This is a genomic window from Undibacterium sp. Dicai25W (assembly GCF_049340505.1).
GTDB lineage: Bacteria > Pseudomonadota > Gammaproteobacteria > Burkholderiales > Burkholderiaceae_D > Undibacterium > Undibacterium jejuense.
In genome coordinates this window covers 1-57,547 of the sequence record NZ_JBMPOQ010000023.1, presented here as the reverse complement: position 1 = coordinate 57,547, position 57,547 = coordinate 1, and the positions used below count along the sequence as shown (strand labels likewise).

Annotated in this window: 44 protein-coding genes and 6 tRNA genes; 47 read left to right on the top strand and 3 right to left on the bottom strand. The window is 47.6% G+C overall.

Translation table 11 applies throughout. The features are described from left to right. Positions 1-415: 415 nt before the first annotated feature. The 42 genes from pilV (at position 416) to ribD (ending at position 53,639) form a co-directional block, all read left to right on the top strand. The gene (gene pilV, locus ACO0KY_RS17660) at positions 416-991 is read left to right on the top strand and encodes a type IV pilus modification protein PilV (RefSeq protein ID WP_423048247.1); all 576 of its coding nucleotides are present in this window, start codon (positions 416-418) and stop codon (positions 989-991) included. An 8-nt stretch (positions 992-999) separates the two neighbouring features. Beyond that, entirely contained in the window at positions 1,000-2,049 is a 1,050-nt protein-coding gene (locus ACO0KY_RS17655; RefSeq protein ID WP_423048245.1) for a PilW family protein, read from the top strand. A gap of 28 nt (positions 2,050-2,077) precedes the next feature. After that, positions 2,078-2,704 (top strand): pilus assembly PilX family protein, encoded by a 627-nt coding sequence (locus ACO0KY_RS17650; RefSeq protein ID WP_423048243.1) that lies wholly within the window; start codon positions 2,078-2,080, stop codon positions 2,702-2,704. Next, a complete protein-coding gene (locus ACO0KY_RS17645; protein ID WP_423048241.1) occupies positions 2,701-6,684 on the top strand; it encodes a pilus assembly protein in 3,984 nt (1,327 codons plus the stop codon). Before ACO0KY_RS17650 ends, ACO0KY_RS17645 begins: the two co-directional genes overlap by 4 nt. A gap of 86 nt (positions 6,685-6,770) precedes the next feature. Further along, on the top strand, positions 6,771-7,229 hold the full coding sequence (locus ACO0KY_RS17640; protein WP_423048239.1) for a type IV pilin protein: 459 nt from the start codon (positions 6,771-6,773) through the stop codon (positions 7,227-7,229). A gap of 1 nt (position 7,230) precedes the next feature. Further along, entirely contained in the window at positions 7,231-7,794 is a 564-nt protein-coding gene (locus ACO0KY_RS17635) for a GspH/FimT family pseudopilin (RefSeq protein WP_423048237.1), read from the top strand. A gap of 333 nt (positions 7,795-8,127) precedes the next feature. Then, complete coding sequence (recC, locus tag ACO0KY_RS17630; protein WP_423048235.1) at positions 8,128-11,631, top strand: exodeoxyribonuclease V subunit gamma; 3,504 nt, start codon at positions 8,128-8,130, stop codon at positions 11,629-11,631. Beyond that, the gene (recB, locus tag ACO0KY_RS17625) at positions 11,628-15,353 is read left to right on the top strand and encodes an exodeoxyribonuclease V subunit beta (protein ID WP_423048233.1); all 3,726 of its coding nucleotides are present in this window, start codon (positions 11,628-11,630) and stop codon (positions 15,351-15,353) included. The genes recC and recB overlap by 4 nt, the downstream gene beginning before the upstream one ends. After that, a complete protein-coding gene (recD, locus tag ACO0KY_RS17620; RefSeq protein WP_423048231.1) occupies positions 15,350-17,422 on the top strand; it encodes an exodeoxyribonuclease V subunit alpha in 2,073 nt (690 codons plus the stop codon). Before recB ends, recD begins: the two co-directional genes overlap by 4 nt. Positions 17,423-17,804: 382 nt before the next feature. Continuing rightward, positions 17,805-18,551, top strand: coding sequence for a polyprenyl diphosphate synthase (gene uppS, locus ACO0KY_RS17615; RefSeq protein ID WP_423048229.1), 747 nt, complete (start codon positions 17,805-17,807; stop codon positions 18,549-18,551). 306 nt (positions 18,552-18,857) lie between these two features. Beyond that, complete coding sequence (locus ACO0KY_RS17610) at positions 18,858-19,196, top strand: MarR family EPS-associated transcriptional regulator (RefSeq protein WP_423048227.1); 339 nt, start codon at positions 18,858-18,860, stop codon at positions 19,194-19,196. A 34-nt stretch (positions 19,197-19,230) separates the two neighbouring features. After that, positions 19,231-20,676, top strand: a complete 1,446-nt coding sequence (locus tag ACO0KY_RS17605; RefSeq protein ID WP_423048225.1) for a mannose-1-phosphate guanylyltransferase/mannose-6-phosphate isomerase — start codon at positions 19,231-19,233, stop codon at positions 20,674-20,676. A gap of 238 nt (positions 20,677-20,914) precedes the next feature. After that, on the top strand, positions 20,915-21,295 hold the full coding sequence (locus ACO0KY_RS17600) for a MarR family EPS-associated transcriptional regulator (RefSeq protein ID WP_423048223.1): 381 nt from the start codon (positions 20,915-20,917) through the stop codon (positions 21,293-21,295). 109 nt (positions 21,296-21,404) lie between these two features. Continuing rightward, complete coding sequence (locus ACO0KY_RS17595) at positions 21,405-22,385, top strand: NAD-dependent 4,6-dehydratase LegB (RefSeq protein ID WP_423048221.1); 981 nt, start codon at positions 21,405-21,407, stop codon at positions 22,383-22,385. A gap of 4 nt (positions 22,386-22,389) precedes the next feature. Further along, the gene (locus tag ACO0KY_RS17590; protein WP_423048219.1) at positions 22,390-23,544 is read left to right on the top strand and encodes a LegC family aminotransferase; all 1,155 of its coding nucleotides are present in this window, start codon (positions 22,390-22,392) and stop codon (positions 23,542-23,544) included. Beyond that, on the top strand, positions 23,541-24,176 hold the full coding sequence (locus ACO0KY_RS17585; protein ID WP_423048217.1) for a hypothetical protein: 636 nt from the start codon (positions 23,541-23,543) through the stop codon (positions 24,174-24,176). Before ACO0KY_RS17590 ends, ACO0KY_RS17585 begins: the two co-directional genes overlap by 4 nt. Next, complete coding sequence (gene neuB, locus ACO0KY_RS17580; protein ID WP_423048215.1) at positions 24,173-25,177, top strand: N-acetylneuraminate synthase; 1,005 nt, start codon at positions 24,173-24,175, stop codon at positions 25,175-25,177. Before ACO0KY_RS17585 ends, neuB begins: the two co-directional genes overlap by 4 nt. Beyond that, a complete protein-coding gene (neuC, locus tag ACO0KY_RS17575; RefSeq protein WP_423048213.1) occupies positions 25,174-26,352 on the top strand; it encodes a UDP-N-acetylglucosamine 2-epimerase in 1,179 nt (392 codons plus the stop codon). The genes neuB and neuC overlap by 4 nt, the downstream gene beginning before the upstream one ends. A gap of 35 nt (positions 26,353-26,387) precedes the next feature. After that, positions 26,388-27,686 carry a nucleotide sugar dehydrogenase gene (locus tag ACO0KY_RS17570; protein WP_423048211.1) on the top strand — a complete coding sequence of 433 codons (1,299 nt, stop codon included), beginning with the start codon at positions 26,388-26,390 and terminating at the stop codon, positions 27,684-27,686. A gap of 1 nt (position 27,687) precedes the next feature. Further along, a complete protein-coding gene (locus tag ACO0KY_RS17565) occupies positions 27,688-28,737 on the top strand; it encodes a nucleotidyltransferase family protein (RefSeq protein ID WP_423048209.1) in 1,050 nt (349 codons plus the stop codon). Continuing rightward, complete coding sequence (locus ACO0KY_RS17560) at positions 28,734-29,426, top strand: cytidylyltransferase domain-containing protein (protein ID WP_423048207.1); 693 nt, start codon at positions 28,734-28,736, stop codon at positions 29,424-29,426. Before ACO0KY_RS17565 ends, ACO0KY_RS17560 begins: the two co-directional genes overlap by 4 nt. A gap of 17 nt (positions 29,427-29,443) precedes the next feature. Continuing rightward, on the top strand, positions 29,444-30,757 hold the full coding sequence (locus ACO0KY_RS17555; protein WP_423048205.1) for an N-acetyl sugar amidotransferase: 1,314 nt from the start codon (positions 29,444-29,446) through the stop codon (positions 30,755-30,757). After that, on the top strand, positions 30,754-31,515 hold the full coding sequence (gene hisF / locus ACO0KY_RS17550; RefSeq protein ID WP_423048203.1) for an imidazole glycerol phosphate synthase subunit HisF: 762 nt from the start codon (positions 30,754-30,756) through the stop codon (positions 31,513-31,515). Before ACO0KY_RS17555 ends, hisF begins: the two co-directional genes overlap by 4 nt. Further along, positions 31,512-32,153 (top strand): imidazole glycerol phosphate synthase subunit HisH, encoded by a 642-nt coding sequence (hisH, locus tag ACO0KY_RS17545; RefSeq protein ID WP_423048201.1) that lies wholly within the window; start codon positions 31,512-31,514, stop codon positions 32,151-32,153. The genes hisF and hisH (ACO0KY_RS17545) overlap by 4 nt, the downstream gene beginning before the upstream one ends. A 13-nt stretch (positions 32,154-32,166) precedes the next feature. Beyond that, positions 32,167-33,447: a lipopolysaccharide biosynthesis protein gene (locus ACO0KY_RS17540; protein ID WP_423048199.1), complete on the top strand. Its 1,281-nt coding sequence runs from the start codon at positions 32,167-32,169 to the stop codon at positions 33,445-33,447. Then, positions 33,444-33,944 carry an acyltransferase gene (locus ACO0KY_RS17535; protein WP_423048197.1) on the top strand — a complete coding sequence of 167 codons (501 nt, stop codon included), beginning with the start codon at positions 33,444-33,446 and terminating at the stop codon, positions 33,942-33,944. The genes ACO0KY_RS17540 and ACO0KY_RS17535 overlap by 4 nt, the downstream gene beginning before the upstream one ends. Before the next feature lie 137 nt (positions 33,945-34,081). Then, a complete protein-coding gene (locus ACO0KY_RS17530) occupies positions 34,082-35,398 on the top strand; it encodes a hypothetical protein (protein ID WP_423048195.1) in 1,317 nt (438 codons plus the stop codon). Further along, positions 35,398-36,483 (top strand): hypothetical protein, encoded by a 1,086-nt coding sequence (locus tag ACO0KY_RS17525; protein WP_423048193.1) that lies wholly within the window; start codon positions 35,398-35,400, stop codon positions 36,481-36,483. The genes ACO0KY_RS17530 and ACO0KY_RS17525 overlap by 1 nt, the downstream gene beginning before the upstream one ends. Before the next feature lie 70 nt (positions 36,484-36,553). Continuing rightward, positions 36,554-37,198 (top strand): acyltransferase, encoded by a 645-nt coding sequence (locus tag ACO0KY_RS17520; RefSeq protein ID WP_423048191.1) that lies wholly within the window; start codon positions 36,554-36,556, stop codon positions 37,196-37,198. Position 37,199: 1 nt separating this feature from the next. After that, the gene (locus ACO0KY_RS17515; RefSeq protein WP_423048189.1) at positions 37,200-38,414 is read left to right on the top strand and encodes a glycosyltransferase family 4 protein; all 1,215 of its coding nucleotides are present in this window, start codon (positions 37,200-37,202) and stop codon (positions 38,412-38,414) included. Then, positions 38,399-39,601, top strand: coding sequence for an N-acetyl sugar amidotransferase (locus ACO0KY_RS17510; RefSeq protein ID WP_423048187.1), 1,203 nt, complete (start codon positions 38,399-38,401; stop codon positions 39,599-39,601). Before ACO0KY_RS17515 ends, ACO0KY_RS17510 begins: the two co-directional genes overlap by 16 nt. Then, positions 39,598-40,215, top strand: coding sequence for an imidazole glycerol phosphate synthase subunit HisH (gene hisH, locus ACO0KY_RS17505; RefSeq protein WP_423048185.1), 618 nt, complete (start codon positions 39,598-39,600; stop codon positions 40,213-40,215). The genes ACO0KY_RS17510 and hisH (ACO0KY_RS17505) overlap by 4 nt, the downstream gene beginning before the upstream one ends. Positions 40,216-40,219: 4 nt before the next feature. Beyond that, positions 40,220-41,005, top strand: a complete 786-nt coding sequence (locus ACO0KY_RS17500) for an AglZ/HisF2 family acetamidino modification protein (RefSeq protein WP_423048183.1) — start codon at positions 40,220-40,222, stop codon at positions 41,003-41,005. 3 nt (positions 41,006-41,008) lie between these two features. Beyond that, on the top strand, positions 41,009-42,043 hold the full coding sequence (locus tag ACO0KY_RS17495) for a polysaccharide biosynthesis protein (RefSeq protein WP_423048181.1): 1,035 nt from the start codon (positions 41,009-41,011) through the stop codon (positions 42,041-42,043). Between the two features lie 3 nt (positions 42,044-42,046). Next, a complete protein-coding gene (wbjC, locus tag ACO0KY_RS17490; protein ID WP_423048179.1) occupies positions 42,047-43,153 on the top strand; it encodes a UDP-2-acetamido-2,6-beta-L-arabino-hexul-4-ose reductase in 1,107 nt (368 codons plus the stop codon). 2 nt (positions 43,154-43,155) lie between these two features. After that, entirely contained in the window at positions 43,156-44,292 is a 1,137-nt protein-coding gene (gene wecB, locus ACO0KY_RS17485) for a non-hydrolyzing UDP-N-acetylglucosamine 2-epimerase (RefSeq protein WP_423048177.1), read from the top strand. A gap of 14 nt (positions 44,293-44,306) precedes the next feature. Next, positions 44,307-45,500 carry a glycosyltransferase family 4 protein gene (locus ACO0KY_RS17480; RefSeq protein ID WP_423048175.1) on the top strand — a complete coding sequence of 398 codons (1,194 nt, stop codon included), beginning with the start codon at positions 44,307-44,309 and terminating at the stop codon, positions 45,498-45,500. A gap of 505 nt (positions 45,501-46,005) precedes the next feature. After that, on the top strand, positions 46,006-47,142 hold the full coding sequence (locus ACO0KY_RS17475) for an MraY family glycosyltransferase (RefSeq protein WP_423048173.1): 1,137 nt from the start codon (positions 46,006-46,008) through the stop codon (positions 47,140-47,142). 125 nt (positions 47,143-47,267) lie between these two features. Next, positions 47,268-49,739: an SLBB domain-containing protein gene (locus tag ACO0KY_RS17470; protein WP_423048171.1), complete on the top strand. Its 2,472-nt coding sequence runs from the start codon at positions 47,268-47,270 to the stop codon at positions 49,737-49,739. Between the two features lie 2 nt (positions 49,740-49,741). After that, complete coding sequence (locus tag ACO0KY_RS17465) at positions 49,742-50,977, top strand: GumC family protein (RefSeq protein WP_423048169.1); 1,236 nt, start codon at positions 49,742-49,744, stop codon at positions 50,975-50,977. 443 nt (positions 50,978-51,420) lie between these two features. Next, positions 51,421-52,509, top strand: coding sequence for an iron-sulfur cluster carrier protein ApbC (apbC, locus tag ACO0KY_RS17460; protein WP_423048167.1), 1,089 nt, complete (start codon positions 51,421-51,423; stop codon positions 52,507-52,509). A gap of 2 nt (positions 52,510-52,511) precedes the next feature. Beyond that, on the top strand, positions 52,512-53,639 hold the full coding sequence (gene ribD, locus ACO0KY_RS17455) for a bifunctional diaminohydroxyphosphoribosylaminopyrimidine deaminase/5-amino-6-(5-phosphoribosylamino)uracil reductase RibD (RefSeq protein WP_423048165.1): 1,128 nt from the start codon (positions 52,512-52,514) through the stop codon (positions 53,637-53,639). Between the two features lie 180 nt (positions 53,640-53,819). On the opposite strand, the gene ACO0KY_RS17450 is transcribed toward ribD, so the two are convergent. The 3 genes from ACO0KY_RS17450 to ACO0KY_RS17440 form a co-directional block, all read right to left on the bottom strand. Beyond that, a tRNA-Pro gene (locus ACO0KY_RS17450) sits at positions 53,820-53,896 on the bottom strand. 103 nt (positions 53,897-53,999) lie between these two features. Beyond that, positions 54,000-54,076, bottom strand: a tRNA-Pro gene (locus ACO0KY_RS17445). A 76-nt stretch (positions 54,077-54,152) separates the two neighbouring features. After that, on the bottom strand, positions 54,153-55,079 hold the full coding sequence (locus tag ACO0KY_RS17440; RefSeq protein ID WP_423048163.1) for an RluA family pseudouridine synthase: 927 nt from the start codon (positions 55,077-55,079) through the stop codon (positions 54,153-54,155). A 307-nt stretch (positions 55,080-55,386) separates the two neighbouring features. Here ACO0KY_RS17440 and gltX point away from each other — a divergent pair, with 307 nt between their 5' ends. The 5 genes from gltX (at position 55,387) to ACO0KY_RS17415 (ending at position 57,441) form a co-directional block, all read left to right on the top strand. Next, positions 55,387-56,781, top strand: a complete 1,395-nt coding sequence (gene gltX, locus ACO0KY_RS17435) for a glutamate--tRNA ligase (RefSeq protein WP_423048161.1) — start codon at positions 55,387-55,389, stop codon at positions 56,779-56,781. A 77-nt stretch (positions 56,782-56,858) separates the two neighbouring features. Next, a tRNA-Ala gene (locus ACO0KY_RS17430) sits at positions 56,859-56,934 on the top strand. A gap of 37 nt (positions 56,935-56,971) precedes the next feature. Beyond that, positions 56,972-57,047: transfer RNA gene (locus ACO0KY_RS17425), tRNA-Glu, on the top strand. A gap of 62 nt (positions 57,048-57,109) precedes the next feature. After that, a tRNA-Glu gene (locus ACO0KY_RS17420) sits at positions 57,110-57,185 on the top strand. Positions 57,186-57,365: 180 nt separating this feature from the next. Next, a tRNA-Glu gene (locus ACO0KY_RS17415) sits at positions 57,366-57,441 on the top strand. Positions 57,442-57,547: the final 106 nt, after the last annotated feature.

Genomic DNA, 57,547 nt, shown 5'->3' with positions numbered 1-57,547 from the left:
AGGCTCCCCAATGCTACCCCTCTCTGTGAAAACAGTGAGGGGTTTTGCTTTTGTGATTCAGAAACTCTTCTACGATAACTCAGGTTATCAAATCCCATTCTCCGTTCACCGTTCTCAGTTCTTCGCCTCACAATAACTCGCTCAGCTCTCCGCATCGTAGGTCGGCTGCAACCCGCTGATCTAAATATCCAACACCCTGAGAGCTACCCCCCCCCCAGCGTGCTCTCGTCAACACAAGTTTTCGGTGCGAATGATCCTCCTAATATTTTTCATTTCGTTCTGTTTTTTAAAAGTATAAATAATTACCTGTATCTAATTTGAAACAAGTTCATTGTTTTTTTTAAACAAAAAACGCTAGAGTTTTATTGTTCATAGGGTAATATAAGTATCGTTAAGTAACGTAATGTACATTTATATGATTCTAAAAACTCGACAAAGTGGTTTTTCGCTAATTGAAGTGCTCATTGCTTTCGTTATCTTATCGATCACCTCGCTATGCGCTGTTGGATTGCAACTCGAAACCTTAAGAGCATCGCAGCAGACAGGTTTTAATACTTCAGCTGTTGCGTTGGCTAACGAATTAGCGGAAAAGATCCGCTCAAACAACGCTCAAATGAAACTCTCTGATGGTGCAAATTTATTTAGTAACATCAGCTACGATTCACGTAAAGACGGTGCGTTAGCGAGACCGACTATGTGCTACGCAACTTCAGCAAATTGCACTCCGGTTGAACTTGCAAAAGCAGATATCTACGAATGGCTGTTAAGCTTGAAACGCGAGTTGCCTGCGGCGCGCGCGGTGGTTTGCAGAGATGCATCACCCTTTGATGGCCCAAAGGGCGCACTGACCTGGTCTTGCACTCCGGATGGTCAGGCAGGTTTTGTCATTAAGATTGGTTGGCTTTCAAAAAAGCCGACGAGAGAAGTTTCTGACAGCGATGAAGCTGCATCGCCTCAAATTGCGATACCTGTTGAGCCCTACGTGAGGTAATAGTAACGATGTTAAGACTTTGTTGTTACGATTCTGAATCTCATCTCCAGCAAGACCGAGGATTCACCTTAGTGGAATTGATGGTGTCAGTCACTTTAAGCTTGCTATTGCTGCTTATCGCTTCGGGCTTGATCTTCTCGACCAAAAGCGTCTTTTTGACGAATGCAGACTACGTTGATACTCAGGAAACTGCGAGGTTCGCTTTGGATAATATTGGCCGTTCATTAAGACTGGCTGGATTTGTTAATCTTGATTTTAATAATGCGCCCCAGATTACACCATCGATAGCATCCGCAGACGTTGGCGGTCTGGATGCAAACAGTCTGAGTGCTGCTTCGTCAGATCTTTCCTCCCCTCTTGGTGTATCGGTCAATTCAAGTGATGTCTTGGCGGTGCGTTTTTTTGGTTCTGGTACATCGTCTGGTGGAGATGGCTCTATTACTAATTGCGCTGGGTTTTCGGTTCCGGCACCATCCTCAGCAGAAACTGTCGACGAGGACCGGGGATGGAGCATTTACTACGTTTCCAACGATATAAATAAAGAGCCCGAGCTATTTTGTAAATATCAGTCAGTCAATTCTAAAGGTGGATCAATTAGTTGGAATGCGCAGGCGATCGTTAAAGGTGTGGAGTCATTTCAAGTGCTATACGGTATCGATACAAATGATCCCGCTAATGGTAGCGCCAGTAAATTTTTAAATGCCACTGCGATTAATGCGCTTGATGCGGGTTTAGTTCTGTCTGGCACGACTGAAGCAGAGAAAAAGGCCGATTTGAACCGTAAGACGTTTTGGAAAAAAGTAACGGAGATCAAAATCGCGCTTCTGATTAGTGGTTCAGAAAGTGCCAGGGTCGATAGTGCAACGAACACCTATAACTTGTTTGGTGATGACTACGCATCCCTTTCAGCAGGTACCGACAAAGGCACGACGATCAGTGAAAAAGACCTAGCTCCAGATCGTAGAAAACGACTGAGAAAAATTTACACAATGTCCGTGGTTTTGCGCAATCGCTGTGATGTAGATCCTGTGCGCGGTACTTGTCAGGCACCAAACTAATTTTCTGATTTGCTTTAAAAATTACTCAATGAAAGTCTTGATTCAAGAAAATTTGATTTTCCGCCCACGCGGCATTTCCCTCGTCGTAGCGCTTTTAATGACATTAGTAATTCTGATTCTAAGTATGTCACTGGCAAACCTTGCGCTTCAAAATGAAAAAGCATCGCGTACTGACAGGGATCGTCAAGTTGCTTTTATGGCGGCGGAAGCTGCATTGAAAGATGCTGAGATGGATATCGATTCGCAGGTGGTATTGCCAGGAAGCCGAAGTCATTTATTTGATCCTGCCTCTCAGCTATATTTTGAGACTGGATGTGCAAAGGGGGACGGCAATATTTATCAAGGTATGTGCTTGCCGTCACCTCCCGGACAGATCCCAGTCTGGTTAAGCATAGATTTAGCTGACGATAGTGATGATGCATCGTTGGTGAAATTGGGTCGCTTTACTGGACAAACTATGGCCGTCGGCAAGGGGATATTTCCAGCAAAGTTGCCAAAGTATCTGATCGAGGTGGTGCAAGATGTCGAAGCGGGGCAGAGCGCAGACGAACGAACAAAATATATTTTTCGAATTACGGCAATTGGTTTTGGATCTGATTCCAAAACACAAGTCGTACTGCAAACTTACTATCGAAAGGCGCCGAAGTCCACATGAGTGATTTTATTCTCCAAGCCATCAATACAGTGAAGCAAAGTACGTTATGCGTTCTTCCATGGATTTTTTTTACACTCGGCATGTGTTCTTATTCCTTTGCGACACCTCCAGCATTGGTATTATCTGATACGCCGCTGTATATCAGTAGTGGTCGTGTTCATCCTAATTTGCTATTGGATTTGTCAGTTGAATTTCCGACTGTTAAAGCGGCGTATGCTAATGCAAGTGACTACAATAAAGCGACCGAATATCTGGGATATTTCAATAGTAAAAAATGTTACTTAAGTGGCGGCGTTAAAAATTTTGTGTTGGTGAATAGCAGTGGTGTAAATACGGTCGATGCCAACGGTAATGCTACCCGATTTGCAAGCTGGTCTGATATGCAGAATGGCTATTTTTACGTGGTCAAGGACGCTGATACAAACCATGAGTGCGATGGGGCTTCTTTTAGCGGCAACTTTATGAATTGGGCTTCAGCCTCAGCCATAGACATGCTGCGGCTATCGCTGACTGGTGGTGATCGAGTCGTCGATAATGTTTCTCAGACGATTTTGCAGCGCGCTTTTTTACCTTCCGGATTTTATAATTCTGGATATTTCCCCAAGAAAATGGTGAGTGCCACATCAACCATGAGCTCACCGGGAATGGTGACCCCATATCAGGTCGCTAAACTTTACGTTCTTAACTGCGAGAATAGAATTATTTTTTCAGACGTTGACACTCAAAGTTCATGCGCAGCTACGCGTACCTATCCGAGTAATAATGCCTCTTCAGATGTCAAACTTTATATGTCGTCTGACAGGGGGCTGGGAGAATTTTTAGTTCGTGTTCAGGTTTGCGATAGTTCCGAAAGTAATTCCAGAATTGACTTATGCATGCAGTACCCAGGCGGAAATTACAAGCCAGTTGGCCATATGCAGCGTTACCAAAATTCGGTGAGATATGGCGTATTCGGCTATTTGCTTGATAACGCGAACACGCGCTATGGCGGCGTATTAAGAGCGCCTGTTAAGTATGTCGGTAGCTTGCAGTATCGGTCAAGCAGCGGCTTCATAGCCGAACCAAATGACAGACCAGAATGGGACTCTGTAACAGGCATATTTGTCGTCAATCCAGAGAAAGACCTCAGTGGTAATAGCGGAGTCATTAATTACCTCAATAAATTTGGACGTAGCGGGAACTATAAAACCTATGACCCATTAAGCGAGTTGTATTATGAAAGCATCCGCTATCTGCAAGGAAACTCCCCTACACCAGAAAGTACCAATGGCATGACAACAGCCATGCGGGATAATTTTCAGGTGGTGACGAAATGGGCGGATCCGATTGTTGCATCATGCCAGCGAAACTATATTGTCGCCATTGGTGACGCCAATACGCATCAGGATACATATATTCCCGGTACCGCATTGACTGGCGCAAATCGTCCTAAACGCGCTGTTGAGACTTCATCTAATGATGCTAGCGGTAACGCCAGATTACCTGCATTTGACGTTAAAGCGCAGACCGATGTATTGGCGGCAATGGAGTCCAGTGCCATCTATGGCAACAGCAATCCATATCCGAATTTATCCAACATGTCCACGGCTTATACCGGGTCAGTGAATGGGACCTTTTATCTCGCTGGTATCGCCTATTGGGCGCATACCAATGATATTCGTTTTGATAAACCTGTGAGGGTAAAAACCTTCACGCTCGATGTCGATGAAAATGGCAATGGTTCTATTGATAACGCGGCGCGTGTCAATACTGGTCCGCGGGTATCTCAATTATATCTGGCTGCCAAATATGGTGGTTTTAATGATGTGAATGGAGATAAAAATCCGTTTAAGACATTCGCCAGTGATGGAAGGTCTGTCGCCAATAATAATTCCGAGTGGGCGAGTGGTAACAAGCTTGATCCCGACAATTTCTTTCTCGCAAGCGATCCAAAAAAAATGATGAAGGCGATCAATACGATTTTTCAGTCTGTCACGTCATCGGGTGGCACGCTGTCTGGTGTTGGTATTTCATCCTCTATGATGAGTGACAACCCTTACGTTTATGAGCCTGGTTTCTCGTCTAATAAATGGTCAGGGAGTTTATTGAAAAAGAGTGTAATTAACGCAAATATGATCCCAGAGTGGGACGCTGGTCAAATTCTGACGGGTAATGCTGTGGAAAAAATTGCGCCATTTCCAGCACCTGAGGACAGACAGATATATACGGCAAGAATAAATACGGACGGTACTTTAAAAATGACGCCATTTCTGTGGGCTGATGGTAGCAATTTTAGCGCTGCTGATCAGGAAAAGCTTAACACGGATCAAAGCAGCGGCGTCATTGATAATCTCGCTACAGAACGCATTAAGTATTTGCGCGGTGATCGTAGCCTGGAGTCGCATATAGATGGTAAGGGCATGCCAGCTGGGCGATTCAGAACAAGGGACAGTGTTTTAGGCGATATTATCAACAGTACACCTAGTTACTATGGCGCACCGGCAAAAAACGTTTCAGGTCCAGGTTACACAGCTTTTTATAATCGGAATGCTGCACGCAAAAAAGCCGTTTATGTCGGCGCCAATGATGGTTTTTTACATGCATTTGATGCGGACAATGGCAAAGAACTATTTGCCTACGTTCCGAATGCCTTGATACCAAAATTGAGTAACTTAACGGACCCGTCCTACACTCACCAATCGTTTGTTGACGGAAAAATTGTCATCAAGGATGTGCAAATTAAAGAAAATTGGGCAACAGTCTTAATTTCCGGAATGGGAAATGGGGCAAAAGGTTTGTTTGCTTTAGATGTTACTCGTCCGGATCACTTTGCAGAGGGTTATGGTGCATTATGGGAGTTTACTGATAAAACAGACCCAGACATGGGGAACCTCGTCTCCGCGCCTTTGATTGCTAAATTCCGGGTAGGTGGAACAGCAAGTAATCCGACCTACGGAAATTTTGCTGTTGTTTCTAGTGGCTACAATAATTACAGCCCAGACAAAGGAAGCGGGCAAGGTGCCATCTTTTTTCTATCTCTCGATAAAATGCCGGATGAGCCTTGGGTGCTTAATTCAAATTATTTTAAATTGATGACGCCAGTGAAGGACGCAACTCAAGCAAACGGACTCGGTGCGCCCAATGTAACCTATGGCGGCGATGGTGCTGTAAATAATCTGTATGTCGGCGATTTGCAAGGAAATTTGTGGAGGTTTTCGATTATTACCAGTGGCTTTGGAAATATCCCCAAAACGCCGACCCTATTATTTTCAGCTAAGTCTGCGAATAGTAAAGCACAAGCTATTACGGTTCAACCCCAAATTGTCTTTGCACCTGGCGGTGGTTATTTAGTGCTATTCGGCACCGGCAAATATCTGGAGGCAAATGATATTGTTGTCAGCAATTTTGCACAAAATTCGTATTACGCCATTTTTGATACGACCTATAACGCTGATGTTGTGACGGGACGTAGTCAATTGGCGCAACGTGTAATGATGGCAACCGCGAATGGCTATGTTATTGCTGGAAAAAATTTTTCTTACGGAACAAAGTCCGGAAGCAACAAAGGCTGGTATGTGGACTTCGTGAATTCCCAGCTTACTGGTGAACGTATTCATCACGATTTGCCAGGTACGGTTGTCGGTAATTACTATGGATTTAATAGTATGACTTTGACTGGCAACCCTTGCTCACCTGGAAGTGGTCGTAGATATTTGGTGGATGTTTTAACTGGATTGAGCTTGGGAAAAACTGGGTTGACATCCGGGATAGGTTTGCACAGTGCCCCAGTGACAGTGCATGTGAATACCACCGTGAGCGATAGGAACGCAACTGGAAGCCGGCGTGTGACAAGTACTTTTGTACAAAAGAATTACGGTCCCAACGGAAATGAAACCCTAGCCTTGCCAGATGTCATTACTCGCGCGGGGAGACTCAGTTGGCGTGAACTGCAGAATTACCAGGAACTTCGCAAAGACGCACTGTCTAGAAAAACACAATAAAAACACAATAAAAAGCACGATAAATGCTGTATGAAAACAGTAAAGATCATAGTGAAAATTGGAAACCGAAAAGTTAAGGAAAACGTATGAAAACAGATAGGAGCAAAGGGTTTAATCTCATTGAATTAGTCATTGCACTTGCGATAGTCGCTGTGTTGAGCACCGTCGCGTATGCATCGTATAGTTCTGGCGTGATAAAAGCAAAACGCGCAGAGGCAAAAAGTGCTTTGCTCAAAATGATGCAACAAGAAGAGAAATTTTTCACGCAAAACAATCGTTACATTGTTTTTGGAAAATCATCAAATGACCCCGATGCAGTAAATTTTTTATGGTATTCCGGTGATGTCGCTGGCAAAAGTAGTTATGAATTAGAAGCTACTGCTTGTAAGGACGACGATATGAAAAACTGCGTTCTCATTACAGCAGTGCCCGGCTCTTCAAATGTTGATAATCGCTTTCAAGATTTAGTATGCGGTAATTTTACGCTCAATAGTAACGGCGTCAAAGGATACACGGGATCTGGTAGTAAAGAACAATGCTGGTAATATGAAGAAATATTTATCTAGCAGTCTTCGTATCGCTGGCGTGACTTTAATTGAACTCCTGGTAACCATCAGTGTGATTGGCATTTTGTTGACCTTAGCCGTTCCTAATTTTAGTACATTGATAGAACGGCAAAAACTAATGACGACAGCTACAGAGTTTTATGCCGCGGTCAATTTAACGCGCTCTGAAGCGATCAAACGTGGTTCCCAGGTCAGTGTTGCGGCGAATGATGGCGTGAGTTGGAAATCTGGTTGGACAATTTTTATTGACAGCAATATCAACGGCCATGCTGATCCTGGTGAAACCATTATATTTTCACACGAAGCATTAAACGAAAGATTTAAAGTAAGCCATAACTTTACCGATGCGGCACAACCTTACATCTCATATGCAGGCAATGGGCGTTGTCGTACGAATGCTAATAGCCAGCAACCACAAGCGGGCACCGTTTCTTTTTCTTTGGGCGACAGCACTAAGCGTGTGAAAGTGAATTTTTTAGGCAGAGCAAAAATTTGCAACCCTGAACGCGAGCTTGGTTGTGGCGATACGCAAACAGGCAATTGATGTCTGAGTTTTACGGGATCAACATCCCAGCGTCGCGATATCACCATATCACCATATCATTATATTAGTTAAATCAGAAAAATCAGAGAAATTCGATTCATCAAATTCATCAAATTCATCAAAAAAAATTCTTCCCGGGTCTAATTCCTGAGACATGCCTTCCGCTTCATTGAAGAATATTCGTTAATATATGTCACAATATGCGCTTTCCGCATTCGCGGTTTGCGCTCAAGGTTGAATAGAGGTTTGAGCTTTTCAGCCTAGGCTTATTGGCATGAAGTGGCTGAGCTTAAAACTTCAAACGATGCGCATTTCATTCTCGTTGGAACACATATGGCGCCAGTGATAAAACCAGGTTTGATTATTCTGCATGGCAATCAATTAGAGCAATTGCAGGAAGCGGTATTTGATTGGATTAAGCGATACCCTTTGAACCCTCTCGAAAAAGACATCTTTCTGGTGCAATCGAATGGCGTCGCAGAATGGTTGAAAATAGCCTTGGCAGAAAATACCGGCATCTGCGCTGCCAATCGAATTGAATTGCCGGGCCGTTTTTTGTGGATGGTGTATCGATCCATGTTGGGGCGCAGTGAAATTCCATCGAGTTCATTTTTAGATAAATCACCATTAACCTGGCGCTTAATGCGTCTGATTCCAGAATTACTCGGTGATACAGATTTTTTACCACTTAACAACTTTTTAGCCAACGGTGATGCCGAGCGTCGATTGCAATTGGCTGCACGTCTGGCAGATTTGATCGACTTATATCAAATGTATCGCACAGACTGGTTGAGCGATTGGAGTCAAGGCAATAATCGACTCAATTGCGCTAGCGGTGATGCGCTTCCATTGAACGATGATCAAGTTTGGCAAGCGAAACTGTGGCGCGCTATTTTGCAAGATATTCCCGAACATGAAAGGCAATTAGGTCGCGTTAATGTTCACCAACGTTTTATCGACGCTATTCATAGCGGTAAAAAACCACAGGCTGCTTTGCCTCGGCGCGTTATTTTGTTTGGCGTATCTGCGTTACCACGCCAGACTTTAGAAGCACTATCGGCATTGTCAATCCACACCCAAGTTATTTTGGCAGTACCAAATCCTTGTCAATTTTATTGGGGCGACATCATTGATGGACGTGAATTACTGAAGTCGCAATTCAAACGCCAAAAGAACCGCAACGACATAGACTTATCCTCAGTACCTCTGGCGCAATTGCACATACACAGTAATCCATTACTAGCGAGTTGGGGTAAGTTAGGGCGTGACTTCATCCGTATGCTGGATGAATTTGACCAGGTAGAGCAAACCAGATCGAATTTCTCCAGTCTTAAAATTGATCTTTTTTCGGAAGAAGCGAGTACGCATTTGTTAGGGCAAGTGCAAAACGCGATTCGCGACCTATCGCCAATCGATGAAGTTGAACGAAAAAGTATTAGCGCCCAAGACCAATCGATAGAATTTCATGTGGCACACAGTGTCCAACGCGAGGTAGAGGTACTGCATGACAGACTTTTATCCATCCTCGCAAACCCTAATCCTGGTCAGCATGTAATTCAGCCTAAAGACATCGTCGTTATGGTTCCCGATATTGCCGTATTTTCAGCGTCGATCAGGGCTGTCTTTGCGCAATACAAACGTCACGATGCGCGGTATATTCCTTTTGAAATTGCGGATGCCTCTGATCGCACAAACAATCCTTTATTGCTTGCGCTTGAATGGTTGCTGCGCTTGCCGCAACAGCGATGTTTGCAAAGCGAAATTTGTGATCTCCTTGATGTCCCAGCACTCTCCGCGTGTTTTGGTATTACAGAAGGCGATCTGCCCAAACTCAAACATTGGATACAAGGCGCAGGAATACGTTGGGGCTTGAATCAAGCTCACCGTAGCGGTTTAGGCTTAAGTGCCGCCGGCGAGCAAAATTCATGGATATTCGGTATTCAAAGAATGTTGCTTGGCTATGCGGTAGGCGCGGCAGAAGACTACCAAGGGATTGAGCCTTATGCAGAAATTGGCGGCCTGGATGCTGATCTGGCTGGATCATTGGCTGAATTCGTCACGCGCCTGATCGCTTGGCGAACAAGGATGCTTTCTTCAATGTTACCTAACGAATGGAGCATTGTAGGGCGCGAATTTTTAGAAGCTTTTTTTGTTGCAGCGTCTGATAATGATCGCGTCGTCCTAATGCGCTTAAATGAGTCTTTAGCAACATGGGTAGATTTGTGTGAGCAAGCTAATTTCTCGGAACCTGTTTCGCTCTCGGTGTTCCGTGAAGCATGGTTAGGTGGTTTGGATGATGCCAGTCTGAATCAACGCTTTATTTCTGGTGGCGTGACATTTTGTACTTTTATGCCTATGCGTTCTATGCCGTATAAAATTGTTTGTTTGCTCGGTATGAACGAAGGTGATTTTCCTCGACGTGCGCAGCAAGTTGATTTTGATTTGCTGGCGTTGCCGGGAATGGCTCGGCCTGGTGATCGTTCGCGCCGCGACGATGACCGGTATTTGATGCTCGAAGCCTTATTGTCGGCACGAGATAAGCTCTATGTTAGCTGGGTCGGGCGTAATATTCGCGATAATTCTGAACAGCCACCATCCGTTCTGATTTCTCAATTACAAGACTATTTGCGCGCTGGTTGGGATATCGATCTCAAGCAGCATACAACGGAATATCCGTTGCAACCATTCAGTGCCAAATACTTCTATCCTTCAGAGCAAAGACCCGTCACCTATGCGACCGAATGGGGCGCAGCACATGGCTTGCGAGATATCGACAATAATAAAAAAAAGCGGGATAAAAATGATACTGCTACGCAATCGGTGCAACATGATATGCCAATCACTGAAGAACCAATTCATGCCTTTGAATTAGAGCCAGAGTTCCGCTTAAAGCTCAGTGAATTGGCACGCTTTATCCGACAACCTGTTGCCTATTTTTTTCAGAAGCGCCTTGGTGTGATTTTCAATGAAAGCCAATTGGCCAGTGATGATGAAGAGCCGTTCGCAATTGATGGTTTGAGTGAATATTTATTTGCTGAACGTCTGTTAAGTGCAGATGCGGAAAAGCATGACGCCATGGATGTTGAAGAACAATTGCGCCTCAAAGTCCAGGCCCTGGCGCGAGAAGGTAGCTTCCCCATCGGCTTGCCAGGGCGATCTTTACAGGACAGACTCGTCACTGAATTAGCACCTATTGTCAGTGCTTATCAGGCACTAAGAAATAACTATCCGATTGAAGCAGAAAAAATCCCACTGATGTTTGAACATCACGGCATTATTTTGTCTGATTGGCTGGATCGCTTACGCTATCATCAACGCGACAATAAAGAGATGGTGTGCCTATTGCAAACGCCCAGTAAGGTACTTGACTCTAAGGGAATGATACGCCCCGATAAACTCATCGACGCGTGGCTCAGACAATTAGCTGCCGCGCAAGCTGGCATGACTGTCAGCGCCTATCTAGTCGCACGGGATGCCGTCATCGTTATGCCACCATTATCTGAGGCAGAAGCGACAGCGAGCTTGTCATGTCTGATCGAATTATGGAAAAAAGGTCTGGATCATATTTATCCATGCACCTGCAAAACCTCCCTGGCATTGATTGCCGGAAAAGATCCGCGACCAGTTTATGACGGTGGTTTTAATCAGTCTGGCGAGGCGGAAAATGCCTATCTCGCACGCGTTTGGTCAGATTTTTCTGAACTCAGTGCCAATCCTGACTGGGAGTCCAGTGCCCGTGCTTTATATCAACCTTTATGTACCTGGGTGAGTCAGTTGCAAATACAGGCAATCGTATCAGAACAAAACAAATTCGAAGAGTCTGGAGTCGCGTTATGAGCCTTCACCTCCAACCTATTCGTTTCCCTCTTCATGGATCACGCCTGATCGAAGCCAGCGCGGGTACCGGTAAAACGTGGACCATTGCCGCTTTGTATTTGCGTCTGGTGCTTGGGCATGGTGAAGAGAACGCATTTAAGCGTAGCTTACATCCGTCAGAGATTTTGGTCATGACGTTTACCCGCGCAGCGACCAGAGAGCTGACCGATCGCATTCGTCAGCGACTCTCTACGGCTGCCGTGTATTTTCGTGCGTCTGGCGGTGAGAAAATATTCGATGATGATCCATTTTTGAATCTGCTTTTGCAAGATTATCCTGATCTTGAACAACGCCAACAAGCCGCCTATAAACTTAGCATGGCGGCAGATGCGATGGATGAAGCGGCGATTTTTACCATTGATGCCTGGTGTCAAAGGATGTTGCGAGAGCACGCATTTGATAGCGGCTGTTTGTTTGATGAGGAGTTATTAAGTAACGAATCAGGCATCACAGAAAACGCCGTCCGTGATTATTGGCGACAGCAAGTGTATCCGCTCAATAGCCAGGCTTTGAAAATTGTCACTCAATGCTGGCGTGACGTTTATGCTCTGCAAGATGTCTTGAGCAGCTTACTACCCCATGCGGCGATCATGGGGGACAGCTCTTCGGCGTCACTCTCAAATGTCATCGCGCAGGCGCAAGCTGCGCAAATTGAACAATTACATGAGATAAAAAAAGGCTGGTCAGACATAGCAGACCAAATGCTCGCGTGGTTTACAAACGAACAAGAAAGAGCACCTAAACAATTTAGTGCAACAAAGTTAAAACCAACGAATGTACAAAAATGGCTCAATGCCCTCAAACAATGGGCGCTTGATCCCGCTTTGTTGTGGCCACAAGATTTTGATAAAACCTTTGAAAAATTTCAGCCAGATGCGCTGGTCGCTGCTTGCAATAAAGGTTATGAAGTCGTCGTTCCGGGGATCTTTGATCGTATTGCACCGCTGCAAGAAGCATTAAGTCAAATCGAACCTATCGCCCATATTTTGTGCCGCCACGCTGTGAGCATGGTTGCCGCACGTATTGATGAATTAAAGTTGCAACAAAGTCAGTTTAGTTTTAAAGACATGCTGCAAAGGTTAAAAGCAGCATTGACCGGAAAAAATAGCGTCGCAATGCGAAATCGCATGATCATGCAATATCCGGTCGCATTGATTGATGAGTTCCAGGACACGTCGCCAGACCAATATGCGATCTTTGATGCGCTTTATCGCGTGCAAGACAATGCTAGTGATCTGGGTTTATTTTTAATTGGCGATCCTAAACAATCGATTTATGGTTTTCGTGGTGCAGACATCCATAGCTATCTAGCGGCGCGTAAAGCGACGGAAGGGCGACATTATTTGCTGGGAACGAATTATCGCTCTACCACCAATTTGGTTGATGCAGTGAATCAGGTGTTCTTGTTTTCCGAAAACCAGTCCGAATATGCGGAACATCAACCCGGCGCGTTTCGCTTCCGTACTGAGTCTGAAAACCCTGTCCCATTTGAAGCTGTGCAAGCAAATGGCTTGAAATCACACTTCATAGCATTCGATACCAAAACTAACTCGCCAGCACCCGCCACAGCACTGCAATTGTTCTATGCGGACAACGCAACTGCGACCAAAGACGACGCGCAACAATTTTTTGCAGGGCATTGCGCGCAATACATCGTTGAGCAGCTCAATTCTGAACAGGCCGGTTTTCAGTCTGACGATGGATTTGTTCGATTAAAGCCGGCTGACATTGCCATTCTGGTCAAAGACCGCAATGAGGCAAGCGCAATCCGTAAATCCTTGCAAGAACGCAATGTCGCCAGTGTCTATTTGTCCGATAAAGATTCAGTCATCAAGAGCGATGAGGCGCGCGATGTCTTGCGTTGGTTACAGGCATTTGCTGAACCGTTAGATAGCGAATTGGGGCGTGCAGCATTTGCGACCAAAACAGCGATGCTCAGCCTTGCTCAACTCGTAGAACTCAGTGCGGATGATATCGCTTGGGAAGCGCGCCTTGAGCAATTAAAAGATTGGCATCTGGTCTGGCAACGGCAAGGTGTGTTAGCGGCGATACGACGCTTTATCCATAATCTGGCGTTACCAGAAAAACTATTACAGCACGTCGGCGGCGAGCGTAGCTTAACTAACGTATTGCACCTGGCAGAACTACTCGAAAGCGCGACCGAGCAACTCGAAGGCGAACACGCATTAATACGCTGGTTTGCAGAGCAAATCGCTGACGAAACCGATGGCAGTGATGAACACATTTTGCGGCTGGAAAGTGATGCCGACTTGGTTAAAGTTATTACGATTCATAAATCCAAAGGTTTGGAATATCCTTTGGTATTTTTACCATTCGCCAGTTCGGCTAAGGTCACACAACGACGTAACCGTAGCTTTTTCAAATACCTTGATGATCAAGGTAATCAGGTCATTGATTTGAGTCTGGGTGACGAAGCATTACAAGCCGTCGATCGTGCGCGGATTGAAGAAGAATTACGGTTGTTTTATGTGGCGTTGACCCGCGCCTCGCATGGCTTGTGGCTGGGTGTCTCATCGCACCAAAAGAAATTGCACGAATCTGCCCTGGGGTATTTGATCAATGGTGGTCAACAACTAGAAGTAGAGCAATTGCCAGCGGCCTTGCAGCAGTTGCGAGCTCAATGCGATGCAATAAACATTGAAGTATTAACGGGCGAGGCACCACGGTCCCAACTCAAACAAAAACAACAAAACCAAACCCCGATAGAGTTTCCGGTCTATCAGGCGCAATTTGATCGTGCCTGGTCCGTCACCAGTTTTTCTTCTATCGTTCGCAATCTGAGCCAGACGTTTTCAGTCGCACGACTAGAAGACAATAAGCTATTCGAAGATGATGAACCTGTCGTGGTACATCTATCACAAAATGCCGCCTGGCATCGTTTTCCAAGAGGGGCTGTGCCAGGACAGTTTTTACATGAGCAATTAGAGTGGATGGCAAACGAAGGATTTGGTATTGTCGCAGATGATAATTTCAGCGCGCGTTTATCGAAACGTTGCTTACGCGCCGGTTGGGATAATCATCAGGAAGATACCCTAACGTGGTTGTCCAAAATCGCCAGTACAACACTCCTGCCACTTGACGCGAGCTTGATGGAAATCGAACATTTGATTCCAGAAATGGAATTCTGGTTTCCATGTGCAGCCGCATCAGGTCAGGCACTGGATGCAGTGTGCCAAAAATACTTCTTAAACGGCGTCGCCCGTCAAAACCTGAGTGAGAAAAAATTACACGGCCTCTTGATGGGCTTCGCTGATCTGGTCTTTGAGTATGAGGGTAAATATTGGGTGCTTGATTACAAATCAAACTCGATAGGCTCAGACGACGCCGGATATCATCAATCTGCACTGGAATCTGCAATGGCAGCACATCGCTACGATGTGCAAGGCGCGATTTACATGCTGGCGCTGCATCGCCTATTGCGCTCACGCCTGGGCGATGAATATGATCCAGAAATACATTTGGGTGGCGCTGTGTTTTTCTTCTTACGAGGGATAGCGAATGACGCAACACACGGTTGTTATCATTTACCTGCCAGTAAAAAGGTATTGAACGAGCTTGATGTTCTCATGAGAAATATAGAAAAGGTTGCGGAAACAAGCGTAGAAAAAGAAGCAGAAAAAGAAGCAGTGCAATCAAAGAACAGCGGATGGGAGCACAAATGAAGACCTCGGCAGATCTGTTGGCAGACTTGACTTTGCTGGTGGAGCAATCTCACTTGCGTCGCTTGGCGCTGGCATTCGCCCGCTTTATGATCGATCGTGGTATGCGCGATCCGGTGCAGCTATTTGGTGCAGCGGTTCTGACAGAAATCGAGGCACGTGGCCACATATGTCTTGACCTCAATAGCTTTGCGCAAGACCCGTGCGCTGTTCTGGAATGGGATAAGAGCATTTGGAACAAACTAAGCAGCGAATATAATTTCCCCAAAAACAGTCAGGCATGGACTGCAGCTCTAAACTTAGGCGAGCACATCTATGTCGCAGACCCTGATGCGCCTCAAAATAACGCTGCGCAAACGAACGATTTGTTTTCTCAATTGTCCAATCAAGACCAGCAACAGCCCTTGGTTTTGCAAGGACATCGCCTGTATCTGAGACGTTATTGGAAAGACGAAACTGTCGTCGCGCAAGCGATACGCACGCGGGCTAATAGCCGTATTGATGTTGCCGAAGACGATGTACGGCGTTGGCTTGATGTCTTGTTCGACGCGTCATCTACAGTTCAAAATACGTCAGCCAACACAGAAACAGATTGGCAAAAAGTTGCCTGTGCGATCGCCGTCAGAAGTCGTCTTTCTATCATTACGGGCGGTCCCGGTACCGGCAAAACATATACCGTCGCGCGGCTGATCGCGCTGATGTTTGCGCTGAATGAAAGACCAGAACGTTTGCGTGTGGCACTGGCAGCACCAACCGGCAAAGCAGCAGCACGCTTAAAACAATCGATAGATAATGCCTTGCAAGAGCTTGCCCGCAAAATCGGCAATTCTCTACCGTTGCAAGAACTAACCTCGCGTATGGGCGCCGCCCGCACGTTACATAGCCTGCTGGGTGCCCGACCCGATACACGCCATTTCAGACATCATGCTGGCAACCCCTTAGACGTGGATATTCTGGTGGTCGATGAAGCCTCCATGATTCATTTAGAAATGATGGCGTCCTTGCTTGACGCCCTGCCACCGAACACCATTTTGGTATTATTGGGCGATAAAGATCAACTTGCCTCCGTCGAAGCAGGTGCAGTATTAGGCGATTTGTGCGGCGACGCGGAGGCGGGTGGATACTCCGATCCCAGCATTGCGTACATACAAAGAACTGCCGGACAAACTATTGCTAAACAATTTACCGGCAATGCAGGTTCTATCGCACAGCAGACGGTGATGCTGCGTAAAAGCCGCCGTTTCAGTGGTCCCATAGGGATGTTGGCGAATGCAGTTAATGATGGTGACACCGACGCCGCCAATACGTGCCTCCGCACTAGCGATCCTATTTTGCATTGGATAGAACATGCAAAACCTACCCAGCTCATCCAACTGGCGATGGCAGGCCGTGCTGGCGCTGCTGGTGGCTATCAAGCCTATCTGGAATTACTGAAGCAGCGTCCCGCACCAGCACCAGCACCCGCGCAGTCACCAAGTCAAACCCAGGATCAACACGCTGATGCTGAAAATAAATTTAAAGAATGGGTCATTGCTGTCTTACGTGCTTTTGATACGTTCAGAATTTTGTGTGCGGTCAAAGAAGGTGAGTGGGGTGTCAATGGCCTTAATGCTGAGATAGAGCAAAGCCTGCACGCGCAAGGTCTCATCAAGCGTGATAGCGAATGGTATGTCGGACGCCCGGTCATGGTCACGCGCAATGACTACAACACCGGTGTGTTTAATGGTGATATTGGCCTGGCATTGCCTGATACCGATCCCGGCAAGCCAATTCGCGTGTATTTTCTGGATGGCGACAAACTACGCAGCATTTTGGCATCCCGCTTAAGGTATGTAGAAACCGCCTACGCTATGACCGTACACAAATCCCAAGGCTCAGAATTCGCCCATACGGTGTTGGTATTGCCGCAAGACATGTCGCCGGTCTTGACCCGGGAGCTGGTGTACACCGGCATTACGCGCGCCAGAACTCACTTTTCCTTAGTCAGTCCAGTCAACCTGATCTGGCAGAAAGCGTTATCTGTCAGAACGCGCAGAGCGAGTGGTTTGATGGCTGCCCTGCATTCTGAATAGATGGCGATGCTGATTTGTGGTCCTGCTCTTTGGACGTACTGTCTTTGTCAGGACTTGCTTACAGTCACCAGCGACTATATAGAGCTATACAGCTATAGATCTGAGATGTTGTAGCTCTGATCGGGTTTGATTTATAAAATAAGCTATATTTTGAACATAGTTCGCCCCGAAACACGAAGATACAAAACTTAATTCACATTACGATGCCAATAATGCAACAGAATTGATTTTCAATTGATTGTTTTAATTATAAAATGGGAGACTGTTAAATTGTGCAATGCCGCAAGTGGTTTCCGCTCAGTTATCAGGGGCTTTAAGAGCGTGTGTTTTGCACCCTAAGTTACCCTCTAGTTGTGCCAGGTAAAAAGAAGATAACGAGAATATGAGTAAAAATAATAGCGCTTCAGTGAATGCAAAAAATAATGGTGTACCACGCCATATCGCCATCATTATGGATGGAAATGGACGTTGGGCTACAAAACGCTTCATGCCGCGCTTCGCTGGACATGCCAAGGGAGTAAAGACGATCAATAAGGTGGTGAACGCCTGCATTGACCGTGGCGTTGAGTACCTGACACTATTTGCCTTCAGTTCAGAAAACTGGCGTCGCCCGCCGGATGAAGTCTCACTGCTGATGCAGCTTTTCAGAAAAGTCCTAATCGGCGAAATCAAATTGATGGGTGAGCGCAATATCCGCCTCAAGGTTGTGGGTGATCTGAGTAAATTTGATCAAGATCTGCAAACGATGGTTCACAATGCTGAATTAGAAACTGCTGCCAATACGGGTTTGACGCTAACCATCTGCGCTAACTATGGTGGTCGCTGGGATGTCGTGAATGCCTGCAACAAGTTAATTGCCTCAGGCGTTAAGCAAGACGATATTACCGAAGAGCAGTTGAGTGCCAACCTCGCGATGGCGTATGCGCCAGATCCAGATATGTTAATCCGAACTGGTGGTGAGGCAAGGGTTTCTAACTTCTTGTTATGGCAATTGGCTTATTCAGAATACTATTTTACCAATACCTTCTGGCCTGATTTTGATGGTGCAGCACTTGACGAAGCGATAGAGTCGTTTCAAAAAAGAGAGCGTCGTTTTGGCAAAACTAGTGAGCAAGTGCAGGCGCAATAAACAGTATGTAGCTAAGTGCCCTAAGGCAAATGCCGTGGGCGCTTAGTTGATGTTGCTTAGTTGATGTTGATATGCTTTTTTGATCTGTGGCTAATGGTTTTTATTTCATCACATTGTCATTTAGCTTGAATACAATGAGTCGGAATAAAAATTTATGGCAAATAAAACAATGCTATACTTCGTGTTCATTAGTTGAACGCATTTTATTTTGTGGTCATTGAGCTTGTGGATTTTGGCGTTCATCCGGTTCACGTCATTGCCTTAAACGAAAACTGCATATTTTATTTAGACAGATCCCAAGCAAGTATGTATCGCCAAAAATTTGATGATGAAGATGCCTACCTGGAAGTGATGCGCTTGCTGGAAGCTAACCCGCAAATGTCGCAGCGTGAAATAGCCGCAGCACTGGGGGTGAGTTTAGGTAAGGCAAATTATTGCTTAAAAGCCTTACTCGATAAAGGTTGGCTAAAGATGCAGAATTTTCAGGGGAGTAAAAATAAGTTGGCTTACGCCTATTTATTAACTCCCAAAGGCATTATAGAAAAGAGCGAAATTACTGCCCGTTTTCTGCAAAAAAAAATGCATGAATACGAGCACCTGAGATCATTGATTGAATCACTGCAGTCAGAAGTGAATCCAAAATGAATCTGAAGTAAAAAGATATAGAAGGATAAAGCTCATGTTAAAAGTATCCCCAGTGATTTTGTGCGGCGGCTCAGGTACGCGTTTATGGCCTTTGTCACGCTCTGGTTTTCCTAAGCAGTTTTTGGTGTTATCTGGCACCACCAGTTTATTTCAGCAAGCAGTTGAGCGCATCAATGCCATCACTAGCCATGACATTACGCTTGACGAGACCCTGGTCGTCACCAATGAAGAGCATCGTTTTTTAGCACTCGATCAATTGCGTGAACTCAAAACTGTCAATGCCACTTTATTGCTTGAGCCCATCGCTCGCAACACCGCTCCGGCCTTGACTCTGGCAGCCTTGCGTGCGACAGAGCAGGGTGAAGATCCTATTTTAGTCGTGACGCCTGCCGACCAAACCATTACAGATCAAGCCGCCTTTACAATAGCCTTGCAACAAAGCGTACGTGCCGCAGCTGATGGCGCTATTATCATTTTAGGTATTACGCCAACGGCTCCAGAAACTGGCTACGGTTACATCAAACACCAAGGTAATGTTAAAACCTTTGGTGAATACAGCGTTGCCCAGTTCGCAGAAAAGCCAGACGCAACAACCGCACAACAATATATAGATAGCGGCAACTACTGCTGGAATAGCGGCATGTTCGTCTTGCGCGCTAGTACATGGCTCAAAGCGCTCAATCAATTCCGCCCTGATATCGCCGAAGCGACACAGGCATCCTGGCAAGATCGTAGTTCTGACGCGCAATTCATTCGCCCAACTAAAGTAGCGTTCGCAGACATCCCTAGCGAATCCATCGACTATGCCGTCATGGAAAAATGCCCGGGTTCAGGTATTACCATCAACATGGTGCCGCTGGCCGCAGGCTGGAATGACCTCGGCGCCTGGGATGCTGTCTGGCAGGTCGGCGCACATGATGCTAATGGCAACCTGATGAAGGGCGATGCTTTTCAAGCAGATACTACTAATAGTTTAATTTACGCATCCAGCCGCTTAGTCACTGCAGTCGGTGTCGATAATTTGGTGATCGTAGAAACTGCAGACGCAGTAATGGTTGCTAATCGCAGTCAAAGCCAGCAAGTAAAACAAATCGTGAATGCATTAGAAGCGCAGGGTCGCGAAGAACATACTTTGCATCGCAAAGTGTTCCGTCCTTGGGGGTGGTACGACAGCATTGATGAGGCAGAACGATTTAAAGTAAAGCGTATTCAAGTAAAACCCGGTGCCAGCCTGAGCCTGCAAAAGCATCACCATCGTGCAGAACACTGGATCGTTGTCAAAGGGACTGCTGAAGTCACATGCGGCGAGAAAGTGATTTTGTTGACCGAGAATCAGTCTACGTATATTCCTTTGGGCGAAGTTCATCGATTAAAGAATCCAGGTGTTGTACCTCTGGAAATTATCGAGGTTCAGTCGGGGAGTTACTTGGGTGAAAACGATATCATCAGGTTTGAAGATACATATGGAAGATTAGTCTAATTGGCTCTAATGGAATGAGCTGCTTTAACTAAACTTTAGTTCCTTATCTTGACAAAACCCAAAATATTTTTGGTCGGCGTAACTCAAGTGAGTTTGATAGTGTACAATTGTTCAACTTTGTACAGAACAAATTTTGCAAATTCTAGCGGTCGCGCTTGCTGAGCATTATATTGCGGGACGGTATCATGTCTAGGGTGCAATTTAATTCCGCATGTTGCAGAAGAAATTGGTTAATTTTATGACAAGTCGTCAAGCTAAGATGCAGGAAGATGCGTATTTTCGGCTTATGCGTATTCTGCAAGAAAACCCAGACCTCACGCAACGTGAGCTCGCCGAGAGGTTGCGGGTGAGTGTCGGTGGGCTAAATTACTGCCTTAAAGCACTGATTGAAAAAGGCTTGGTAAAGATGCAGAACTTTAGTCAATCCAAGAACAAGTTTGGGTACGTCTACGTTCTCACGCCCGATGGCTTGGCTGAAAAGGCCGCACTTACCCATCGGTTCCTACTGCGCAAGATTGAAGAATACGACTTGCTAAAGGCGGAGATTGAGGAGCTTGAAGGAGAGTGTGAATTCAACGATCAAGTATCTGCGCGACCGACTAAGTCAGATTGTTCTTAGTGTAGCTGTCATAGCAGGAAACGTTATCGAAGTTATCAAATTTGTAATATTGTGAAATTTTTGATGACTGAATGGTATGTGTAAGGCAAATTTAGAAATGGGAATCCAAATGCGCAATGTCTTAGTAACTGGAGCCGATGGCTTTATTGGCTCTCACCTCACTGAGCTTCTTGTTAGAGAGGGGTATAAAGTAAAGGCTTTGTCGCAGTACAACTCGTTCAACTACTGGGGCTGGCTGGAAGACGTCGAGTGTCGCAATGAAATTGAGGTCATTAATGGTGATGTGCGTGACCCGCATTATTGCAAGCACATCACCAAAGATGTGGATGTTGTATTTCACCTGGCTGCATTGATTGCAATTCCATACTCCTACGTAGCACCGGATAGCTATGTGGATACTAACGTCAAAGGCACGCTCAATATTTGCCAGGCTGCTCTGGATAATGGCGTGAAGCGCGTTATTCATACATCCACCAGTGAGGTGTACGGTACGGCTCAGTATGTTCCAATCGATGAGAAGCACCCGCTTCAGCCGCAGTCGCCTTATAGTGCCTCTAAGATCGGCGCCGATGCCATGGCGATGAGTTTCTTCAACGCTTTCGATTTGCCACTGACTATTGCCCGTCCATTTAATACCTATGGTCCGCGCCAATCTGCACGTGCCGTTATTCCAACCATCATCAGTCAGATCGCGAGCGGAAAGAACCAAATCAAACTCGGCGACGTGACGCCAACGCGCGACTTCAATTACGTTGCTGACACTTGCCGCGGCTTCCTTGAGCTGGCCCGTTGCGATAAGGCGATTGGCGAAACGGTCAATATTGGGTCCAATTTTGAAATTTCGGTGGGTGATACCCTCAATTTGATCCGTGAACTGATGAACAGTGACGTGGAATTCCTCGCAGACGAACAGCGTTTGCGCCCTGGTAAATCAGAGGTCTTCCGTCTTTGGGGTGATAACACGAAAATCCGTGAACTTACCGGATTTGAACCGAAGTACGATATTCGCGCTGGCCTACAGGCAACCATAGACTGGTTTACTCGCCCAGAAAATCTGGCTAAATACAAAACCGAAATTTACAACGTCTAAGCCTATGCTTGATTCCCTTATCCGTTTTGTCCGCGACCAATATCGCACCGATGAATTCATTCCACTCCATGCCCCTGTCTTTGCCGGGCAGGAGCGGAATTACGTCTCTGATACGATCGATTCAACCTTCGTTTCCAGCGTGGGTGCTTACGTGGATCGATTCGAGCGTGATATGGGGGCATACACTGGCAGCCCTCGGGCAGTTGCCACGGTCAATGGAACAGCTGCACTCCATATCGCATTACAGTTGGTTGGGGTTAAGCCCGGTGATCTGGTCATCACGCAACCGCTGACTTTTGTGGCCACATGCAATGCCATCGCCTACTGTGGCGCAGAGCCCGTTTTTGTTGATGTGGATCGTCATACTTTGGGGTTGTCGCCTGCGGCGCTCGAAGTCTGGCTTGACGATAACGCACGAATAGACTATGAGGGTGTGTGCCGCACGCGTGACACTAATCAAGTTGTTCGCGCTTGCTTGCCTATGCATACTTTTGGCCATCCAGCCGATCTGGATGGATTGCTGGAAGTTTGCTCCCGTTGGAAGCTTGCTCTCGTTGAAGATGCGGCCGAATCGCTTGGTAGCTTCTACAAAGGCCGGCATACCGGCACCTTAGGCGTTGTCGGTACCTTAAGTTTTAATGGTAATAAGATCATCACCACTGGCGGCGGCGGTATGGTTTTGGCAGGCGAGGCTCTGGGAATTCGCGCGAAGCACATAACGACGACCGCTAAGCAGCCTCATCCCTACGAATATGTACATGATGAGGTTGGCTACAACTACCGTCTGCCTAACCTCAATGCCGCACTTGGTTGTGCCCAGCTTGAACAGCTGGAAGCCTTCATCGCCAACAAGCGTACTCTGGCCGCGCGCTATGCAGATCACTTCAGTGGTAGCGACTTCCAATTCGTGACAGAGCCAGCTGACTGTCGCTCGAATTATTGGCTTAACGCGATCATTTGCGACAGTCGTGAGCAGCGCGATACTTTGCTCAAAGCCACGAATGAGAAGGGCGTGATGACTCGTCCGATTTGGGCTCTGATGAACCACTTGCCGATTTACGCCCACTGCCGCAAAGGTGATTTGACCCAAGCTGAATGGCTTGAGGCGCGTGTCGTCAACTTGCCGAGCAGTGTGTTGCCAGTGGAAAACGTTAGATGAAGCAGATCGGTGTTTTTGGTACGTCGGGCATGGCGAGGGAAGCTGGCGATATCGCTTGGGCGCTTGGGTATGAGCCGGTCTATGTGGCTAGAGATCAAGCCGAATTGGATGCGTACTCATTCTCTGACCGGGTAGTGCTCGAATGCGATATCGATAGTTATCTGGATCTGGGTTACGTGATTGGCATCGGGGATAGTAGTATCCGCCAACGCATTGCGCAGCGCTATGGCGAGCGTCTGAATTTTGTCAATCTTATCCACCCGAGTGCCTCCTTTGGGAGGGGGCAGCGCGAACTAATCGAATCCAGACGGGGAGTTATCGTTTGTGCAGGGGTGCGCTTCACCAATAATATTCAGGTAGGAGATTTTTGCATCTTCAATCTGAATTCAACTATCAGTCACGACGTAGTGATCGATGACTGCGTTTATGTGGCGCCTGGTGCACATGTCACTGGCAATGTTCATATTGGAACCCGTTCCTGGATCGGGTCTGGTGTTGCGATTAATCAGGGAAATGAAAGTATGAAGCGTCAGATTGGGGCAGATACCATCATTGGATCTGGTGCCGTTGTCGTGAATGATTGTGACCCGAATGCGGTATATATCGGCGTTCCCGCCAGGAGAATCAAATGAGAACATTGATCATCGCTGAAGCCGGTGTAAACCATAACGGCGACATCGAGCTTGCGAAGAAATTAATTGCCGCCGCTGCTGCTGCAGGGGCTGATCTGGTCAAGTTCCAAACCTTTAAAGCATCAAATCTTGTTTCCGCTTCAGCCCCAAAAGCTGAATATCAGAAGAAGACGACAGCGAGCAGCGAGAGTCAGCTTGAGATGATTCAAAAGCTTGAATTGTCGAGAGAAGACCATGCTGTTCTGATTGAAGAGTGCCGCGCACACGGAATAGGTTTCTTTTCAACCGCCTTTGATTTCCAGAGCTTTGATTTGCTCATGGAGTTGGGGTGCCTTGAGCAAATAAAGATACCATCCGGAGAACTGACAAACCTACCATTGCTGCGCTATATGTCCCGCGTCGGCAAGCCTTTGATGTTGTCGACCGGGATGGCAAATCTTGGCGAAATCGAAGCCGCGATTGAGGCTGCAGTGGAGGCCGGCACGCCCCGTCACTTGATCACGGTCCTCCACTGCACGACGGAATATCCGACGCCAATGGAAGATGTGAACCTGCGTGCGATGGTTTCGATGAAGCAGGCGTTTGGTGTGAATACAGGCTACTCGGATCACACCCCTGGCATTGAAATTCCAATCGCAGCGGTCGCGCTGGGCGCAACCATCATCGAAAAGCACTTTACGTTGGATCGTAATTTGCCTGGCCCTGACCACAAAGCCAGCCTGGAGCCGAATGAACTCAAGGCGATGGTCGACGGCATTCGCAATATTGAGAGAGCGCTTGGCGATGGTGTCAAACGCCCCAGCGTCAGTGAGCTGAAAAACAAGCCTATCGCGCGCAAGTCGCTGGTCGCAATTCGTCCGATTCGTGCAGGGGATACTTTTAGCGCGGACAACATGGGTGCTAAACGTCCGGGAACGGGTTTGTCTCCAATGCGCTGGGATGAGGTGATTGGCCGTACCGCGATCAAAGATTTCGCCGTTGACGAATTAATTGCGCTATGAGTCGAAAGATCTGTGTAATCACCGGTACACGGGCAGAATTCGGCTTGTTGCGCTGGCTTATGCAAGAAGTACAAAACGATCCGGCCTTAGAGCTGCAGGTGATTGCTACTGGCATGCATCTCTCGCCTGAATTCGGTCTCACTTATCGTGAGGTCGAGCAGGCTGGTTTCTCGATTGATGCCAAGGTAGAGATGCTGCTGAGTGCGGATACTGCTACCGCTGTGACTAAATCCATGGGCCTTGGTTTGATTGGTTTTGCCGATGCCTACGCGCGCTTGGCACCAGACCTGATTGTCGTATTGGGCGATCGTTTCGAAATTCTTGCTGCCGCTTCTGCGGCTCTGATTGCTGGTATTCCGGTAGCTCATTTGCATGGTGGAGAAACAACTGAAGGAGCTTTTGACGAAGCTATTCGCCACTCCATCACAAAGATGTCGCACCTCCATTTTGTTGCCGCGGATGAATATCGGCGGCGAGTGATACAGCTCGGTGAGCAGCCCGAACGTGTATTTCTAGTCGGTGGACTGGGAATTGATGCGATCAAGCGCATTACTTTGCTTGAGCGCGAAGCGTTGGAGGCTTCACTGGACTTCAAGTTGGGCAGTAAAAACCTGCTCATTACATTTCATCCGGTTACCTTGGAAGGAGTAAGCTCGCAACAGCAGATGGCCGAGCTTCTTACTGCCTTGGGTGGATTGACTGAAACCAATCTGATTTTTACCATGCCGAATGCCGATACAGGCGGCAGGGAATTGGCAGCGATGGTGGATGCCTTTGTTGCATCTCACAGCAATGCGCGTGTGTACGCCTCGCTTGGCCAGCTGCGCTATCTTTCATGCATGCAGTATGTGGATGGCGTGGTTGGGAATTCGTCGAGTGGACTGGCCGAGGCACCTAGCATGGGCGTTGGCACTATCAATATCGGCGATCGGCAAAAGGGTAGGCTGGCTGCCAGCAGCGTTATAGACTGTGCTCCCACGGTAGACAGCATAAGTGAAGCACTGGCGAAGCTGTACGATCCTGAGTTTCGATCGATGCTGGGTCAAACTGTCAACCCTTACGGTAATGGAGGCGCTAGCAAGAAAATCGTAGAGGTCTTGAGTACGTATCCCATCGATAATTTGTTAAAAAAGTCGTTTTACGACATCCCGAATGACACCAGAAATTGGAATTAAAAAATGATTTGCATCGGCAACTGGAGAAAGTTTTGATGGAATTAGAAAATAAAAAAATTGCTGTGGTCGGTCTTGGTTATGTTGGTCTGCCACTTGCTGTTGAATTCGGAAAAATAAAGCCAGTTTTGGGCTTCGATATAAATGATGCCCGTATTGCAGAATTGCGTTCTGGTAAAGACAGTACGCTGGAAGTGACTCCGCAAGAGCTGGTGTCTGCAAACCGTTTGGAGTTTAGCAGCGACCGCAGCAAGCTTGCTGATTGTGGCGTTTTCATTGTTACCGTGCCGACTCCGATTGATACTGCCAATCGCCCTGATTTGACGCCGATCATCAAGGCTAGCGAAACAGTCGGCAAAGCAATGAAGGCGGGTGCTATCGTCATTTACGAATCGACAGTCTACCCTGGCTGTACTGAGGAAGTCTGCGTGCCCATCCTGGAAAAAGAGTCAGGCCTGAAATTCAACGAAGGCTTCTTCTGCGGTTATAGCCCCGAGCGTATCAACCCGGGCGATAAGGTTAACACCCTGACTACTATCAGGAAGATCACCAGCGGCAGTACGCCTGAAGTGGCTGAGGCTGTCGACGCGCTGTATCGGGAGATCATCAAGGCGGGCACATGGAAGGCCAGCAGTCTGAAGGTAGCTGAAGCTGCAAAAGTGATCGAGAACAGCCAGCGCGACTTGAACATCGCTTTTGTCAATGAGTTGTCCGTTATCTTTGACCGCTTAGGTATCGACACCACGGAAGTACTCGAGGCTGCCGGCACAAAATGGAATTTCTTGCCATTCCGTCCTGGGATGGTAGGTGGACACTGCATTGGGGTAGATCCATATTACCTGACACACAAGGCTGAGCAAGCAGGTTATCTTCCTCAGGTCATTCTGGCAGGACGACGTATTAACGACAATATGGCACGCTATGCTGCTCGAAATATCATCCGACTGATGTTGAAGAATGGCATTGACGTTTCTAACAGCACTGTGGGCGTGATGGGCATCACTTTCAAGGAAAATTGTCCGGATATACGTAACAGCAAGATCGCCGACTTAGTCAAAGAACTCTCCCATTGGGGCGTAAAGGTTGTGGTGACAGACCCATGGGCCAATGCTGATGAAGTGAAGCACGAATACGGCATCAAACTAGGCGTGATCGATGACCAGAACAAGGTGGATTCATTGATCGTGGCGGTGGGGCATGAACAATTTAAGGCCATGCAGCCTGAGGTATTGCGTGCGTTTTGTAGATCTGAAAAGCAACCGATCTTAGGTGACCTCAAGAGTCTGTTTGATCGCGAAGCATGCGCCAAGGTTGGCTTTAAAGTCTTCCGTTTTTAACATGAAGAATTGGCAAAATACGCTTATAGCACCGTCGCTCTCATTGCGAGAAGCGCTGCAGACGATTAACGACGTCGGCTGCCAAATGGCACTGGTAGTGGATGGCGAACGTCGCTTGCTGGGCACGCTGAGTGATGGCGATGCCCGCCGCGCTTTATTACGTGGGGTAACGCTCGACACGCCAGTATCGGAAGCCATGCACACGACTCCGACGGTGGTACGCAATCACGAAGATCGGGAAACACGATTAGGCCTGATGAAGCTTCATGGCTTTCACCAGTTACCTATCGTTGATAGCGACGGGCACATTGTCGGGTTAGAGACAGTTGATGACTACCTGAATGCACCTTCCCGTGAAGAGTCTGTGGTCATCATGGCCGGTGGCTTGGGTAGCCGGCTGAAGGAATTGACGCGGGAAACACCCAAGCCAATGCTGAACGTTGGCTCTCGCCCGATTCTGGAGACTATCGTCCGTTCGTTCTCCGAACAAGGTTTCCACCGCTTTTACCTTGCGGTGAACTATAAAGCAGAACAAATCGAAGCACACTTCGGTGACGGTTCCAGATTCGGAATCGAAGTGCATTATCTGCGTGAGCAACAGCGTATGGGCACAGCTGGTGCATTGAGTTTGCTTCCGGCAGAGATCGATCATCCAATTGTGGTGACCAATGCAGATTTGCTAACAAAAGCGAACTATGCTGCGATGATCGAGGATCATCTGGCAACACGTGCTGATGCAACGATGGGAGTACGTAAATACGAGATGCAGGTGCCATTTGGTGTAGTTCAGGAAAAAGAGGGGCGTATTTCCAGTGTTGTTGAGAAACCCGTTCACCAGTTCATAGTGAGTGCTGGCATGTACGTGTTGTCGCCATCGGCTCTAAAGCTGGTTCCGCGGGATCAGTTTTTCGATATGCCAACGCTCTTCGATACGATTACGGAGAAGGGCCTTTATGCCCGCTCCCATCATGTGGATGGCTACTGGCTCGATATTGGTCAACCGTCGGACTTTGAACGAGCAAATCATGACTTCCATGAGGTGTTCAGATGATTGGTGCGCGCAAAGTACTTGCATTAATCCCTGCTCGAGGTGGATCAAAAGGCATACCAGGGAAGAATATCGTAGACTTAGCGGGAAAGCCGTTAATCTCCTGGACTATCGAGGCTGCTAAAGCGTGCCCTGGTATTGACACTATTGTGCTATCTAGTGACGATCCCACCATTGCTGAAGTGGCTGCGCGTTTCGGATGTGCCGTTCCATTTGTAAGACCACAGGAGTTAGCAACGGATGAGTCGTCAAGCATGGATGTTGTGTATCATGCTTTGGAGCAGTTGCCAGATTTTGATGTTGTTGTACTGCTTCAGCCGACATCACCATTACGGACTGCTGTGGACATCGAAGCATGTCTGAATATTATGCAAAGTGCACCAGCTGTTGTAAGTGTTCGGCCCTCAGAAGATCATCCATACTTGACTTTCGAGATTAACGATGAAGGTACCCTTACGCCATATGCAAAACCATCGGCTGGTCAGTCTCTGAGACGTCAGGATCTTCCCAGTGCTTGGTGCTTGAATGGTGCGATTTATGCCGCAGACACCAAGTGGCTTAGGGAACAACGAAGCTTCATTTCTCCAAAAACTGTCGCTTACCAGATGCCATCTGAGCGTTCTATTGATATTGATACTCCGGCAGATCTTCGCCTCGCCGGTCAGTTGTTGCAACTTTTACACGAAAACTGAATTTTTAAGGAAAGCAAATGAAAATTGGCCCGCACCCAAGTACCGACCTTAGTCGTTTTACCAAGTCAGAAAATGAGCTTGATGTTCTTTACGGACTACCTCGTCATGTTGCATTTTGTAAAATGTGCAACATGTCAAATCAGCAGCCAATGTCGAGCAATGAATATGCGCACGGTAAGAGTTCCACGAAAACCACGCTAAGCTTTGATGAGGAAGGTGTCTGCCACGCCTGCCGTTTCAATATACTCAAAGAAGATGGCGAGATTGATTGGGATGAGCGTGAGAGAGAACTTATTGAGCTGTGTAATAAGTATCGCAAGAACGATGGCACCTACGACTGTATAGTCGGTGGCAGTGGGGGCAAAGATAGTGCGATGCAGTCTCACTTGCTGAAGTATAAGTATGGCATGAACCCACTGACGGTGACATGGTCTCCACACTTGTATACCGACATCGGTTGGAAGAACTTCCAACAGTGGCTGCACGTAGGTGGTTTCGATAACTACCTGTTCACACCAAATGGCAAGATCCACCGGTTGCTTACCCGTAACGCCACGATCAATTTGCTGCATCCGTTCCAACCTTTTATCTTGGGTCAGAAGACATTTGTAGCGAAAATGGCTGCGCAGTTCAACATTCCACTGATTTTCTACGGTGAGATGCCCGGCGAGTACGGTGAGAAGATATCTCACAAGACTTCGAGTTATGCTAAGGGCACAGAGGCTGCGGAAAGCGAAGGATTCTCTCTGGACTACCTGCGCGGCAAGGATGTTCGCGATGTTTTGCTTGGAGGCAAAGCAATCGGTGAATACCTTGATGAGGGCGTGGCGATGGCTGATCTAAAGAGTTACTTGCCAATGGATCCAGACGTTCTGCACCGCAAGGGCATAGACTTTAAGTACCTGGGTTATTACAAAAAATGGGTGCCGCAAGAGGCTTATTATTACGCTGTGGAAAATACCGGTTTCGAGGCCAATCCTTTGCGCACTGAAGGCACTTATTCTAAGTACAACAGTCTTGACGATAAAGTGGATGGTTTCTTCTACTTCACCCGTTGGATTAAGTTTGGTGTCGGCCGTGCAATGATGGATTCGGCACAGGAGATCCGTAACCATCACATCGACAAAGAAGAGGCCATGGCCCTGATGCGCCGTTACGAAGGTGAATACCCTGCTCGGTATGAAAAGGAATTTCTCGACTACATCAGCATGTCGCGAGATGAATTTTTAGCGCTGTGCGATCGTTTCCGTTCCCCGCATCTGTGGAAGGTAAAAGACGGCGAGTGGTGCCTGCGCCGTACACCTTGGGACGATATGGGGTCCGCTGTATGATGCCCACGCGGCTAATTCCACGCCTCGATGTAAAGGGGAAAAACCTCATCAAAGGTATTCACCTTGAAGGGCTTCGTGTGATTGGTGATCCACAGGCCTTTGCACGCAAGTACTACGAAGATGGGGCGGATGAACTGTTATACGTAGACGTCGTAGCCAGCCTGTACGGACGCAACAGTCTGCATGACATCGTACGCCGCACAGCGCAGGATGTTTTTGTGCCACTCACGGTAACGGGCGGCTTACGTTCCGTGGATGATGTGCGCGAAATGCTGCGCGCTGGAGCCGATAAGGTCGGCATCAACACTGCAGCTACCAAGCGTCCCGAACTTATCCGTGAAGTGGCGCGAAAGTTCGGCTCACAGTGTATGGTGCTGTCGATCGAAGCCAAGCGTACATCCGTAGGTAAGTGGGAGGCATTCACTGACAACGGTCGCGAACCCACGGGGCTCGACGTTGTCGAGTGGGCGCAGCGTGGTGTTGAACTCGGCGCTGGTGAGATTCTCCTGACTTCAGTGGACCACGAAGGTACACGTGAAGGTTTTGATACGGACCTGATTGCTGCAGTGGCGTCTGTCGTTCCCGTGCCGGTAATTGCCAGTGGTGGCATGGGGCAGCCTCGTGACATAGCAAATGCTGTTCGTGATGGCCAGGCTAGTGCCATTGCCATGGCCGATATCTTGCATTATGGCCGCGCTACGCTGGCTGACATCCGTGCAGCCGCTCGCGATGCAAATTTAGACGTAAGAAAACCATGAGCAATACTGTTACCCTAATTGATTACGGCCTAGGCAATTTACTAAGCGTCGCTCGTGCCTTTGAGCATTGTGGAGCCAAGGTCGTGTTGTCGCACGATCCCTCTGAAATAGAACACGCCGAGCGCCTAGTGCTTCCTGGTGTTGGTGCATTTGCAGATGGTATGCATGAACTACGCGAACGTGGACTTGTGGATCCAATCCGACGTTACGCTGAGTCTGACCGGCCATTACTGGGCATCTGTTTAGGAATGCAGATGCTGGTCACAACCAGCGAGGAGTTCGGCGAGCATAAGGGGCTTGATCTGATTCCTGGCCGTGCCCGGGCGATTCCGCAAATGGCTACCAATGGCGTAGCGCTTAAGATTCCCCATATCGGTTGGAGTGCGTTGCATCGCCCGGAACACGCAGACTGGCAAGGCAGCCTGCTCGTTGACACAGCGCCAGGAAGCTCGGTCTACTTGGTTCACTCATTTGCTGTCGAAACCGATGACCAGAGCCATCTGGTTTCATATTGTAATTATGGTGGGCACAGTATAGCCGCTACAATCCAGCGTGGCGCAGTAGTTGGTTGCCAGTTCCATCCTGAGAAGAGTGGCCCTGAGGGGCTGCGAATGCTCGCAGCCTTCATGCGCAGCTGAAGGGCGCATCTCGATGTTGTTACAGTTACTCCGTTCTGGAGCGGTATATGGCCTCGCTAACGTGATGGCTGCAGGTGTGCCATTCATGTTGCTCCCGGTGCTCACGCGCGCACTTTCACCGACCGAGTATGGTGAAGTTGTATCGTTCTTTATGCTGGTTTCGGTTGCTACTGCGATGGCGGGTCTGAGTCTCCATGGCGCCGTCGGCGTGCGATGGCTTGATTCCAGCAAGGGAGATCCCCGTGGCTATACACGGACCGCCATGCTGCTAGTGATTTTCACGACGATACTTACGACCGGCCTCGCCGCATTGCTCGGGCCGGTTGTCGGCATCAATCTGAGCGCCGCGACATGTGGAATGGCGGCTGTCCTGGCAGGCTGCATGGCATTGCAGGGAATGCGCTTCGCTGTATGGCAAAGCTGCAATCAAGCTTTGCCTGCTGCCGCGCTGCAGGTAGTTTCAGCAGTACTGGGTGTGGCATTCTCTCTGGCAGCTGTGCTGCTGTTCGGTTGGGGGAGCATTGGCCGGATCGGTGGCGCCGTGGTTGCAGGACTTGCTATAGCAGGTTTCAGCGTCCTGTCGCTGTCCCGTCTTGTCGGGAGCAGCAAGCCTAGTTACGTTTCGGCAGCAGCCTTGTTGCGATTCGGTGTGCCGCTGATACCACATGCGATGGCAGGAGCTTTGCTGGGTAGCCTCGACCGCTTCGCGGTATCGGCGCAACTTGGCACCGAAACGCTCGGAGTGTATGGCGCAGCGTCGCAACTTGGGCTAGTAATCAACGTACTCGCTGACGCAGTAACCAAGGCGTTTACCCCTCAGATGTATCGCATGCTGGCTCGTAACACTGCGCGTGATCGTCTGAGAGTAGTGGCCTTGAGCTATTTGAGTGTACCCGCTTGGTTGCTGATGGCACTCGCGCTCTGGGCCATGTTGTTGGTCGGCGGCGGGGTTTTGTTGGGTGCGAAGTATTTGGCTGCGATTGACCTTACGATCTGGTTCTTACTTGGTGGAGCGCTAACTGGCGCATACTTGAATGTGGCTGGCCTCTTTTTCTTCACCAGTAAAACGGAATGGATCAGTGTGGCGACACTAACTGCATGTGGTATCACGGCGGTTTTGGCGCCTTGGGCTGTTGCGAACTATGGAGTGCTGGGCGCTGCATTGTCTTATTGCGCAAGTCAGGCCACGCTTCTATTAGCAGTGTGGCTATTGTCAGTGCGCGTTAAGCCTATGCCTTGGCAACGTCCGGTTCTTGCACTGCGTGTTTTGGCCCGCTCTTGGAGAGCACGATGATGTGGCGATTACTATCCAATTTACTATTGCGTCTACGAATGTTCTTCTGGAGCACCGTGTATCGAGGCTATCGGCAGCAGTACTGCATTGCGCCGAGCTTCCGGTTCAATGGTGCAGGAATCCAATTCTATGGCTCTGGCCGTATTGAACTGGGAGAGGGGAGTTATGTTGGCGAGCTTTGCAGCTTGCAGGCGACTTCTGGTGAGACCATTCGCATCGGTGCGAAATGCAGTATCTCGCATAATGTACGGGTCTACACTTCCACAGTACAAGCGGATGCGGATTTCAGGAAAGGTCCGGGCCCAAGTTTGGTCGGCTCAGTGTTGATAGGCGATGGCGTTTGGATTGGTGCCAACACCTACATTGGTCCAGGAGTGACAGTTGGTGAAAATGCAGTTATCGGTGCTAACTCTGTAGTCACGAGATCAGTACCTTCATCAGAAATTTGGGGGGGAGTTCCGGCGCACCTCATTCGCGTTAAGCGAGAGAACTCATGACTATGCACTCTGTACAGAGCCTCGCCCTGAACGACCTTTTGGTTATTGAGGATGACTCGGCATTATTGGAGTTTTGTTGTAGTGCAACTGGTTTGCCACTTTGGCCGCAAATTCGAGTAATGGTGTTTCGGATGATGATGTCTGACTTACTTTACGGCGTACGTCTAACTGGCACCTCGAACGCTCCGAAGTCGTTGACACGCTCTGCGAGCACTATGCTGCGTTCGCTTCTCCACAATTCACGACAGTTGGCTAGCGAAGGCGGACGCGCTAACATCTGTATTACGGCCGAAGGTGTTGCTGATCAAATGGTAGATGGAAAGTGGTTCAATCGCCTGACTGACCATTTCGTAGCGGCTAGACCGGCGGACACACTGGTGCTGGCTGATCATTTCGAATGGCGTTGGCCATTTCCACGACATCACGGCCGCATGGTCATGCATGCGCCATGGCAGGCTATGAATGCTGTTCGCGGGAAAATGTGTGTCCAGGCCGCTCATTACAAGCAAGCGAAAGAGCTGGTACAACTGATCAGTGATCGTGCACAAATGCATATGGGTTGGGAGCTGGATGCAGAGCGCCGAAAGGCATTGATCAGCACGCTCGCACGTAAGGCTGCATCTATGCCGTGGCAGTATGGCGCCTATGCTAGGTTGTTGGAACGCGTTCTTCCGCAACTGTTGATGGTGGGGGCAGGATGTTATGGTCCGGCCGCAAGTCTGATTGCAGCAGCTAAGTCTTTGGGTATTTGTACTGCGGAGTACCAGCATGGCGCCGTTTCTTCAGGCCATGATGCATATAATTTCGCACCTACTATTCAAAATAGTGCCATCTACAAACGTACTCTCCCGGATCATTTTTTGGGTTATGGCAAGTGGTGGAATGATCAAATCAATGCACCTGTCCAAAAGTGGGCAGTCGGCAACCCACATCGAAGTGCACGAATTGATGGGCTTGGGGTTCAAAAAGAAGCTCAGACTGATTTGTTGATTTTGAGTGATGGAATTGAATTCAATTTGTACCTCGATTTGGCACGCAGCTTGCGAAGCCACGCCGAGGCGATGAACCTGAGGGTTGTGCTCCGTCCGCACCCGCTTGAGAGAACTCGCGCATTGCAGATGAGTAAGACAGAGAGTGCTGGATTCCAGATTGATACTAATGCTGACATTTATCAGTCACTCAAGACTGCCCATACCGTGGTGAGCGAGGTATCTACCGGTCTGTTCGAAGCTGTTGGGATTGTGGAGAGAATATTGATCTGGGATACACCAAAATCCCGCTTCGGATACCCAAGCCATCCCTTTGAGACATTTGATTCAGTTGATACACTGTTGCAGAAATTAACGCATTTGAATGTCGGAATCCGCGAAGAAAGATTTGATGTGGAACATATCTGGGTCGCAAATTGGAAGAAGAATTTTAATAATTTTCTTATCAATCAAGGGCTTTCCTGATGGATAAATTTGATATTTTTTTAAAAATAAAAAAAAGCAATTTTTCATTGGCTGTGCTATTGCTTGCGTTTTGCATACTAGGTTTAGTTTTTTTATATATGGTTGGAAATGTTCAGCTGGAGGAGACGTTTCCGCCACTCCAGTTCTTTGCAGATTCAAACACTTATATTAAGACCTTCCGCGGCGAGGATGATAACGGGGCGATAATTAGGGTGGATGGAAATTATCTAGGGCCACTGCTGGTATTAAATGTTTTTCAAGGGAATAACTATTTAATATTACTTTTCAATGTGTGCGTCTTTGCCGTGTCAGTTATCGAGATTGCGAGGAAGTTAAAGCTCAATTCATTACACCTCGGAATATTTTTAATGCTTAGTCCGCTAACAGTATCGAGCCTCCTTGCAGTAAACAAGGAAATTTTTCTGTTCCCGTTTTTGGCCTTGGCTTTGAACGCGTATTTGAGGAAGTCCCTTTTTTTAGCTTTAATTGCATTTTGCTTTTGCTTGTTGGTGCGATGGCAACTGGGGATTTTTTACATGGTGTTGATGCTAATTATCAGGTGGCGTCACATGATTTCAAGCAGAGTAAAGTTGCTACTTGCGATGCTAGTTGTGATTTCAGTAGTGTATCTTGCAGTCCAACCCATCATTGAGCCCATATTGTTGTACGTACAGTTATCGAATGAAAATTATGAGGACGGCGGTAGTGGGTTATTTGAGCGTGTTTTAGAAATGCAGAATAGTGGTTTTTATTTTTTGATATTCCCGCTCAAAGCCTTTCACTTATTGTTTGGTATGGGGTTTAAAGTTGATAAAATATTAAACCCTGTCGAACTGTATAACGATTTATTTGTAGCAGGGCATTGCGCAGTAACGTTTATAATTTTTTTGATACTTTTTTTAAAAAGAAAAATATCCATCAACTCTGACTTGCTTTTTGTAGCCGTGATATTTCTGGTGTTTTTTTGCGTTACGCCGATTTTTGCGCCTAGGTATCTTTACTTTGTTTTCGTTCTTGGCGTGCTTGAATTACTAGGAGCTCCTACCAATCTGGCGGAGTTGCAAACTCGGCGCCGATCTAGGTGATTTTCATATGGAACTAGCGGAAAACTCTCTAGCCTGACAAAATCTATTATCAATATAATCTGTCTCTATAATGTCTAAAATCTACATTCATCCTTCAGCTGTCGTAGATGCTGGTGCACGGCTTGGTGACTTTACGTCTGTTTGGCACTTTTCCCATGTGGAATCTCATGCAGTTGTGGGCGAAAACTGCAATCTCGGACAAAACGTCTATGTCGGTAATAATGCCGTAGTTGGTAACGGATGCAGACTGGGTAACTCAGTTTCAGTATTTTCCCATGTCGAATTGGGCGACTTCGTCTTCTGCGCGCCATTCATGGTGTTCACGCACATTTCCTTTCCACGTGCAGCGGTCAATCGGCGCGAGAGCTTCGTTAAGACGATTGTGAAGACTGGGGTGACGCTAGGCGCTAATTCCACAGTCGTGCCGGGCGTGACGATTGGTATGGGGGCGTTCCTGGCGGCGGGCTCCACTCTCACGAAAGATTGCAAGGATTGGGCTATGATGCTCGGTTCCCCTGCACGTCAAATCGGATGGGCAAGCGCTTACGGCGAGAAAATTCCTTTGCCATTGACTGGCGAAGGAGAGTGGAAATGCCCACACACCGGGGATACTTATGTACTTGAAGACTCCACGTTGGTGCGTACCCCTGGTCACACGGATATTCTGCAATATCATCCTGGTGTCAAAATTGAACGAATGAAGAGCGTGGACTGATATGAGGGTTTTGTATATCGACGGTGTTGGTCCCTTTGGCGGGGCCTCACGCAGCTTATTCGAGGCTGTGCGTGCATTGAGAAACGATGGGGTAAAGCCGTATTTCGTGGTGGCGAACGGAACTGCGCTCGATTTTTATGGTCAGGTAGCGGAGGAACTGATCGCTACGCGTGGCTTGACTCGCTTCGACAATACGCATTACAGCCATTACCGCGGAGTACGATGGCTGGTCTTACTAAGGGAGCTTTTTCACCTGCCATACACGTTGTTCGCAATTCGAAAGGCGCATCGGAAATGGCAAGGGAAGATCGACCTCATCCACGTTAATGAGGTAACGGAAATTATTCCTGGCTTGTTTGCCAAGCGACTGTTCAAGGTTCCCATGGTGGTTCATGTTCGTTCTCCGCAATGGGCAAATTTGCAGTCCTGGCGTTCACGTTGGATTTATGGAAAGCTTAAGAGTTCGGCCAGTGCTGTGATCGCGATCAATGAGACGACACGGGCCACGATGCCGGCAGAATTGGAAGTCGATGTTATCCAAAACTCTTTTACACCGAAAAGGGCACCCAATCCAGATCCAGTCATGTTGACCAAGCTGGAAAAGCTTCGGCATGGCTCCCTGAAGGTCGGTTTCGTCGGCAATGTCCAGGTTTCGAAGGGAATACTTGAACTCGTCGAGGCCGCGAAGCTACTAAAGGAGCAGGGTGCCGACGTTGAGTTTGTTATTGTCGGCGGTCACACTCGCGTTGACAAAGGACTTAAAGGTTGGGTGCTTAGCAAAGCTGGCCTTGTACAGGATGTTGTGGAGGAGCTGGAACGACGCATCAAACAATACGGGTTGGAGAACTCTTTCCACCTGCTTGGCGCGACAGGCGATATCCAATGCGTCTATGAACGTTTGGATGTCATCACTTTCCCGTCCCACTTTGATGCACCTGGTCGCCCGGTCTTCGAAGCCGCTTTCTCGGCAGTTCCGAGTATCGTTTGTGTCAGCAAACCGTTGGCCGATACTTTGATTCATAACGAGACCGGCCTAGCCATTCCCGCCCGAGATCCCGTGGCGTTGTCTATAGCAATCAAGCACTTCGAGACCGATCGGGAGGAAGTCAAGCGCATGGGAAGTCAAGCCCAAAAGCTTGCAATCGATAACTTTGAGCCAACGCGCAATGCTTCTCGCTTACATGATATTTATAAGCGCGTTTGCCGTTCCATTTAATAAAAAATTCATCGGGATTCTCTGATATGGGCTTAGCGAAAATAACTGACCGTCAATACCAAATATGCAGTCGCTGCATCATGGATACGACCGATCCTAATATCGGTTTCGACGATCAAGGATGTTGCGACTACTGTAATAACTATGATGGCATGATCAAGCCAAATTGGGATACAGGTGTAACCGGCGGACGCCAACTGGAACAAATGGCAGATGCGATCCGTCAGGCTGGTCAAGGCAAGGACTTCGACTGCATCATTGGTCTCAGTGGCGGACTTGATAGTTCATACGTCGCTTATGTAGCCAAAGAAAAAATGGATCTGCGTCCGTTGTTGTTCCATGTGGATGCAGGATGGAATACCGACCAGGCAGTTGGTAATATCGAGAAGTTGGTCGATGGCCTGGGTCTGGATCTCTACACCGACGTGGTGAACTGGGAGTCTGTAAAACGGATGCAGGTAGCATTCATGCGCGCAGGCATTCCTGACCAGGATCTGGTGCAGGACGCTGCTTTCTTTTCTGGATTGTATAGGTTTGCACGCAAGTACAAGATCAAACACATCATCACTGGCTCCAATTTCTCGACCGAATGCTGCCGTGAGCCAGAAGAATGGGGAGGTTACCTGGGGATCGACAAGACCTTGTTTGGCGATATCTGGAAGCAGGGCGGCGACGGCAAACCGAATGATGAATTCCCGCTGGTGGACATCCTGGTCTACAAGCTGTGGTACCAGAAAGTGTTGGGAATGAAAGTGTATCACCCGCTGAACCTGGTACCTTACGTTAAGAAGGATGCTGAGGATGAGCTGGAAAAACGTTTCGGGTGGCAGCGTTTCCAACACAAGCATCATGAGTCGCGCTTCACTCGCTTTTACGAGGATTATTGGTTGCCACGGCGCTTTGGTTATGAAAAGCGGCGCGCTCATTTCTCCAGTCTGATTATGACGGGACAAATGACGCGTGAAGAGGCGATAGATCGTATTTCCCGCCCGGAAATGGACGAGCATTTCCTTAAGCAAGAGTTCGAGTATGTGGCTCACAAGTTGGGCTTGACGGTGGACGAGTTGCAGCAATTGTTTGAGATGCCTAAAAAGACTTTCCGCGATTACAAAAATAAGCGCGATTTGATTGGAATGGGTGCGAATGTCATGCGCAAGCTGGGATTGGAAAAGAGGTATTTCCGATGATTTGCATCGTTGATTACGGCGTGGGCAACATTCAGGCTTTCCTGAATCTGTTCAAGCGTGTTGGTATCGATGCCCGGCGGGCTGACACCCCGGACAGCTTGTCCGATGCCGTGCGCCTGGTGTTGCCCGGAGTGGGACATTTTGATCATGCCATGGAGCGGCTCAACAATTCGGGCATGCGTCCCAAGCTCGAAGAGTTGGTTCTGGGGGCGCAAGTGCCGGTGGTCGGCATTTGTGTGGGTATGCAGATGTTGGCACAAGGTTCTGACGAGGGTGACTTGCCTGGTTTGAATTGGGTGCCAGGGCGGGTGCGCGCTTTTGCAAACCAGCCCCAAAGTGCCAACTTGCCGATGCCGCACATGGGCTGGAACGAACTGCAGCCGAGTGCACATAACAAGCTGTTCTCAAAGGGGTTTGAAGAGAACCCACAATTCTATTTCCTGCACTCTTACTATTTTGACGCAGAAGACAAGCAGGACGTGGCGGCCACTGCCAGCTACGGTCTGGACTTTGATGCGGTTGTGTCACGCGGGCATATTCATGGTGTGCAGTGCCACCCTGAAAAAAGCCATCATTGGGGTGAACAACTCTTGAAAAATTTTGTGGAGCTATAACAAGATGTTGCGTCCTAGAATTATTCCTTGTTTGCTGGTACACCAAGGGGGCTTGGTTAAGACCCAGGGCTTCAAGGACCCAAAATATGTGGGTGATCCCATCAATGCTGTCAGGATTTTTAACGAGAAAGAATCCGATGAGTTGATGGTGCTCGACATTGATGCCACAGTCAACAAAGTGGAGCCCGACTTTGCCTTGATCGCCAAGCTGGCTGCGGAATGCCGCATGCCACTTTGTTATGGTGGCGGCGTGACCACTGCAGCGCAGGCGGCTCGCATCATTGACATGGGTGTTGAGAAGGTGGCGGTGAGCGCTGCTGCCATCGCCAATCCCGCGCTACTGACGGAAATGGCAGCAGCAGTGGGACGACAGTCAGTAGTCGCGGTGGTGGATGTGCGCAAGCGTACCGGATTGTTCGCCAAAGGGTATGAAGTGTGCACCCATAACGGCAAGGTAAGCCACAAACTGGATCCAATCGCGTTGGCCAAGCAGTTGCAAGACGCCGGTGCTGGCGAGATTGTGGTTAATTCGGTCGATCGGGATGGTCAGATGCAAGGCTATGACCTGGAGCTGGCCGCGCAATTCAAGCAGGCCTTGAAGGTGCCTGTGACCTTTTTGGGAGGCGCCGGATCACTCGATCATTTAGGCGAACTGGTCTCCAAATTGGGTGTTGTAGGAGCTGCCGCAGGCAGCCTGTTCGTTTTCAAAGGTAAATATCGTGCGGTATTGATTAACTACCCCACGCCCGAGCAAAAGAAACTGCTCTGTCACGAAGCACTAAAGAGATAAATAATGAACGTATTCCAAGACAAGGTGTTATTGATCACTGGCGGGACCGGCTCGTTTGGCAATGCCGTTCTGCGCCGTTTCCTGAATTCTGATTTGCGTGAAATTCGCATCCTGAGCCGCGATGAAAAGAAGCAGGATGACATGCGCAAAAAGTACAACAGCCCCAAGCTGAAATTCTACATTGGCGATGTGCGCGATCCGCAGTCAGTAATGAATGCGGTGCGGGGAGTGGACTACATCTACCACGCGGCAGCGCTGAAGCAGGTGCCATCCTGCGAATTCCACCCGCTTGAAGCAGTCAAGACCAATGTGATGGGCACGGAGAATGTGCTGGAGGCCGCTATCCAATGCGGCGTCAAGCGCGTGGTGTGCTTGAGCACGGATAAGGCCGTGTACCCCATCAACGCAATGGGTATCAGCAAAGCGATGATGGAAAAGGTGGCTGTCGCCAAGTCCCGTTCGAGCAGCAGCACCGTGATCAACGTGACGCGTTATGGCAATGTGATGGCTTCGCGCGGCTCGGTGATCCCGTTGTTTGTAGACCAGATTCGATCGGGCCAGCCTATCACCATCACCGATCCGAGCATGACGCGCTTCATGATGACGCTGGACGATGCTGTGGATCTGGTGCTGTATGCCTTTGAGCATGGCCAGCCTGGGGAGATTTTCGTGCAGAAGGCTCCAGCGGCCACAATCGAGGTATTGACCCAGGCGCTGACTGACCTGTTGGGGAAACCAGAGCACACTGTGCGCGTGATCGGCACCCGTCATGGCGAAAAGCTTTACGAGGCTTTACTTAGCCGGGAAGAAATGGCGGCCGCTGAAGACTTGGGCGGCTATTATCGCGTGCCGCCGGATTTGCGCGATCTGAACTACGGCAAATTTGTCGAGCAGGGTGAAGTCCGGATCTCTGAAGCTACCGATTACAACTCGCACAACACGACACGCCTGGATGTGGCTGGTATGCAGGCTCTGCTGTTGAAGCTTCGTTTCATGCAAGCGATTGTACGTGGTGAACACGTCGAGCTGGAGGAATAAACCTTGAAAGTATTGGTTACAGGTGCCAATGGTTTCATTGGCAAAAATCTGGTGTTACGCTTGCGCGAACAGGCCGGTACAGAGGTGCTGACTTTTGCACGCGGAGATACCGATGCCGTGTTACAGGCGGCTCTGGCGCAGGCCGATGCCATTATTCATTTGGCCGGTGAAAACCGCCCAGCATCACCCGACGCGTTTGAAACAGTCAATGCAGGCTTGACGCGGCAAATTTGCGAGGGTCTGCGTGCTGCGGGACGTTCGACTCCATTGCTGCTCGCTTCGTCAGCTCAGGCCGCGCAGGACAATCTCTATGGCCGCAGCAAGCTGGGTGCGGAGCAGGCCGTAGAACAGTTAGCTGCAGATCACGGCAACCCGGTGGCGATCTATCGTTTGCCTGGCGTTTTTGGCAAATGGTGCAAGCCCAACTACAATTCTGTAGTGGCGACTTTTTGCCACAACAAGGCAAATGATCTGCCGGTGCAGATCAACGATGTCAACGCATGTATCCGTTTGGTTTATGTCGATGATGTGATCAATGCCTTCTGGACTTTGCTAGCGTTACCCTGGACGGGTGTGGTGCGCCCGGAAGTCGTGCCTGAATACAGCATCACCTTGGGCGAGCTGTCCGAGCAGATTGATGCCTTTAAAAACTGCAGGAGCACGCTGATATCCGAGCGTGTGGGCACTGGTCTGACGCGAGCGTTGTATGCTACATATGTAAGCTATCTGCCCAAGGACAAGTTTGCCTATGATGTGCCGACCTATGGCGACGCACGCGGCGTGTTTGTCGAAATGCTCAAGACACCGGATGCGGGGCAGTTTTCCTTTTTTACTGCGCATCCGGGCATTACCCGAGGAGGGCATTATCACCATACCAAGACAGAAAAATTTTTGGTCATCAAGGGCAAGGCTAGGTTTGGCTTCAGGCATATGTTGACCGACGAGGTGTATCATGTGGAAACTGAAGGAACTAAACCTCAGGTCGTGGAGACGGTACCCGGTTGGACGCACGACATTACCAACGTGGGCGATGATGAAATGGTGGTCATGCTCTGGGCAAATGAAATTTTTGATCGTGCCAATCCTGACACGATCGCTAGCAAAGTTTGATGATGAAAAAACTTAAAGTCATGTCGGTCGTGGGTACACGACCAGAAATTATTCGCCTTTCACGTGTGTTAGCTGCGCTGGATCAGCATTGCGATCATATCTTGGTGCACACAGGGCAGAACTATGATTACGAATTAAATCAGGTTTTTTTCGATGATCTTTCAGTTCGCAAACCTGATTACTTTCTGAATAGCGCAGAGGGAAGTACCGGGGCAGCAAATACGATAGGTAACTTAATTACTGCGGTAGATCATGTATTGGTCGAAGTCAAACCAGATGCCATGCTCGTGCTTGGCGACACCAATAGTTGCCTTTCCGTGATCCCGGCAAAACGACGTAAGATTCCTATCTTCCATATGGAAGCTGGAAATCGTTGTTTTGATTTGCGTGTCCCTGAGGAGACTAATCGTCGTATTGTAGATCACACATCGGACATCAATCTGACCTACAGCACAATTGCACGCGATTACCTGCTGCGCGAAGGTCTGCCACCAGATCAAGTCATTAAGACAGGTAGCCCGATGTATGAGGTGTTAAATCATTACATGCCACAGATTCAGGCGTCTGATGCGTTGATGCGCTTAGGATTGACAGAGGCTCAGTATTTTGTTGTGAGTGCTCATCGTGAAGAAAACATTGAGTCAGACCGGAGTTTTTCTAAACTGGTGCAAGTACTTAATGGCGTCGCTGAAGATTATAAGCTTCCCGTCGTAGTGTCCACGCATCCGCGTACTCAAAAACGAGTGGATGCGACAGGATCGACGTTCCATCCTAATGTCCGCCTCTTGAAGCCGCTTGGTTTCCATGACTATGTGAACTTGCAAATGCATGCTAAGGCCGTATTGTCTGATAGTGGCACCATCAATGAAGAGTCTTCAATTTTAAATTTCCCTGCGTTGAATCTGAGAGAAGCGCACGAGCGTCCAGAGGGAATGGAAGAAGCTGCTGTAATGATGGTTGGATTGGAGCTTGAGCGAGTTCGACAGGGTTTAGCAATTTTGCAAACTCAGGCTCAGGGTAAGGAGCGTACTTTGCGTTTGGTGGCTGACTATAGCATGCCAAATGTGAGCGATAAGGTTGTTCGTATCATCCACAGCTATACAGACTACGTAAAACGGGTTGTCTGGAAACAGTATTAATAGGTAGAGGATTTATGCGCATTGCCTTAATTGCAGATACTTTTCCTCCATTGCGAAACTCCGGAGCTGTACAACTCCGAGATCTGTCAAGAGAGTTTGTGCGTCAAGGACATGAGCTTACCGTATTGTTGCCGGCTGCCGATATCGGTGATTCTTGGGTAATCGAGAGAATTGATGGAGTTCAGGTAGTGCGTTTGAAAGCCCCCAAAACGAAAGACATTAATTATGTCAGTCGTACCATTGGGGAGTTTCTCATGCCGTATGCGATGCGCAGAAATCTTAGCAAGAGTCCTCTTTGTGCTCGAAAATGGGATGGGGTAGTCTGGTATGCCCCATCTATCTTTCATGGGCCTCTTGCGAACAGTTTGAAAAAAAGAAGCGGCTGTAAAGGCTACCTTATCATTCGGGATATTTTTCCAGAATGGGCTGTAGACATGGGCCTGATGGGACGTGGTTTGCCCTATCAATTTTTCAATGCGATCGCGCAGTACCAATACTCAGTGGCGGATGTCATTGGTGTACAGACGCCCGGCAACTGTTCCTATTTCGATAATTGGTTGAAAAAGAGTGATGGCAAACTCGAGGTGTTACAGAATTGGCTAGGCAAGCCAGCTGTAGATAAATGTGCTATTCGTCTCGATGAAACATCTCTTGCTGGACGTAAGGTGTTTGTCTATGCTGGAAACATGGGCGTAGCGCAGGGGATGGATATCGTTCTGCAACTGGCAGAGAAAATGCTTGTCCGGTCAGATGTGGGTTTTGTGCTTGTTGGCAGGGGCAGTGAAGTACAACGATTGAAAACCTATGTCCAAGAACGAAGCCTTTCAAACGTATTGTTTTTTGACGAAATCGACCCCGATCAGATTCCGGATTTATATGCGCAATGCAGTGTTGGTCTTGTAGCACTGGATCCTAGACATAAATCACATAATATTCCAGGTAAATTTTTGACTTATATGCAGAGCGGGCTTCCTGTTTTGGCGAACGTCAATGCGGGGAATGATCTGTCTACACTTATTCTCAATGAAAAGGTTGGCCAGGTCTGTGAGAGTAATCAAGTCAATGATTTGCTTGAGTTGGCTAATACCTTGCTTGAGCAAATTCATTCAGACTTAAGTTTATCGAGCCGTTGTATTAATCTTTTTGACCGAGAATTTTCAGTGAAAAGTTCCGTTCAGCAAATTATCAAAGCACTCTCTCACGAATAAAGGCATTTGAAATTAAATGCGTTTGAATCGCTTGACGTCATTTAGTGGTGTCGGGCGATTTTGCTTTTTATGAGTCTCCACAGATGTGTGTAGGCTTAGTTCTTTGTGGTCCCGTAACGGAATGGCAAGGCTATTTATGCGTAGATGCAAAGCTCATTTGTGGGTTTGATGATACGAGGAAGAATGCTTTAAAAAGAGAATATTCTCTTTGGTTTAGATTTTGCATTCGAGTAAAAGTTGGATTGAAAGAAATTTAAATTCGTGAGGGTTTTCAATGGGTGGGCATAATATTATAAAGGTAATATTTTCAGCTGACTTTTTTCGAGAACTTTTATTAAACTGTTGCGCATCCCATTGCAATTTATTTGAAAATAGACATTTTATTATTAATGATGCATTTTTCATATTTAGGTAATTTTTCAGAGTGTATAATGGAATATAGCTCTGGCTCTGGCAGTGGGTGTATTGAGAAGTGCAATGTTGTTTTTAATTTACGAGGTTTGTTTTGATCAAAATATTATTTGGTGCATTTTTTGTTTCATGGGTTGGCTGTTTTGCACTTATTTTATTTAAGCATGCCCATCAACATTTAACGACAGATCATGTTGGTTCTGGTCCCCAAAAAATGCACCACGGCGCGACGCCGCGTATTGGCGGCGTTCCTATTTTCGTCGGCCTTCTGCTCGGTATGGAAATTTTGTATTTTGGTGAGTGGCACATTAACAGTCTGCCTTTGATTGGCGCGATTTTGCCTGTGTGGATCGCTGGTATCACCGAAGACTTGACAAAAAAAGTCAGTCCATTCAAGCGCTTAATCGCTGCCTTTGTTTCTGCTTTAATTGGGATGTGGTTACTCGATGCTAAGTTGGTGCGCTTGGGTTCGCCTTTGCTGGATCACTTATTAGCCAACTATATCGTTTTTAATGCACTCTTGGTGATGCTGGGCGTGGGTGGTATTACGCATGCTATGAACATCATTGATGGTTTTAATGGCCTTGCTGGTGTTGTCGTTGTAATGATTTTGTCTGCTCTTGCCTATGTGAGTTACCAGGTTAATGACATATTCTTGTTAGGGCAGTGCATTGCTTTGCTTGGTGCAACAATAGGTTTTCTGTTTTGGAACTACCCTAAAGGAACCATCTTCGCTGGTGATGGTGGTGCGTATCTTTGGGGTTTTATGGTTGCAGAAATCTGCGTAATGCTGGTTTATCGCAACCCAAGTGTGTCGCCAATGTTTCCACTATTGTTGGTTATTTATCCGGTATGGGAAACCATTTTTTCTATTTATCGCCGTAAGGTCATTCGCGGATTGCCTGCTGGTTTGCCAGACGCAATTCATCTGCACTCTCTGGTGTATAAGCGAATGGTGCGTCACATGATAGGTTCTAAAAAAGCAGAGCATATGATCAGACGTAACTCGTTGACTGCGCCTTATCTTTGGGGGTTGGCAGCGTTTTCCATTATTCCCGCTGCATTGTACTGGTCCAACACGGCAATGATTTTATTTTTTATGGCTGTGTTTATTTTGTGCTACTGCACATTTTATGCCATGATTGTGCATTTTAAAATTAAGCGCTGGATGACCGTTGGTGATAGCAAAGAGTGCGCTGTCGAAAAAGAACGTTTGACATCAGAAATATGATGGTTTAACTGAATGGGCATGTGTAGGCACCGACAAGGTTCGGTGCCTTTATTTTGTCGTACCAGTCCTACAGCTGATTTTTTTATTTTTACTCTCTTTAAAAGTACTTACCTATGCATCGAACAATGAAGAGTACGCTCCCTATTTTCGCTATCTTTGCTGCGACCAGTATTTTTGCGCAACAAATTGATAGCACAAATCAAGACGCGAAGAATTCTGGCGATTTTTCTGCCAATACGCCAGAGATGGTCAGAACGCCTCGTATTACTAATCAAGGTCAAAACCAATACCAAAACCAAAACCAATACCAAAACCAAAATCAATACCAAAACCAAAATCAATACCAAAACCAGAATTACAATAACAATGGTGTTGATGGTGCGAATGGAAATGGCTTAAATCCTCAATCTAATATGAGAGATAACGGCCAATATGGTAAAAATTATGCCAACCAAAAGCCTGAAAAGAGTGAATTTCAAAGCTTTATTCAGTACGCAACCGGTAAGAAGTTAACGCAATTCGGTTCTGACTTTTTCTCTAACACACCATCTAGTTTTGCTCCTTTACAAAATACACCTCTGCCATCCGATTATGTCTTGGGGGCCGGTGATGAGGTCATGATCAGGGCATGGGGTAGCGTAGATATTGATTACAAGGCGACGGTGGATCGCAATGGTGTTATTAATATCCCGACTATTGGCTCGGTTGCGCTCGCGGGCGTCAAGGCTGGTGAAGCTGATGCCGTCATCAAGTCCTCTATTGGCAAGCTGTATCGCGACGTCGCGGTGAGTGTGACCTTTGGTCGTTTGCGTGCAATTACTGTCTACGTTGTTGGTCAGGCTAAAAAGCCAGGTTCATATACGGTTTCTGGTTTTTCTACTTTGGTGACTGCTTTACTTGCTAGTGGTGGGCCAAACCCTAATGGCTCTATGCGTAATGTTCAGGTCAAGCGCGATGGCAAAATGGTTGGTAGCTTGGATATGTATGCGTTCATCGCCAAAGGTGATAAGAGCCATGACGTTAAGCTGCAAGATGGCGATACGATCTTTATACCCGCTGCTGCTGGCCATATTGCGTTGGTAGGCAAAGTTAATACACCTGCGATTTATGAATTGAAATCAGCAAACGAGTCCCTTGGCAGTATTCTGGAAATTGCAGGTGGTTTGCCTGTTGTTGCTGATCCGCGCCGTGCATTTTTAGAGCGCATTGATCCAAGTAAATCACAACCGCGTAGCGTTGAAGAATTTAACTTGAACAAGGTTGGATTGAGCAAGACTCTAAAAGATGGCGATATGTTGACGGTATCGTCCATTACGCCTGAGTTTTCTAATGCAGTAACCTTGCGTGGTAACGTAAGTCAACAGCTACGTGTGCCATTTACACCCGGTATGCATGTACGTGATTTGATTCCAAGCCGTGATATGTTGGTCACCAGGTCATCGATCACTCGTCAAAATTTGGAAGGTAGAGATCTTAAAGATTACAAAGATCCAGCGGATAACACTGAAGGCAGAGATATCCCTAAAGACGGGTTGAATATTTCTGCTGATGATAATCTGTACGGCGATAAAATTAAAAAACAAAACGCCAATTCCATTGCTTCTAAGATTGGCAGTGCCGTCGATGAAGTCAATTGGGAATACGCGTCGGTCGAGCGCGTTGATCGCGATACTCTTAACGTAAGCTTGGTATCGTTTAATCTTGGAAAAGCAATGGCTGACGTAAATAGCCCGGAAAATATTGCTTTGCAGCCTGGCGATACTGTCACGATTTTCTCTCAAGATGATATTCAGGTACCTTTAGCTAAGCGTAAAGTGTTTGTGCGTGTAGAGGGCGAGGTTAATGTGCCAGGAGTGTACCAGATGTCACCAGGCGAAACATTGCCTTCTTTGATTGCCAAAGCAGGTGGTACTACTTCGAACGCTTACTTGTTCGGTACTGAGTTCTATCGTGAGCAAGTGCGTAAAGAACAGCAAGCTAACTTAGAAAAAGCAATTCGCCGTTTGGAATCTCAAATGCGCTCTGAGAATGCTAAGGCGGCAGCCAATGATTCTGGTGGTCAGGATGCAGCAACCATCACCGCTAAATTAAAAGCAGCGCAAAAGTCCAGTGCGCAAGCGATCGCTAAAATGCATGAACTGAAAGCCACCGGACGTATTTCGTTTGGCCTCGCAGCCAATGACGAGAGCTTTGATAAATTACCAACGCTGAAATTAGAAAACGGCGATCAGTTGGTTATCCCAAGTCGTCCTGATTTTGTTCATGTGTTTGGTGCGGTTAATCAAGAATCTTCTATGATCTGGCGCAGAGGCGGTACGGTGGATAAATATCTGGAAGATGCTGGTCCTACGTCAGAAGCAGACATGGATAATATTTTTGTGTTACGTGCCAATGGTACTGTACTGTCAGCCACCGGCCGCGGTTGGTTTTCTAGCGTGAAATCTTCAGAATTGATGCCTGGCGATAGTATCGTTGTGCCAGAGCGTTTAAATAAAGAATCCGCTTATAAAACCTTCACGAATGGTTTGAAAGATTGGGCGCAAATTCTTTCCGGATTTGGTATCAGTGCAGCAGCAATTAAGAGTTTGAGACAATAAGCATGACAGCGATCAATCAAGAGCAACAAGCTCAAATTCATGAAGATGAAGATGGCATTAGTTTGATGGACATCTTTTTGACTCTGGCAAAGCACAAGAAAAAGATTTTTGTTTATCCATTAGCGTTTGGAATTGCGGGTTTGGCAATCAGCCTTGTTCTACCAAATGTGTACAAAGCTAATACGAAGATTTTGCCTCCTCAACAAAGTCAGTCAACAGCTTCAGCAATGCTGAGTCAGTTGGGGGGCTTGGCTGGTGGCGCCGGTGCTGCGTTGGGGATCAAGAGCCCTAATGACCTCTACATTGCACTATTAAAAAGTCGTGCACTAACAGATAAGCTGATACAGCGCTTTGATCTTCAAAAGAGATATGAGCAAAAGTTTATGGAATCAACACGTAAGCAATTAGATGGAAGCTCGACAATTGCAGCAGGTAAAGATGGCTTGATTTCAATTGACTTTGAAGATAAAGACCCAAAAGTAGCAGCAGCAATTGCTAACGCTTATGTGGAAGAATTGACAGTTTTGACGAGTAAGTTTGCTTTGACAGAGGCTTCTCAACGTCGTGTTTTCTTTGAAAAGCAGTTGGAATTGGCTAAAGATAAGATGATTGCCGCAGAAACTGCCTTGTCCTCCGGCATAGATAGCAAAGGGATGATGAGTGTTGATGCCCAAAGTAAAGCTGTTCTGGAAACGGTAGCGCGTTTGCGAGCAAATATCTCCGCTAAGCAGATTCAACTCAAGGCGATGCAAGCCTTTGTTACGCCAAGCAACAACGAGTACAAGCGCGCCAATCAGGAACTGTTGGGCATGCAAGACGAGTTAGCTAAGTTGGAAAAGGGTTCTGCTTCGAACGCTGCGTCAAAGTCGGAATCAGCAATGCAGGCAAGTGAAACCGTTGCGAATGCTGGCAAACCTGCAGAAGCCGGTGCAAGCAATATCCAGCTGTTGCGTGACGTCAAGTATTACCAAATGCTGTATGAAATGCTGGCAAAGCAATACGAGGTTGCTCGTTTGGATGAGGCAAAAGACATTCCAATCATCCAAGTTTTGGACAAAGCTATAGAGCCAGAACATAAGTTTAAACCACAACGTGCATTGATTACGATTGCCGCTGCATTTTTTGGTTTGGTCCTTGCTTTGGTCGCAGCTTTTGTCTCGGAAGCGCTGAACCAACCTAAGTCTGCTGAGGATGCAGAAAAATGGCGTCAGTTAAAATCATATTTAAAGTTCTCTTAATAATTTTAGGTTGATTGCATTAAATAAAAACCCGAGACAATAAGATCTCGGGTTTTTTGTTTGTTTTTTTATCTGCGCTAAAATCAATCAAAAAGCGCGATGTTTCGAAACATATAGACGTCAATTGGGCGATGTTGTACGACAATAGTGTTGATTTAAATAATTTTATTGAATATTGAATATTGAATATTGAATATTAACAACTAGCCGTGAATGCTTATTTTCAATAATTTGGGGATGAGTGTGGATGCTAACTATTTGCAAATGCCATTGCGGTTGTTGTTCTTCTTATTGGCATTGCATGGTTCGCTCTTTGAACTTTAATCTTGCTTTGGAATGCTATTTTTCAGTAAGTGATGTAGTTATTTCACTCATCAGTTTAAGGCTATCGCATCGGTTTTGCGGTTTTGCGCTAGACTTGCGGGCATTGAATGGAGAAATAAATGACACTCACTGTTGAAGACGTAAAACAAGCCTTGTCGCAGGTCATTGACCCGAATACCAACAAAGACTTCGTGACGAGCAAATCGGCTAAAAATATCAAGCTTACCGGTGCGGATATCACTCTTGATGTTGAGTTGGGCTATCCGGCGAGAAGTCAATTTGCATTGATCCGCGATCTGGTTATCGCTGCATTGCAAAGCCTGCCAGGTGTAGCAAAGATCGATGTTCATGTTAGTTCAAAAATCGTCGCGCATGAAGTGCAGCGCGGTGTTAAGTTGATGCCTAACGTCAAAAATATTATTGCGGTTGCTTCTGGTAAAGGTGGTGTTGGTAAGTCCACCACGGCTGCCAATCTGGCACTGGCGCTGGCGGCAGAAGGTGCGGCTGTGGGTATTTTGGATGCAGATATTTATGGTCCGTCACAGCCCATGTTGATGGGTATTTCTGGTCGTCCGGAAACCACTGATGGCAAAACCATGGAGCCTTTGGAAAACCACGGCCTGCAAGTTTCTTCTATTGGTTTCATGATCGATCCGGATGAGCCTATGGTCTGGCGCGGCCCTATTGTGACGCAAGCTTTGCAACAGTTGCTGACACAGACTAATTGGCGCGATCTGGATTATCTGATCGTTGATATGCCACCAGGTACAGGTGATGTGCAATTGACCTTGTCGCAAAAGGTACCAGTAACAGGTGCGGTGATTGTTACGACGCCACAAGATATCGCTTTGCTGGATGCGCGTAAAGGCTTGAAGATGTTTGAAAAAGTCAGCATTCCTATTCTTGGTATTGTTGAGAATATGAGCACGCATATTTGCTCGAATTGCGGTCATGCTGAAGCCATCTTTGGTGAAGGTGGTGGTGAAAAAATGTGCGCGGATTACGGCATTGATTTCTTAGGGCGCTTGCCATTGACAATGGCTATTCGTGAGCAAGCGGATGCTGGTAAGCCTACGGTGATTGCGGATCCTGATGGCGCAATTGCGACGATTTACAAGGACATTGCTCGTAAAGTCGCAGTGCGCGTCGCTGAAAAAGCCAAAGACATGAGCAGTAAGTTCCCGACGATCACTATCCAAAACACCTGAGTATGACGCAGCCAACAATAGCAAAGGCAAATGACCGCCATTTTATGGAAATGGCAATGGAGATGGCTGCGCGCGCAACCATAGAGACTTCGCCCAATCCTAAGGTTGGTTGCGTGATTGTGAAAGATGATGTGGTGATAGGGCGCGGTTGGACGCAAGCAGTCGGGCAAGCGCATGCAGAAGTGCAAGCCTTGCGCGATGCGGCAGCTCAAGGGCACGATGTGCGTGGCGCAACTGCGTATGTCACGCTGGAGCCGTGCAGTCATTATGGACGCACACCGCCATGCGCAAATGCCTTGGTGGATGCGGGGATTGCCAGGGTAGTTGCGGCTATAGAAGATGCAAATCCGCAAGTTGCCGGTCGAGGTTTTGCTATCTTACGTGCTGCCGGAATTAAAGTGGCATCAGCCAGCGATTTTGCCTGGACGGATGTGGTACTAAAAGCCAAAGAAATGAACGTTGGTTTTTTTAAGCGCATGGAAACTGGCAAGCCTTGGGTAAGGATGAAAGTGGCGGCGAGCCTGGATGGTAAGACTGCTTTGCCAAATGGACAGAGTCAATGGATTACCAGTTCAGCAGCGCGACAAGATGGCCATGTATGGCGTGCGCGTGCTGATGCCATTTTAACGGGTATTGGTACTGTGCTTGCTGATAATCCGGCATTGAATGTGCGCGGCATTGCAACGCCACGTCAGCCCAAAAAAATTGTGCTCGACTCGCATTTGCGTATCAGTACCAATGCTACATTGTTTGATGATGCCGAGGTGCTGATCGTCTGTGCGAAAGAGGATGCTTCGAAGCGAGCACAGATTGAGGAGCGCGGCGCTGAGGTCTTATGTATTGCGGATAGTAGCGGGCGAGTCGATTTGTATGCGCTGATGTTGGAGTTAGGGCACAGGCAATTGAATGAAGTACATGTAGAGGCTGGTGCGATTTTGAATGGTGCTTTGATCGATGCGAATTGCGTTGACGAGCTGCTGATTTATCTTGCTCCCAAATTGCTTGGTAGCGGCGCTGGACTATTTGCGCTAGCGGAATTGACGCACGTTGATCAGGCGAAGCAATTGATATTTCATGATGTGTCGCGTGTTGGCGATGATTTGCGGGTGTTGGCGCGGTTTAAGAAATAGGTGAAGTAATTCTTTAGAACCCCTTATTTACTTACTTACTCACTCGCTTGCTTGCGGGTGAGGGCATTCACAGGTGTCTTTCATGAAGCTTGCAGTGCAGGTTGCGCCAGTCCTACATGATATTTCTTTTGCTTGGAAATGAAAAAAGGACCGTTGAAAAATCAACGATCCTTTTTATTTTGGTCGGAGTACAAGGATTCGAACCTTGGACCCCCTGGTCCCAAACCAGGTGCGCTACCGGACTGCGCCACACTCCGAAAAACTTTTTTGCAATATCCTGAAAATTTTATAAAAAATTATCTCGGTTATTGTTTTCTACTATAACTTTTCATTGCTTTTAAATTGCAATGATTTTAATTCTGGTCGGAGTACAAGGATTCGAACCTTGGACCCCCTGGTCCCAAACCAGGTGCGCTACCGGACTGCGCCACACTCCGAAGACCAACATCATAGCTGGCAGGGGCGGTGATGTCAATAGATTTGTCAGGCGCTTAATCGAATACGGTGCTGTAATTAACGTCTGAGTTGGCTGACATCTAGCTCGCGCTGACTGGTAAATGTGCGACTTTCGCCACTAATCGGGTCAGTAAACGTAATTGATTTAGCTAATAACTGCAAAGGTGCAGAAAAATCATCCCCTTTGCATGGTAAGGCAACGGGATAAAAACTGTCGTTAACGATCGGTGCGCCTAAGCTGGACATGTGTAAGCGTAATTGGTGCTTTTTGCCTGTGACGGGGCTTAATTGGTATAAATTGAAATCGCCATGACACTTTGCGATTTCTATGAACGTCTCTGAATTTGCTTCACCTGGTGTTTCTTGCATGATAAAGAAGCTGGCGCCGTCCACCATGCGGCTGCGATAGGTTAGTGGGAAGTTCTCTGGTGGTAATGCTGGCGCTAAAGCGTGATAGATTTTGCTGATAGTGCGTTGCTGAAACAGCGATTGATACTTACCCCGCGTTTCTGGATTGTGTGAAAAAAGCATAACACCAGCGGTTTCGCGGTCCAGTCTGTGTATCGGGCTAAGGTGTTGCAGGCCAGTTTGTCTCTTGAGGCGCACCAACAGGGTTTCTTGTAAAAAACGACCGCCAGGTATGACTGGTAAAAAATGCGGCTTATCGACGACCAGCAAGTGCTCATCCTGATGCAGGATATGCGCTTCAAACGGGATTGGTGTCTCGTCGTCAATTTCTCGATAGTAAAAAATGCACATGCCGCGTTTGGCCGGGCTATTTTTTTGCAGCACATTGCCGTGAATATCTACCACTTCATTTTTGGCAAGGCGCGCTATCCAGGTGCTTTCTTCAACATCAGAAAAGTGGCTGGTCAAAAATGTCAGTAAATCTGGCCATTGCCCTTCTGGTAGCCAAAGATAGCTCGGAGAAATACCGTCGCGTATCGGTAGTGGTGGATTCAGCGTGGGGGAGGGGGCAGGCATGTACTCTTTGGTGTTTAACTAAATTTGTGTGCATCTTAATGTGTATCTTACCATGCTCTTTATGTCGCTCTGAGAGCTGGCCGTTGCTAGTGTGCGTTGATCATGCGGGTGTAACACGTCAAATCATACCGATCAGAAATCCGCGCGGGTTGCACTCGCTCTACTGTAATGCTGAACTTGGCTTCGCTTAAAGCTTAGATACCATCCACGCCTGTAAAACGGTAAAATGCTGGTTTTAACTTTATCCGCATACAGATGTTGCTTGTTTGCTTAGGTTTGGCAAGTGACACGCGGTGCCATTCATCCCATGACAGTCCGTACCCGTTTTGCTCCTAGTCCTACCGGCTATCTTCATGTTGGCGGTGCTCGTACCGCTTTGTTTAGTTGGGCGTTTGCTCGTCATCATGGCGGCACGTTTGTGTTGCGTATTGAAGATACCGATCTGGAACGTTCAACCCCAGAAGCGGTGCAAGCGATTTTGGATGGTATGAATTGGCTAGACTTGCAGCATGATGAAGGTCCGTTTTATCAGATGCAGCGCATGGAACGTTACCGTGCGGTGTTGGCAGAAATGCTGGCAAATGGCACGGCGTATCATTGCTATTCTTCGCCAGACGAAGTGGAAGCAATGCGCGAACGTCAACGTGCTGCAGGCGAGAAGCCTCGTTACGATGGTACCTGGCGTCCAGAAGACGGTAAGACTTTGCCAGCAATTCCGGCCGATCGTCAGCCTGTGATTCGTTTCAAAAATCCATTAGAAGGCGATGTAAGCTGGAACGATGTCGTCAAAGGTCAGATCACGATTAATAACCGTGAGTTAGATGATTTGGTGATTGCACGTCCTGACGGCACGCCGACGTACAATTTCTGCGTTGCAGTGGATGATTGGGATATGCAAATCACCCACGTAATTCGCGGTGATGATCACGTTAATAACACGCCACGTCAAATCAACATCCTCAATGCGCTGGGGGCGACCTTGCCACAATATGGCCATGTGCCTATGATTCTGGGTACCGACGGTCAGAAATTATCCAAGCGTCGCGATGCGGTAAGTGTCATGGATTACTTCGACAAAGGTTATTTACCTGAAGCGATGTTGAACTATCTGGCGCGTCTGGGTTGGAGTCATGGTGATGACGAGATTTTTAGCATGGAGCAAATGTGCAGTTGGTTTGATCTGACGCATTTATCTGGCTCTGCAGCGCAATTTAATCCTGAGAAATTAGCGTGGATTAATAACCATTACATCAAGGCCGCTGACAATCAGCGCCTGGCAGATTTGGTGCGCCCACAAATGCTTAAAGATGGCGCTGAGTTTGCTGGCGCGCCAGATTTGGCTGATGTGATTGCTTTGTTCAAGGAACGTGCAAATACGACAGTGGAATTAGGTCAGGCCGCAATGCTGTTCTACCGCCAACCAGCCGCCGAGCAAGCCTTGTTGCAACAACATGTGACCGATGCAGTGTTGCCAGCATTGCGTCAATACGCAGCAGCATGCAAAACCGTAGAGTGGAATAAAGCGGCCTTGTCAGTGGCATTAAAACAAGTGTTAGCGGACCATGGTTTGAAAATGCCACAGCTGGCAATGCCTTTGCGTTTGTTGCTGACGGGTCAGTTGCAAACCCCTTCGATTGATGCCGTTGTTGAATTATTTGGCCGTGAAGTTGTACTGCAGCGCTTAAATGTGATCGCCGGCTAAGATTTCACTCTGTTTTACCGCAGGGGAGGCTTTACATTAGAGTGATCATCCCCTATAATCTCGCTTCTGTTCTGCAAGGGGGTATAGCTCAGCTGGGAGAGCGCTTGCATGGCATGCAAGAGGTCAGCGGTTCGATCCCGCTTACCTCCACCACGTAAGTGTGGTTGTATCAGAACAGAAAATACTTGCTGTCCCCATCGTCTAGAGGCCTAGGACATCACCCTTTCACGGTGAGTACAGGGGTTCGAATCCCCTTGGGGACGCCAATAAATTTTTATTGTGGACAGCAAGTAAAGCGTAATACAGGTCAGTAACAAGGACAGAACATGTCCCCATCGTCTAGAGGCCTAGGACATCACCCTTTCACGGTGAGTACAGGGGTTCGAATCCCCTTGGGGACGCCAGGTTGAGAAACTTCTACAAGAGAAGAGCAAAAAGTTTTGCTCTTCGTGCAGGGGATTCGAAGGGGCGAGCTTGCAAGCGAGCCAGCGGCCTGCGCTAGTGTAGGCGAATCCCCTTGGGGACGCCAGGTTTAAACATTTGCACGTCGTTGTAAATGTAGGTCAGTAACAAGGACAGAATATGTCCCCATCGTCTAGAGGCCTAGGACATCACCCTTTCACGGTGAGTACAGGGGTTCGAATCCCCTTGGGGACGCCAGGTAGTAGAAATAAAGCCCGCACTAGCGGGCTTTATTTTTTCCGGAGCAGAGAGGAGCAAAAAGTTTTGCTCCTCGTGTAGGGGATTCGAAGGGGCGAGCTTGCAA

Coding starts and splice junctions, on each gene's coding strand:
- recD (WP_423048231.1), top strand. CDS start 15,350: ATGAAGACCTCGGCAGATCTGTTGGCAGACTTGACTTTGCTGGTGGAG.
- neuC (WP_423048213.1), top strand. CDS start 25,174: ATGAGTCGAAAGATCTGTGTAATCACCGGTACACGGGCAGAATTCGGC.
- ACO0KY_RS17520 (WP_423048191.1), top strand. CDS start 36,554: ATGTCTAAAATCTACATTCATCCTTCAGCTGTCGTAGATGCTGGTGCA.
- hisH (WP_423048201.1), top strand. CDS start 31,512: ATGAGCAATACTGTTACCCTAATTGATTACGGCCTAGGCAATTTACTA.
- neuB (WP_423048215.1), top strand. CDS start 24,173: ATGAGAACATTGATCATCGCTGAAGCCGGTGTAAACCATAACGGCGAC.
- hisH (WP_423048185.1), top strand. CDS start 39,598: ATGATTTGCATCGTTGATTACGGCGTGGGCAACATTCAGGCTTTCCTG.
- uppS (WP_423048229.1), top strand. CDS start 17,805: ATGAGTAAAAATAATAGCGCTTCAGTGAATGCAAAAAATAATGGTGTA.
- ACO0KY_RS17440 (WP_423048163.1), bottom strand. CDS start 55,079: ATGCCTGCCCCCTCCCCCACGCTGAATCCACCACTACCGATACGCGAC.
- ACO0KY_RS17640 (WP_423048239.1), top strand. CDS start 6,771: ATGAAAACAGATAGGAGCAAAGGGTTTAATCTCATTGAATTAGTCATT.
- ACO0KY_RS17465 (WP_423048169.1), top strand. CDS start 49,742: ATGACAGCGATCAATCAAGAGCAACAAGCTCAAATTCATGAAGATGAA.
- ACO0KY_RS17525 (WP_423048193.1), top strand. CDS start 35,398: ATGGATAAATTTGATATTTTTTTAAAAATAAAAAAAAGCAATTTTTCA.
- ACO0KY_RS17480 (WP_423048175.1), top strand. CDS start 44,307: ATGCGCATTGCCTTAATTGCAGATACTTTTCCTCCATTGCGAAACTCC.
- ACO0KY_RS17605 (WP_423048225.1), top strand. CDS start 19,231: ATGTTAAAAGTATCCCCAGTGATTTTGTGCGGCGGCTCAGGTACGCGT.
- gltX (WP_423048161.1), top strand. CDS start 55,387: ATGACAGTCCGTACCCGTTTTGCTCCTAGTCCTACCGGCTATCTTCAT.
- ACO0KY_RS17650 (WP_423048243.1), top strand. CDS start 2,078: ATGAAAGTCTTGATTCAAGAAAATTTGATTTTCCGCCCACGCGGCATT.
- hisF (WP_423048203.1), top strand. CDS start 30,754: ATGATGCCCACGCGGCTAATTCCACGCCTCGATGTAAAGGGGAAAAAC.
- ACO0KY_RS17470 (WP_423048171.1), top strand. CDS start 47,268: ATGAAGAGTACGCTCCCTATTTTCGCTATCTTTGCTGCGACCAGTATT.
- ACO0KY_RS17610 (WP_423048227.1), top strand. CDS start 18,858: ATGTATCGCCAAAAATTTGATGATGAAGATGCCTACCTGGAAGTGATG.
- recB (WP_423048233.1), top strand. CDS start 11,628: ATGAGCCTTCACCTCCAACCTATTCGTTTCCCTCTTCATGGATCACGC.
- ACO0KY_RS17635 (WP_423048237.1), top strand. CDS start 7,231: ATGAAGAAATATTTATCTAGCAGTCTTCGTATCGCTGGCGTGACTTTA.
- ACO0KY_RS17515 (WP_423048189.1), top strand. CDS start 37,200: ATGAGGGTTTTGTATATCGACGGTGTTGGTCCCTTTGGCGGGGCCTCA.
- wecB (WP_423048177.1), top strand. CDS start 43,156: ATGAAAAAACTTAAAGTCATGTCGGTCGTGGGTACACGACCAGAAATT.
- ACO0KY_RS17530 (WP_423048195.1), top strand. CDS start 34,082: ATGTCTGACTTACTTTACGGCGTACGTCTAACTGGCACCTCGAACGCT.
- ACO0KY_RS17595 (WP_423048221.1), top strand. CDS start 21,405: ATGCGCAATGTCTTAGTAACTGGAGCCGATGGCTTTATTGGCTCTCAC.
- ACO0KY_RS17565 (WP_423048209.1), top strand. CDS start 27,688: ATGAAGAATTGGCAAAATACGCTTATAGCACCGTCGCTCTCATTGCGA.
- ACO0KY_RS17590 (WP_423048219.1), top strand. CDS start 22,390: ATGCTTGATTCCCTTATCCGTTTTGTCCGCGACCAATATCGCACCGAT.
- ACO0KY_RS17560 (WP_423048207.1), top strand. CDS start 28,734: ATGATTGGTGCGCGCAAAGTACTTGCATTAATCCCTGCTCGAGGTGGA.
- ACO0KY_RS17495 (WP_423048181.1), top strand. CDS start 41,009: ATGAACGTATTCCAAGACAAGGTGTTATTGATCACTGGCGGGACCGGC.
- pilV (WP_423048247.1), top strand. CDS start 416: ATGATTCTAAAAACTCGACAAAGTGGTTTTTCGCTAATTGAAGTGCTC.
- ACO0KY_RS17655 (WP_423048245.1), top strand. CDS start 1,000: ATGTTAAGACTTTGTTGTTACGATTCTGAATCTCATCTCCAGCAAGAC.
- apbC (WP_423048167.1), top strand. CDS start 51,421: ATGACACTCACTGTTGAAGACGTAAAACAAGCCTTGTCGCAGGTCATT.
- ACO0KY_RS17535 (WP_423048197.1), top strand. CDS start 33,444: ATGATGTGGCGATTACTATCCAATTTACTATTGCGTCTACGAATGTTC.
- ACO0KY_RS17600 (WP_423048223.1), top strand. CDS start 20,915: ATGACAAGTCGTCAAGCTAAGATGCAGGAAGATGCGTATTTTCGGCTT.
- ACO0KY_RS17585 (WP_423048217.1), top strand. CDS start 23,541: ATGAAGCAGATCGGTGTTTTTGGTACGTCGGGCATGGCGAGGGAAGCT.
- ACO0KY_RS17555 (WP_423048205.1), top strand. CDS start 29,444: ATGAAAATTGGCCCGCACCCAAGTACCGACCTTAGTCGTTTTACCAAG.
- recC (WP_423048235.1), top strand. CDS start 8,128: ATGGCGCCAGTGATAAAACCAGGTTTGATTATTCTGCATGGCAATCAA.
- ACO0KY_RS17500 (WP_423048183.1), top strand. CDS start 40,220: ATGTTGCGTCCTAGAATTATTCCTTGTTTGCTGGTACACCAAGGGGGC.
- ACO0KY_RS17645 (WP_423048241.1), top strand. CDS start 2,701: ATGAGTGATTTTATTCTCCAAGCCATCAATACAGTGAAGCAAAGTACG.
- ACO0KY_RS17570 (WP_423048211.1), top strand. CDS start 26,388: ATGGAATTAGAAAATAAAAAAATTGCTGTGGTCGGTCTTGGTTATGTT.
- ribD (WP_423048165.1), top strand. CDS start 52,512: ATGACGCAGCCAACAATAGCAAAGGCAAATGACCGCCATTTTATGGAA.
- ACO0KY_RS17540 (WP_423048199.1), top strand. CDS start 32,167: ATGTTGTTACAGTTACTCCGTTCTGGAGCGGTATATGGCCTCGCTAAC.